General features: G+C 64.2%; 37 protein-coding genes and 1 tRNA gene (1 of these 38 running past the window's edge). 13 read left to right on the top strand and 25 right to left on the bottom strand.

The window, feature by feature from the left end; translation table 11 throughout:
• Positions 1-333: 333 nt before the first annotated feature.
• From GFD25_RS05680 to GFD25_RS05690, 3 genes are all read right to left on the bottom strand, one after another.
• Complete coding sequence (locus GFD25_RS05680; protein WP_163230816.1) at positions 334-1,380, bottom strand: glycerophosphodiester phosphodiesterase family protein; 1,047 nt, start codon at positions 1,378-1,380, stop codon at positions 334-336.
• Between the two features lie 433 nt (positions 1,381-1,813).
• Positions 1,814-3,229, bottom strand: coding sequence for an MFS transporter (locus GFD25_RS05685; RefSeq protein ID WP_163230818.1), 1,416 nt, complete (start codon positions 3,227-3,229; stop codon positions 1,814-1,816).
• Positions 3,230-3,281: 52 nt separating this feature from the next.
• Positions 3,282-5,285 carry a glycoside hydrolase family 127 protein gene (locus tag GFD25_RS05690; RefSeq protein ID WP_163230820.1) on the bottom strand — a complete coding sequence of 668 codons (2,004 nt, stop codon included), beginning with the start codon at positions 5,283-5,285 and terminating at the stop codon, positions 3,282-3,284.
• Positions 5,286-5,461: 176 nt separating this feature from the next.
• Between GFD25_RS05690 and GFD25_RS05695 the strand changes: the two genes are divergently transcribed.
• Together GFD25_RS05695 and GFD25_RS05700 are read left to right on the top strand one after the other, a co-directional pair.
• Positions 5,462-6,625, top strand: coding sequence for a LacI family DNA-binding transcriptional regulator (locus tag GFD25_RS05695; protein WP_338024628.1), 1,164 nt, complete (start codon positions 5,462-5,464; stop codon positions 6,623-6,625).
• 367 nt (positions 6,626-6,992) lie between these two features.
• Positions 6,993-8,009, top strand: coding sequence for a drug/metabolite transporter permease (locus tag GFD25_RS05700; protein WP_163230822.1), 1,017 nt, complete (start codon positions 6,993-6,995; stop codon positions 8,007-8,009).
• A gap of 75 nt (positions 8,010-8,084) precedes the next feature.
• Here GFD25_RS05700 and GFD25_RS05705 read toward each other — a convergent pair whose 3' ends face one another.
• Positions 8,085-9,203 carry a LacI family DNA-binding transcriptional regulator gene (locus tag GFD25_RS05705; RefSeq protein ID WP_163230824.1) on the bottom strand — a complete coding sequence of 373 codons (1,119 nt, stop codon included), beginning with the start codon at positions 9,201-9,203 and terminating at the stop codon, positions 8,085-8,087.
• Between the two features lie 179 nt (positions 9,204-9,382).
• Between GFD25_RS05705 and GFD25_RS05710 the strand changes: the two genes are divergently transcribed.
• Positions 9,383-11,581, top strand: a complete 2,199-nt coding sequence (locus tag GFD25_RS05710; RefSeq protein ID WP_239512424.1) for an alpha-galactosidase — start codon at positions 9,383-9,385, stop codon at positions 11,579-11,581.
• A 21-nt stretch (positions 11,582-11,602) separates the two neighbouring features.
• Here GFD25_RS05710 and GFD25_RS05715 read toward each other — a convergent pair whose 3' ends face one another.
• The 15 genes from GFD25_RS05715 to GFD25_RS05785 form a co-directional block, all read right to left on the bottom strand.
• Positions 11,603-12,634, bottom strand: a complete 1,032-nt coding sequence (locus GFD25_RS05715; RefSeq protein ID WP_163230826.1) for a LacI family DNA-binding transcriptional regulator — start codon at positions 12,632-12,634, stop codon at positions 11,603-11,605.
• 131 nt (positions 12,635-12,765) lie between these two features.
• Positions 12,766-13,986: an MFS transporter gene (locus GFD25_RS05720; protein ID WP_163230828.1), complete on the bottom strand. Its 1,221-nt coding sequence runs from the start codon at positions 13,984-13,986 to the stop codon at positions 12,766-12,768.
• An 89-nt stretch (positions 13,987-14,075) separates the two neighbouring features.
• On the bottom strand, positions 14,076-16,238 hold the full coding sequence (locus tag GFD25_RS05725; protein ID WP_163230830.1) for a glycoside hydrolase family 36 protein: 2,163 nt from the start codon (positions 16,236-16,238) through the stop codon (positions 14,076-14,078).
• Between the two features lie 351 nt (positions 16,239-16,589).
• Positions 16,590-18,278 (bottom strand): AarF/UbiB family protein, encoded by a 1,689-nt coding sequence (locus tag GFD25_RS05730; RefSeq protein WP_163230832.1) that lies wholly within the window; start codon positions 18,276-18,278, stop codon positions 16,590-16,592.
• Between the two features lie 114 nt (positions 18,279-18,392).
• Entirely contained in the window at positions 18,393-18,629 is a 237-nt protein-coding gene (locus GFD25_RS05735; RefSeq protein WP_163230834.1) for a hypothetical protein, read from the bottom strand.
• Positions 18,630-18,752: 123 nt separating this feature from the next.
• Positions 18,753-19,427: an HAD family hydrolase gene (locus GFD25_RS05740; RefSeq protein ID WP_239512425.1), complete on the bottom strand. Its 675-nt coding sequence runs from the start codon at positions 19,425-19,427 to the stop codon at positions 18,753-18,755.
• 320 nt (positions 19,428-19,747) lie between these two features.
• A complete protein-coding gene (locus GFD25_RS05745) occupies positions 19,748-20,305 on the bottom strand; it encodes a heat shock protein transcriptional repressor HspR (RefSeq protein ID WP_163230836.1) in 558 nt (185 codons plus the stop codon).
• A gap of 249 nt (positions 20,306-20,554) precedes the next feature.
• Complete coding sequence (locus GFD25_RS05750) at positions 20,555-21,583, bottom strand: DnaJ C-terminal domain-containing protein (RefSeq protein WP_163230838.1); 1,029 nt, start codon at positions 21,581-21,583, stop codon at positions 20,555-20,557.
• Positions 21,584-21,801: 218 nt separating this feature from the next.
• Positions 21,802-22,503 (bottom strand): nucleotide exchange factor GrpE, encoded by a 702-nt coding sequence (gene grpE, locus GFD25_RS05755; protein WP_163230840.1) that lies wholly within the window; start codon positions 22,501-22,503, stop codon positions 21,802-21,804.
• An 11-nt stretch (positions 22,504-22,514) separates the two neighbouring features.
• Complete coding sequence (gene dnaK / locus GFD25_RS05760; RefSeq protein ID WP_163230842.1) at positions 22,515-24,404, bottom strand: molecular chaperone DnaK; 1,890 nt, start codon at positions 24,402-24,404, stop codon at positions 22,515-22,517.
• Positions 24,405-24,702: 298 nt separating this feature from the next.
• Positions 24,703-25,698 carry a zinc metalloprotease HtpX gene (gene htpX / locus GFD25_RS05765; RefSeq protein ID WP_163230844.1) on the bottom strand — a complete coding sequence of 332 codons (996 nt, stop codon included), beginning with the start codon at positions 25,696-25,698 and terminating at the stop codon, positions 24,703-24,705.
• A 162-nt stretch (positions 25,699-25,860) separates the two neighbouring features.
• Entirely contained in the window at positions 25,861-26,982 is a 1,122-nt protein-coding gene (locus tag GFD25_RS05770; protein ID WP_163230846.1) for a serine hydrolase, read from the bottom strand.
• A 467-nt stretch (positions 26,983-27,449) separates the two neighbouring features.
• Complete coding sequence (locus tag GFD25_RS05775; RefSeq protein ID WP_163230848.1) at positions 27,450-28,907, bottom strand: FAD-dependent oxidoreductase; 1,458 nt, start codon at positions 28,905-28,907, stop codon at positions 27,450-27,452.
• 326 nt (positions 28,908-29,233) lie between these two features.
• On the bottom strand, positions 29,234-31,693 hold the full coding sequence (locus GFD25_RS05780) for a heavy metal translocating P-type ATPase (RefSeq protein ID WP_163230850.1): 2,460 nt from the start codon (positions 31,691-31,693) through the stop codon (positions 29,234-29,236).
• Between the two features lie 467 nt (positions 31,694-32,160).
• A complete protein-coding gene (locus tag GFD25_RS05785) occupies positions 32,161-34,242 on the bottom strand; it encodes a S1C family serine protease (protein ID WP_163230852.1) in 2,082 nt (693 codons plus the stop codon).
• Between the two features lie 243 nt (positions 34,243-34,485).
• On the opposite strand from GFD25_RS05785, the gene tgt reads away from it, so the two are divergent.
• Positions 34,486-35,811: a tRNA guanosine(34) transglycosylase Tgt gene (gene tgt / locus GFD25_RS05790; RefSeq protein ID WP_163230854.1), complete on the top strand. Its 1,326-nt coding sequence runs from the start codon at positions 34,486-34,488 to the stop codon at positions 35,809-35,811.
• Positions 35,812-35,902: 91 nt separating this feature from the next.
• Positions 35,903-37,582 (top strand): gamma-glutamyltransferase family protein, encoded by a 1,680-nt coding sequence (locus GFD25_RS05795; RefSeq protein ID WP_163230856.1) that lies wholly within the window; start codon positions 35,903-35,905, stop codon positions 37,580-37,582.
• 225 nt (positions 37,583-37,807) lie between these two features.
• Here GFD25_RS05795 and GFD25_RS05800 read toward each other — a convergent pair whose 3' ends face one another.
• Entirely contained in the window at positions 37,808-38,053 is a 246-nt protein-coding gene (locus GFD25_RS05800; RefSeq protein ID WP_163230858.1) for a hypothetical protein, read from the bottom strand.
• Positions 38,054-38,275: 222 nt separating this feature from the next.
• Here GFD25_RS05800 and GFD25_RS05805 point away from each other — a divergent pair.
• Positions 38,276-38,358, top strand: a tRNA-Leu gene (locus tag GFD25_RS05805).
• Between the two features lie 797 nt (positions 38,359-39,155).
• On the opposite strand, the gene GFD25_RS05810 is transcribed toward GFD25_RS05805, so the two are convergent.
• The gene (locus GFD25_RS05810) at positions 39,156-41,600 is read right to left on the bottom strand and encodes a glycogen/starch/alpha-glucan phosphorylase (RefSeq protein WP_163230860.1); all 2,445 of its coding nucleotides are present in this window, start codon (positions 41,598-41,600) and stop codon (positions 39,156-39,158) included.
• A gap of 235 nt (positions 41,601-41,835) precedes the next feature.
• On the opposite strand from GFD25_RS05810, the gene GFD25_RS05815 reads away from it, so the two are divergent.
• A complete protein-coding gene (locus GFD25_RS05815) occupies positions 41,836-42,294 on the top strand; it encodes a sterol carrier family protein (RefSeq protein WP_163230863.1) in 459 nt (152 codons plus the stop codon).
• Positions 42,295-42,315: 21 nt separating this feature from the next.
• On the opposite strand, the gene GFD25_RS05820 is transcribed toward GFD25_RS05815, so the two are convergent.
• Positions 42,316-42,702 (bottom strand): DUF3073 domain-containing protein, encoded by a 387-nt coding sequence (locus tag GFD25_RS05820; protein WP_163230865.1) that lies wholly within the window; start codon positions 42,700-42,702, stop codon positions 42,316-42,318.
• Positions 42,703-42,857: 155 nt separating this feature from the next.
• Here GFD25_RS05820 and trpS point away from each other — a divergent pair, with 155 nt between their 5' ends.
• From trpS to GFD25_RS05835, 3 genes are all read left to right on the top strand, one after another.
• On the top strand, positions 42,858-43,958 hold the full coding sequence (gene trpS / locus GFD25_RS05825) for a tryptophan--tRNA ligase (protein WP_163230867.1): 1,101 nt from the start codon (positions 42,858-42,860) through the stop codon (positions 43,956-43,958).
• A gap of 616 nt (positions 43,959-44,574) precedes the next feature.
• A complete protein-coding gene (locus GFD25_RS05830; RefSeq protein ID WP_163230869.1) occupies positions 44,575-46,185 on the top strand; it encodes a sodium/proline symporter in 1,611 nt (536 codons plus the stop codon).
• A 196-nt stretch (positions 46,186-46,381) separates the two neighbouring features.
• Positions 46,382-47,290, top strand: a complete 909-nt coding sequence (locus GFD25_RS05835) for a hypothetical protein (protein ID WP_163230871.1) — start codon at positions 46,382-46,384, stop codon at positions 47,288-47,290.
• Between the two features lie 342 nt (positions 47,291-47,632).
• Here the strand turns inward: GFD25_RS05835 and GFD25_RS05840 are convergent, their stop codons facing one another.
• Positions 47,633-49,567, bottom strand: a complete 1,935-nt coding sequence (locus GFD25_RS05840; protein WP_163230955.1) for a threonine/serine exporter family protein — start codon at positions 49,565-49,567, stop codon at positions 47,633-47,635.
• Between the two features lie 397 nt (positions 49,568-49,964).
• On the opposite strand from GFD25_RS05840, the gene GFD25_RS05845 reads away from it, so the two are divergent.
• From GFD25_RS05845 to GFD25_RS05855, 3 genes are all read left to right on the top strand, one after another.
• Positions 49,965-52,718 carry a phosphoenolpyruvate carboxylase gene (locus tag GFD25_RS05845; RefSeq protein WP_163230873.1) on the top strand — a complete coding sequence of 918 codons (2,754 nt, stop codon included), beginning with the start codon at positions 49,965-49,967 and terminating at the stop codon, positions 52,716-52,718.
• Between the two features lie 196 nt (positions 52,719-52,914).
• On the top strand, positions 52,915-53,670 hold the full coding sequence (locus GFD25_RS05850; protein ID WP_239512427.1) for a LytR/AlgR family response regulator transcription factor: 756 nt from the start codon (positions 52,915-52,917) through the stop codon (positions 53,668-53,670).
• Entirely contained in the window at positions 53,667-55,007 is a 1,341-nt protein-coding gene (locus GFD25_RS05855) for an ATP-binding protein (RefSeq protein ID WP_163230875.1), read from the top strand. Before GFD25_RS05850 ends, GFD25_RS05855 begins: the two co-directional genes overlap by 4 nt.
• 143 nt (positions 55,008-55,150) lie before the next feature.
• Here GFD25_RS05855 and GFD25_RS05860 read toward each other — a convergent pair whose 3' ends face one another.
• Together GFD25_RS05860 and GFD25_RS05865 are read right to left on the bottom strand one after the other, a co-directional pair.
• Entirely contained in the window at positions 55,151-55,432 is a 282-nt protein-coding gene (locus tag GFD25_RS05860) for a hypothetical protein (protein ID WP_163230877.1), read from the bottom strand.
• An 18-nt stretch (positions 55,433-55,450) separates the two neighbouring features.
• On the bottom strand, positions 55,451-57,671 hold the 3' portion of the coding sequence (locus GFD25_RS05865; RefSeq protein ID WP_163230879.1) for a beta-glucosidase. Its footprint extends 632 nt past the window's final position; 2,221 of the gene's 2,853 nt are visible here — the last part of the coding sequence; its start codon lies off the right edge, out of view — the gene reads right to left on this strand; it ends in the stop codon at positions 55,451-55,453.

Consider the following 57,671-nt stretch of genomic DNA (forward strand, 5'->3'; position numbering starts at 1 on the left):
TCCCTCGTGATGTCATACCTCGGCGTACACATACCACCATCATGTCACCAAAGCACCATAGAGTAAACACACCCTAACTCGCAAGGGCTTATCGGGCCACGTCGCCCGCTGTTCACCCTGATTTCATGCGAATACCATGCGCCGTTGCACACACGCCGACGATTTGCGTTCCCCGAACGACACGCTAGTGCGCCGTCGGACTGCGGCCGCCCCCGACTCCCCTTGTCGGGCGGACCGTCGCGCAGCGGCCGGGTGCGGCCAAACCCGGCGCATCAAAAACCCGCCGGATTCCCGACGGGCTTGATGCATTGCCGAACGCGCCACGCGCGAGGCTCAGCGCTCGGGCACGAACGCCTCGAAGATATGACGGTCGAACCAGTCGTCGCACTGGGCGAGCTCGTCGCTGCTGCGCACGGTCCACGAGACGGCCGTCGCGCCCATCGCGCGCGCCAGACGCACCTGCGGGCTGTTGCCGCCGGTCCAGTCATACGCCACGAAATCGGGACGCGACAGGAAGTCGAACACGAGCAGGCCGGCCGCCCACTCCGGCACGCCGCCCTCGCCGTTGATCTTCGGCTGCCACGACAGCTGGCCGCGGCACACTTCCGGACGATGGTCCTTGTACCATTCCACGGCACGCGGGTTAAACGATTCGATCACGTACGCGCCGTCATACGACTGCAGCAGCGCGTCGCCCTTCTCCATCAGCTCTTCCTCGCGCGGCCCGAACACGGCGTTGTCGTCGAACTTGTATTCCACGATCAGCGGCACGCGGCCGGCGACCACGCGCAGCACGTCCTCGAACAGCGGCACATGCTGGTAGTACCCGGCCGGCGGGTTCGCGGGAGTCGTAACGGACGCCGGATCGTCGGCGCCGGGCAGTTCGGACGCGACCGCGGTGCCCGGAGCATCGTTCGGGAACAGCGGGATGCGGGTCAGCTCGTCGTACGTCAGATCGGCGACGCGACGCGGATCGCCGGCCACGCGCTTGAGGTCGGGATCGTGCACGACGATGACCTGGCCGTCCTTCGTCAGCTGCAGGTCGAGTTCGATGCCGTAGCCGGCCTCGCACGCGGCCGCGAACGCCGCAAGCGAGTTCTCCGGGGCGATCGACGTGGTGACGGACGGATCGCCGTAGCCGGCCTTCATGGCCATGCGACGGGCGCGGGCCACGTACTCGCCGCTTTCGATCGCATACTGCTCGGTCAGGCCGGAACCGGCGTCGTGCAGGCCGCGATGCGCGTACCAGACGTCGGGTACGGACGGCACGTAGTTGTGCTGCTTGTCGGTGAACGAGCGCGGCTTGATCGCCCACGCCGCGGCTCCTGCGGCCACCGCGCCGCCGAGCAGAACGTTTCTCAGGAACTTGTTGGATGCCATGGTTTTCCTCCCTTAGGCCACCCGTATGCTGACGCCTTCGAGACTAGCCCACACTCTGGCCGGGCACAAACGGCCGTAACTGAGTCCGCATCCGCCGCATATGGCTCATGTATCGCCGAGATATCCATCCGAAACGACCCAAACTGAGTCCGTGCTCGATGGTTTTGCTTCAGTTACGGCCTTTATCCAACGAAAACGTCCGTGACTGAGTCCACATCGTGCGACGCGGACTCAGTCACGGACAGTCAGGGCCAAACGACGCAAGCCGTGCGGATGCGGCGAGGCGTAACGCCACATACACACGGCTTGCGGAGGACGAGTCGGATTCCGCGCGGGTGACGCCCCGGCCAATCGCACACCGGGTCACGCCCCGCACGGAATCGGTATTCAGTTATTCGGATATCGCACGTCCGGTCGACCGACCGACACCGGATCACTCGCCGGCTTCGGCGAGCGCCTTCGCGTGGCGCTCGGCCAGCTCGGCCTTGATCTGCGGCTCCATCTTCTCGTACTTGCGGTAGAAGCACATGATCACGCCGACGATGACGTAGACGATGACCGGCAGCCAGATGAAGCAGAAGCTGATCGCGTCCTGCGCGGACTGCGACTGGACTTCCTTGTTGGCGTCGTAGCCGGCCGCGCCCATGATCTCGAGCGGCAGGAACGCGCCGAAGCCGGAGCCGACCTGGATGCAGAACGCAGAGCCGACGGCGGTCAGGAAGCCGGCCGCGTGCACGCCGGTCTTCCACTCGCCGTAGTCGACGGTGTCGGCGAGCATGCCGAACGGCATACCGATGGCGATGGCCGCACCGAACACGCCGATGGTCCAGAAGATGACGAGCAGCGGGACGTTGGTGCCGGCGAGCGGCATGAGGGCCTGGCCGACGCCGCCGATGACGAGGCCGATGATCATGGTCAGGGTCTTGTTCTTGGTCTTGTTGGCGATGATCGGCATGGCGATGGTGCCGAGCAGGCCGAGGACCTGCACGCCGTTGAACAGCGAGGTCAGGTTGCGGTTGTCGAGCACGTACTGCGCGTAGTAGGTGGAAACGCCGTTGCGGGTGGACTGGGCGACCCAGTAGATCACGAACGCGACGACGAGGATGATCCACGGCCAGTTGCCCTTGGCGGCCTTGAAGGAGTCCTTCAGCGGGATCGGCTTGTTGAGTTCGGGGTGATAGTTGCGCTCGTTGAGGTTCTTGAAGGAGAACAGGAGCAGCGCGATGGCGATGACGCCCCAGATCGCGGTGACGATCATGAAGCCGGCCTTGTCGCCGCCGCCGACCATGGTGCCGAAGACGCCGACCAGCGGGATGGTGAAGGACGAGGTGATGAAGGAGCCGATCTGGCCGCCGGCCATGCGGAAGGAGTTGGCGTTGTTACGCTCGGTCGGGTCGGAGGTGAGGTTCGGCAGGATGGCGGTGATCGGGGTCTGGATGCCGGTGTACACGGCGCCGGCGGCCAGGATGTAGGTGATCAGCGCGTACGCGAACTTCGGCGCGCCGTCCGGCACGCTCGGCGCGGTGAACGCGAGCCACACGGTGACCGCGAACGGCACGCACAGCCACAGGAACCACGGGCGGGACTGGCCCCACTTGGTGTTGGTGTGGTCGACGATGGAGCCCCACACGACGGCGGAGATCGCGTCGGCGAAGCGGGCGACGAGCAGGATGGTGCCCGCGCCGAGCGCACCGGCGGCCGGGATGTGGAAGACGTTGGTGTAGAAGTACATGATGTACGACGAGATCGTCACGTACAGCAGGTTGCCGGCCATGTCGGTGAAGGAGTAGGCGATCTTCTCCTTCGTGGAAAGCTTCACTGCGGAAGCGTCCTGAGTTGCAGCACTCATGATTGTTGTTTCCTTCTTCGTTGATTGGTGAAAAACTGTCGGATCGGCGAAATCAGAAGTCCGAGTCGAACCAGACCTGCATCTGGCCGATCTCGCGGTTGGCCCACGCGTAGTACGGGATGAGCTTGAGGTCGTAGGACTTCTCCCCCACCGGATGCTCCTCGACGTCCGCATACAGCGGGAAGTCGTCGCCGTCGTGCGTGCGCTTGGTGGCCGGGATCGTGATGACCTCCACGCCGTCGAGCTCGCCGAAGTGATATTCGGCCTTCGCGCGGTCGGCGTCGTGGCTGCCGATGTGGTAGTTCCACAGCGGCGCGGTGTTGTCGGTCTCCTCGGCGCAGAACACGATCGGTCCGCGCATCACGGCGATCTTGCCGATGTCGTGGCGCACGAGCGTCTTGGATCGCATGAACTTGACGGCCATATCGAGGTCGAGCGTCACGGTCGTCGTTTCGCCGGCGGCCGCGGCGATCGTCACGAATCCGTCGACGACCGGCAGACGGCGCGCGTCCTCGCCGTTCACGGTCATCTCGTGCTTGGACGCGGACCACGACGGGATGCGCACGAGGAACTTCACCGGCTGGGCGCCTTCCGGCACGCTCACCGTGAATTCGATGTGGCCGTCCCACGGGAAGTTGGACTTCTGCGAGACCTTCACGCCGTCGAAGAACTCGGCGTCGTTCGCGATGAACTGATGGGCGATGATCTCGCGGCGGTCCTCGTGCACGGTGTACAGGTAGCGGTCCACGGACGCGATGAGTCGCGCGATGTTGGCCGGGCAGCACGCGCAGCCGAACCATTCGGCGCGGTGCATGAGCACGTGGTAACGGTCGGGGTTGTGCTCGGTGGCCTGAGGATCGGCCTCAAGCGCGTTGACGTAGTAGAAGTGCTTGCCGTCGAGCGCGATGCCGGCGATCGAACCGTTGAACAGCTCCTTCTCGAGCACGTCGGCATACTCGCCGCGCGTCTCGAGTTCGAGCATCTGGCGCGCGAGGAAGCTCATGGCGACGGACGCGCAGGTCTCGCCGTACATGGTGTCGCTCGGCAGGTCGTAGTCGTAGGTGAACGCCTCGCCGACGTGCGTCGAGCCGACGCCGCCGGTGATGTACATTCGCTTGGTGACGATGTTGTGCCACAGGCGCTTGGCGGTCTCCTCAAGTTCGCGGTCGCCGGTCAGGCGCGCGACGTGGGCGACGCCGGTGAGCATGTATCCGACGCGCACGGCATGGCCTTCGGCGGTGAGCTGCTGACGGATCGGGCGCGCGGTCTGCGTGTACTCGTGCGTCCAGCCGCGCATCTGCGGGAAGATGTCGGTCGAGCCGTCGCCGATCTTCTCGTTCTGCTTGTCGTAGAAGCTCGGATCCTTGCCGCGCACGTCGATGAAGAACTGCGCGAGCTTCAAGTACTTGTCCTCGTGGGTGACCTCGAACAGGCGGGCGAGCGCGAGTTCGATCTCCGGGTGGCCGTCGGCGCCGGGGATCTTGCCGTCGGTCTCGCCGAAGTTCGCGTCGAGGCAGTCGGCCATCTTCCTGGCGACGTCGAGGGCCTGCTGGTTGCCGGTGACCTCGTAGTACGCGACGGCGGCCTCGATGTAGTGGCCCATCACGTACATTTCGTGGGACTGCTGGATCTGGGTGAAGCGGTTGCGCTTGGCGAACGCGCCCGACTTGATGATGTACGGGGTGTCGAGGTAGCCGTCGGGGCGCTGGGCGCGAGCGATGAGGTCGACGAGCTTGTCGCAGAGCTCTTTGAGCTGGTCGTCCGGCTCGTACGCGAGCGAGTACGCGGCCTCTTCGAGCCACTTGTACACGTCGGAGTCCTGGAAGACGAAGCCCTTGAACTCGCCCTTCTCGTCGCCGGCGGCGATGCGCAGGTTGCGCACGGCGCGGCTGTAGTGGTAGTCGATGTCCTGCTTGGCACCGGACGGGTCGCGCGGGATGTCGATCTTCTGCTCGTCGTTGATGACCGCCCACTGGTAGGGGATCACTTCCTTGGCAACGTTCTCACGATACCGCTTCCAGAACGGCGAGGTGACCGTGACGTGTTGCGTAGTCATGGTGCGTCCTTTCGACACTGTAGGTACTGCTCACTGCTGTTGTTTCCGGCCGTTGGAGAGGTCCGCTGCCATGCGGTGGCGCCCTCTCGGCTGATGTCGATGACGATATTAAGTGAGCGTTAACTATCGCATCCGCAGGTCTTGCGAATGCGAAATTTTTCGCATATTCTGTCATTGTGAACGCTCACGAAACTTTCGGTGCACAAGCTGCGGCAGATGGCCAGCCACCGTCGCCGATCTCGCGCACCGCACCGTCGCGGTCAGTCAAGCCGGTACGTCACCGCCCCACCCTCGCCGACGTCGCCCGTCTCGCCAACGTATCCGTCGCCACCGCATCGAAAGCGCTCAACCGGACCGACCGCGTCTCCGCGAGCACGCAGCGCGCGATCGTCGCAGCCGCGCAACAGCTCGGCTATCGCAAGTCCACCGAATCCGCCTCCGCGTCGTCAACACACCGTCGCCAACGCTCCGGACTCGTCGGCCTCATCACCTCCGACTACAACGGCCGATTCGCGCTGCCAATGCTCACCGGCGCGGAAACCACGCTGGGAGCCTCCAACCACGCCGCGCTGCTCATGAGCTCGCACGGCCGGCCCGCGCTCGAACGCAGCCATATCGACCGGCTCGCGGCGCACGGCGTGGACGGCCTGATCGTCGTCGGCAACACAACGAACCCGCGGCCGCCGCTCGACCCGAAGACCACGATGGGACTGCCGGTCATCTACGCGTACGATCCGTCCCGCGATCCGGCCGACTGTTCGATTATTTGTGACAACGTCGGCGCGGGCGCACAGGCGATCGAGTACCTGCTCAGCCTGGGACGGCGGTATATCGCGATCATCGCCGGACCGGAGGATTTCCAAGCCGCGAAGGACCGTGCGCGCGGGGCGTGGCGGACGTTCACGCTGTACGATTTTCGGCCGATTGCGGTGCTGTTCGACGCGTGGAGCGAGGAATGGGGCGAACGGGCGGCGCAGCTGCTGATCGAACAGCACCCGCATCTCGATGCGATCTACTGTCTGAGCGACGAGATCGCGCGCGGGGCGGTGCGCGGGCTGATGGCGGCCGGCAAGCGCGTACCGCAGGACGTGGCCGTGGTCGGGCACGACAACTGGTTCGTATTCGCGGCGAACGCGCATCCGACATTGACGACATTCGACAACAACATACCGATGCTCGGCAAGATGGCCGCGCGGTACCTGCTGGACGCGCTGGCCGGACGACCGCACCATGGGGTATTCACCGTGGAATGCCCGATGGTCGTGCGCGAATCCACCGATCCGGACCGCCGCACGCCGCTCGAAAGCACCGGCCGCATCTTCAGCCGCCAAAGCAGCTGACGCGACCCGGCGCCCGCACGCCGCCCGGCCCGCCCGTATACCCGTGGGGCAACTCCGCGAAAACATCAACGACCCGCCCCGCTGATACCCCTCTCAGAGGGGCAATTCCAGGAAGGCATCAGAGACCCGCCCCACTAACGGCTCTCCCTGCGGGGCAAACCCTAGAAACTATCGGTGCACGCCCCGCTAACAGCCCCTCTAGCGGGGCAACTTCCGGACATCATCTGGATACCGCCCCGCCAACACACTTCTCAGCGGGGCACAACGCACATGGCGTGGCGAGTCGCCCCGCGCACCCAGACCTGCCCGACACCATCCCACATAGAATGGCTCTGGTATCAGCATCATCCCATCCGAAGGACCCGTCATGACCGACCATCCGCAGCAATCCGCCCAACAGCAGCCGCCTGCCACTCATCCCGCCTCCGCCGGCCATGTCGTCTCGTCGGGCGCGACGACGGTCGGCCTGTGCGCGATCCTGCTGTGGAGCATGATGACCGGCCTCGTGCGCGTGGTCGCCGACTCGTTCGGCGCGACGCTCGGATCGACGCTCATCTACACGACCGGCGTCATATTGCTCATGATCTTCCACCGCCCCGCTCCTCTGCGCGAGTATCCGCGCAAGTATCTGCTGTTCGGCGGCCTGCTGTTCGTCTTCTACGAATCGTCGATCTCGCTGTCGGTCGGTCTCGCGAGCACGGCCGCATCGTCGGTCGAGGTGAGTCTGGTGAATTACCTGTGGCCGACGATGATGGTGCTGCTGACGGCCGCCGTGTTCCCGACCGTACGGCGACGCGGCGGTACGACCGCCGACGATGGCGGCGCGCATCCCAGCCGTCTGCGTTCCGTATTGCGCGTGCTGCCGGGCGCGATCGTAGCCACGGCGGGTGTGGTGCTGGCGGTCGGCGGCAACAGCGGACTGGATTGGGGACTGGCCGCGCAGCATATCGCAAGCAATCCCCTGCCGTATCTGCTCGCGTTCTGCGGCGCGTCCGCGTGGTCGGTGTACGCGGTGTTCACGCCCGCGATGGCGGACGGCAAGGACGGCACGTCCGTGTTCTTCCCGTTCGTGGCGGCGGCATTGTGGGTGATCCACTTCACGTCGGGCGAAGGCTGGCCGACCACGCCGCCGTCGATCTGGGGGTATCTGGCAGTGCTCGGCGCGGCGGCGTCGATCGCGGGCGGATACGCCTGCTGGGGGCACGGCATCCTGCACGGCAGCATGCGCACGTTGGCGATGGCGAGCTACGCGGCGCCGGTCCTGTCCACCGCCGCGAGCGCCGTCCTGCTCGGCCTCGCGCTGTCCCTGCCGTTCTGGTGCGGCGCGCTTCTCGTCGCCGCCGGCTCCATCCTCAATTGGTGGATCTCGTCACGTCGCAAGTAGCGGCAGCAGCCGTAGCAACGGCAACGGCTCACCAACCGCAACTGTCATACCGTTTTATGCGATTCCGAAGCCGCCTCACCTTGCGCGCGGCGCGGCCTCGGAATCGCGAATGACAAGCTCGCCGGGCAGCTCGACGCGGCGCGACGGCAGGTCTTCGCCGCGCGAGCGCGCGCCGAGGCGTTCGACGAGCAGCCGCGCGGCCCGGCGGCCGGCCGCGGCGAAATCCTGCCGGTACGTGGTCAAGGCCGGCGACCACACGTCGGCCAGCGGATGATCGTCGAAGCCGACGACGCTGACATCGTCGGGCACGCGCACGCCGCAATCCGCAAGGCCGCGAATCACGCCCATCGCGATCTCGTCGTTGCCGGCGAAGACCGCGGTCGTCGCGTCTCCGGAGACGACGCCGCGCCCGATCCGCCGCCCGATCTCGCGGGCGTCCTTCGGATTCCACGTGCAGTGCCGCACGTCCGGCACCGGCAGTCCGGCACCGCGCAGGGCCGCTTCCCAGCCTGCGGTACGGCTGTAGCCGCCTCCCCCTCCAGGGATCGTGACGTGGATGACCGTCCGATGCCCCAGCCCCAGCAGATATTCGGTCAGTTCGCGTCCGGCCTGGTTCTCGCATAGATCGATCTGGTCGAGTTCGGCCACATCATCCACCCGATCGCCGGCGATCGCGACCTTGGCAACCGAATCGGGCAGCATCGCGAGCGCCTCCCGCGCGACCGCATCGTAGTTGAGAACGACCACGCCGCCCGGGTTGAGGTCCATCACCATGTTGACCGACGCGCGCAGCCCGGCCGTCGATTCGCCGTCCAGTTTGGCGATCGTCACCGGATAGCCGTTCGCACGCGCCTCGTCCTCGACTCCCTGAATCGTCATCGCCGAGCCGTACAGCGTGGTGTTGCTCGACAGCACGGCGATCGACTGCACGGCGGAGTTCACGAGTCCGCGCGCGACGCGGCTGGGCCGGTAGTCGAGCAACGCGATGGCATGGGCGATGCGCGCGCGGCTTTCCTCGCTCAGTTTCGGCGAATCGTTGAGGTAGCGCGACACCGTCGATACCGATACGTTGGCGAGCGCGGCGACGTCCTTGATTACGGGGGCTCGCTTGCCGGCCGGGGACTGCCTGCGTCCCGACGACGATGCCGCCGACTGCCGTTCGGGCGTCGGTTCCGGCTGCTGATCATGTTCCATCACCCGCCCAGTATACGGCCCGGCCGCCCTCCGCAACGACGAAGAGAGTAACGGCGACGACTTTTCGTGGTACCGATACCACAGTCGCGGTCACGACACTACATAACCCGCCATGCATATTTTGTGGTATCGGTACCACACACTATGATGAAGGCGTCGACATCACCGACAGACCATCCATGACAACGAGGTATGACATGCAGATGACCACCATCACCATCAGTCGGCCGACGACGGCCGATGCCCAAGCCGACGACACCGCGGTCAACGCGACGATCGGACTCGCCGAAGGCAGACTCCCCCACATCGTGTCGATCATGCGAGGCCCGGCGGGCGACGGATCGGGCTCGGCCGTGACCACAGGCCCCGATCCGCAGTTCCCGCAGACGCTCGATGCGGGGCTTGCCGTCGGTGAAGCACCGACGCTCCTGCCCACGCAGGCCGAAGGCTGGACCGGCACGCCCGCGATTCAGGTGTCACGCGGCGGCGTGGAGCTATTCCCCTCGTTCGCCGTCACGAAGACCTCGCACACGGCGAACGCCTTCACGTTCGCGGCCGAGGACGGCCAGGCACGTCTCGTGCTGAACGGCACGCTGGAGATCGGCCCGGAGGGGCTGTTGCACGTCGACGTCGCGCTGACCAACGCGTCCGACGCCGACGCCCCGCTCGTCGTCAACCGCCTTACTCCAGTGGTACCGCTGCCGCCTCAAGTGAGCGAAATCGAATCCTGCACCGGCCATCATCTGCGCGAACGCGCGTTACAGCGCCAGCGGCTCACCGAGGGGGTGTTCGCGAAGGAGTCGCGCATGGGCCGGCCGAACTTCAACGCGGCCACGCTTCTGACCGCCGGCGAGCGCGGATTCGGTTTCGAGCATGGGCTGGTCGTGTCCGCGCACGTCGCGTTCAGCGGCAACAGCACGACGTTCGTCGAGCGCACGCCGTATACGCACGGCGTGATCGGCGGCGGCGAGATCACGTACGCGGGCGAGATCACGCTCAAGCCCGGCGAGACGTACCGCGCGCCACGGCTGCTCGTCGCGCTCGGCGACGGCCTGAACGACGTGGCCGCACGATTCCACGCGTACCTGCGCGCGCGGCATCCGGAACTCGCCAAGCCGCGGCCGGTCATGCTCAACACGTGGGAGGCGATGTACTTCGCGCAAAGCGAGGGCAAGGTGATCGCCCTCGCCGATCATGCGGCCAAGGTCGGCGTGGAGCGGTTCGTCATCGACGACGGCTGGTTCAAGGGCCGCCGCGACGACACGAAGGCGCTCGGCGATTGGCAGGTCGACGCCACGCTCTGGCCGGAGGGTCTCGGCACGGTCGCCCATCACGTGCACGATCTGGGCATGGAATTCGGTCTGTGGTTCGAGCCGGAGATGATCAGCCCGGATTCGGACGTGGCGCGCGCCCATCCCGACTGGATGCTCGCGCCGAACGCGTCGCGCCTGCCAGTGGCGTCGCGAGCGCAGCAGGTCATCGACCTGACGAATCCCGAAGCGGCGTCCTATGTGGAGGCGGCGATCGACACGCTCGTCGGCGAATACCACATCGACTACATCAAGTGGGACCACAACCGATTCCTGACCGAGCCGATCTCCCCCGCGTCGAACCGGCCGGCGGTGCATGGACAGACCGAGGCGTTCTACGCGATCGTGGACCGGCTGCGCGCGCGGCACCCGGGACTGGAGATCGAGTCCTGCTCGTCGGGCGGCGGACGCATCGACGCGGGCGCGCTTGAACGCTGCTCGCGCGTGTGGGCGTCCGACTGCACCGATCCGATCGAACGCGCGGACATCCAGCGCGGCACGTCGCTGCTGGTGCCGCCGGAGATGATCGGCGAACACATCTCGGAATCGCCGAACCACGCGACCCGGCGGGCGACGTCGCTCACCACGCGCGCGGCGATGGCATTCTTCGGCCATCTCGGCATCGAATGGAACATCATGAAGCTCGCCGACGCCGATCTCGGCCGACTCAAGCGCTGGGTGGACCTGTACAAGGAACGCCGCGCCGCGATCCCGCAGGGCACGCTCGTGCATGCGGATTCGCCGGATCCGGCGGTGCGCGTCGACGGGCTCATCGCCCCGGATCGCTCGCGCGCGGTGTTCCGCTTCGCGGCGGTGGCCTCATCCGAGGAATACCCGTATGGGCTGATCCGACTGCCCGGACTCGACGAGTCCGCCCGCTACCGCATCCGCCCGCTCGGCGGCGTGAACCTGTATGCGGACGAGTTCAGCCCGAACTGCCGCACGAAGCTTGGCTGGTGGACCGAGGAAGGCGTGGTCGTGGACGGTGCCACACTTGTCCAATGGGGCGTGCGCCCGCCGCAGCTCGCGCCGGAGCACGCCGTGCTCATCGAGGTGACGCGGCAGTAGTAGTCCGCGGCGCCGAGCCGCTTACGACCGTCGCGGCGCCGTGGATTCGCGTTCGACCAGATCACCGGCGATCCGGTCGAACACCGTCCACGCCTCGCCGCGACTGCAGTCGTTCACCACGTCGTCGATCTGCTCCTTGAGCAGGGCCACCGCATGCTCGCCCGCTTCGGAAAAGCGCTGACGGACGGTGGTCAGCGGCGGGTTCCACACCTTCGACAGCGTGTGGTCGTCGAAGCCGGCCACACTCACGTCATCCGGCACGCGTCTGCCGGCGAGCGTAAGCCCGCGCATCAGGCCCATCGCGACCTCGTCGTTGCCGGCGAAAATCGCGGTGACGGACGGGTCTTCGCCGAGCCGGCGACCGATCTCGATGGCGTCTTCAGCATCCCATGTGGTCGCGATCGGCGCCGGCGCGGGCACCTTCGCGTCACTCAACGCCATACGCCAGCCGTCGGCGCGGGCGTCCACGTCGGCAGGCACGGAAACATAATGAACGGTTTCATGGCCGAGTTCCAGCAGGCGCCGCGTCATCGCGTAGGCGCTGTCGTATTCGCACAGGTGGATCTGCGCGCGACGCTCATGCCTCGGACCGCCGATGATCACCATGGGCGTGCTCGCGGGGATGCGCGAGACCACGCTGTCGGTCAGCCGGTCGAAGTCGATGAGGATGACGCCGGCAGGACTGCGGTCGAGGCAGGACCGCACGTTGGAGAGCATGCGTTCGCCGCCGCGCGGGTCGAGCACGCAGATCGTGATCGGATATCCGATCTCCTGTGCCTTGCGTTCGATACCGAAGATGGTCTGCGTACGCCCGTACAGCCTGGTATCGGCCGACATCACGGTGATCGATTCGCTCATGTCGAGCGCAAGGGCGCGCGCGATCGGATTGGGACGATAGTTGAGCTTCTCGATGGCCGCAGCGATCGCCTCGCGCTTCTTCTCGCTCACGCGTTCCGGGTCCTTCAGATACCGTGACATCGTCGGCACGGAGACGTTGGCCACGGCCGCAACGTCGCGGATGGACGGCGCGTTGCCTCGCTTCGTTCTGGGCATGAATCCTCCTCGCCCGGTCGTGTGTGTGCCGGGGTACCGGGCCATTCTATGCGGTCGGTGATACCGGTACAAAAATGCGCTCCCCAATGGCGGGGAGCGCACGGTGCGATTACTCGTTCACAGCCGGCCGGTCAGGCGGCGACGGCCTTCGTCGCGGAGCCCGACTTGTGCGTCAGGCGCCAGGCTGCGACCACGGCGATCATGATCGCGAAGCCGACGGTGAACCACGGGAACGGGGCGGCCGGGTCGGTGGAACCGGTGATCGCGGCGATGGCCTTCATCGCGAGCGGCGAGGCGAAGACACCGACGTGGAAGGACAGGATGATCATCGTGGACCAGAACGCTTGGGAGCTCTTGGTGGCGTACTTCGGGATGCGGTTGCACAGGAACGGTCCGAGGATCGGGCCGGGGAAGTTGAACAGGAAGAATCCGGCAACGAGCACGGCGTAGTTGTTGCCGGCCACGGAAACGAGCAGGCAGCCGAGGAAGTAGATGCCCATGCCGACGTAGTAGGTCCGGTCGCCGAACTTCTTCTCGAGGAAGCCGTACACGAAGCCGGCCACGACGGCGAACAGGATGCCGACGGAGATGATCACGGAGGAATCATGGTGCGGATCGTTCAGGATCTTCTGGGCGATCTCGGCGAAACGGACGTTGATGGAGTTGAAGAACACCATGTACAGGGCGGCGCATGCGCAGAACGCGCCGAGCATCGGGCTGGTCTTGTCCGGGTAGGTGTTGACGTTCTCCTCGGCGTCCATGTCGGTGGAGCCGGACTTGTCGAGGTGGACGTCCGGAACCTGGATCCAGAACCAGATGAGGACCGGGAAGGCGAACAGGTAGACGACGAAGGCGCCCTGCCAGCCGGCGACGAGCACGAACACGGAGACGAGGGCGGTCATGATGGCCTGGCCGAGGTTCTCGGTGGCGCCGCGGATGCCGAGCAGGGTGGCGCGGCGGTTGCCGGAGTACAGCATCTGGATCAGGGTGATGACCAGCGAGTTGTACAGGCCGAGGCCCATGCCGAAGAGCACGCGGGCCGCCATGACGACCGCGAAGTTGGTGGCGAACATCGGCACGAACGCGGTGATGCCGACGAGGAACAGGCCGGCGCCGATGACCTTCTTCAGCCCGAAGAAGCGGGCGAGCGCCGGAGAGATGAGCAGGGTGATCAGGGCGGTCAACGACGGCGTGGTCGACAGCAGCTCGGCGGACGTGTTGTCGACGTTGAGCGCGCGGCCCAGCTGCGGGATGACGCCGTTGACGACGCTGTAGCTGGTGAGGAACAGGGAGGCGGACAGCATCGGCAGGATGACCGAGAGGCTGTTGACATCCTTCTTCTTGGATGACATGGGGGTTTCCTTTGGATTGTTGGTTGGTGGTTGGTTGGTAGGTAGGTGACGGTTGGTAGTTGATATGGCCGGTATGGCCGGCGATCAGATCAGGCCTTCGGCGCGACGAGGAACGTGCGGGAGGCGTAGCCGTCGCCGGGCACGCGTACGGCGAGACGTCCGTGCGCGGCATCCCAGGAGACGGGCCATTCGTCAACGCCGTGATCCGGGAAGATCGGGGTGACCGTCGTCTCGCGACCGCGGTACTTCGGCAGATTGAGCGCGACGGTGCCGCCCTCGCAGTCACGGTCCCAGACGGTGACGAGCGCGTAGTCCGGCGCGTACAGGCCGTAGGAGACGACCCGGTCGGTCCAGCCGGGCAGGCCGAGCGGCCAGAACGGCGTGGACGAGGAGATGACCGGCTGCACGTACTTCTTGTACTGCGCGATCGACTCCTCGACCAGCGTGCGCTGCTCGTCGCTCATGCGGTTGATGTAGCCGGACAGGAAGTAACGGCCGAGGAACGTGGTGTTGATGTTGACGGCGCTTTCCTCGACGCCCATCGTGGACTGCGGGTAGGCCCAGCTGCCGGCCTGTTCGGGCAGGACCATCATCGGCGCGGTGGCGGCGATGGCCGGGTACAGGCGGAAGTCCTGCTGGTCGGAGGTGGACTGCACCTGGAAGCGTGAGGTCTGCGCGAAGTCCTCGCGCATGCCGCCGGAGGAGCAGTTCTCGAGGATCAGGTCGGGGTGGCGGCGGTGGACGCCGTCCACCCAGTCAAGATAGGCACGATTGTGGCCGAGCAGGCCGTCGCCGAGCGAATCGGAGTCGACGTCGGTGCCGATGCCGGGCTGCACGTTGTAGTCGAACTTGAAGTAGCCGACGCCGTACTCGTCGACGAGACGGTCGACGACCGCATCGAGATGCCTGCGGGCTTCGGGACTGCGCAGGTCGAGCACGTAACGCTCCTGCTCGACGACGCGGTGGCCGTTGCGCATGAAGAACGCGGAATCCGGCAGCTTGTCAGCCATCGGGCTCTTGACGCCGATGACCTCGGGTTCGAGCCACAGGCCGGGGACCATGCCGGCGGCGCGGATCGCGTCGATGACCTCGCCGAGGCCCTTCTTTCCGGGGAAGCGCGTCTTGGACGGCAGCCATTCGCCGACGGTCGGCCACCAGTTGCCGGAGTCGTCGTACCAGCCGCAGTCGATGCAGAAGATCTCGATGCCGACCTTGGCGGCGGCCTCGATGAGCGGCAGTTCCTTCTCGGTGGTCGGGTCGCCGTAGATCGTGTTCATGTAGTCGTTGAAGATGACGCGCGGACGGGCGTTGTCAATATGGTCCGGCTGCGTGCGCATCGCGCGGCGGTAGTCGGTGACGGCCTTGACGACGCCGTCGAAGTCGGCTCCGAGCGCGACCGACGCCGGGACGGTGGTGAAGCTCTCACCGGGTTCGAGGTTCTTCGCCCAGCCGTGGTCGACGCTGGTCGGACCGGTCAGGGCCATGTACGCGTCGGCGGTGTCCTCGCCGATATCCCAGCGCCAGGCGCCGTTGTGCTCGACTTGGAACAGCCACGCGAGGCCGAACCTCTCGGACTCCTCGATGGCGAGCGGGGCGAAGCGGCCGGTGGACCAAGTGCTGGTGGAGACGACGCGATGCTCGCCGCGCGGGTCGACGTTCGTGAGCTCCTCGGCCATGTCCGGGAAGTAGTCGCGCAGCGGCATGGCATGCCATCGCCCTTCGGCGAGCCAGTCGTACTTGCCTTCGATGGACTTCCATGCGGCGAGGTCGGCCCGCTGGCCTTCCGGAGCGCCGAACGCGGACGCCCAGCTGGTGATCTGCTCGACGCTCAAAGGGGCCTGCCGCTTGCCGTCGCCGGCAGGGACCGCGGCGTTCCTCACAGTCGCGAAGGTGCGGAACATCGGGATTCCATCGGGCAGTTCGTAAGTGACGGTCACGGCGACGCCCTGATCGGGTGCCGCGACCTCGATATCAAGACGCCTGACGCCGCGGGCCATGTCCTCGGACTCCTGGTGCGCCACGTAGCGCAGGTCGCGGCCGAGCGTGGTGTGGATGAGCTTGTCGCAGGCTATCCAGTGCCCGGTGCCGGCCACCTCCATCTCGACGATCGGGATGCGGTGGTCCAGTACGGCCTTGACCGTACCGCCGTATTCGGTCGTCGCCTCCACGGACGAGATCGTCACCGGGGATCCGTCGTCCCATTCGAATCGCAGGGTCAGCGCGTCATTGCCCCACGAGAAACCGTTCGCCATTGCGTTCCTCCCGAACATGCCACGTCGGACCGGCCCGCCATCGCTCGCCGTCATCGTCCTTCGGAGCATGTCATGTGGGCCGGTCACGAACCGCACATCGTCCGCGGTCGACCCTTACGTTCCGTTGTCGTACGACACTATATTTTGATACCGGTATAAAGTCAAATTAAGACGCGAATATCGTTGAAAATTCAGGCGTTTCTCAACTCAATGCGACTTCGTTGTTTCAACGGTTTCATTTTGATCGGAACACAAACGCACCAACGGGGACGCAACTGCACCGGACACTGCCCGAGATTGTCCGGCAGGACCACGGAAACGTGCGCAGACGCCAGCGGCCGCGCGCCCCGCTCACCGCTTCTTGCGGCGCTTGAAGTTGATGTCGAAGACGATCCACACGGACAGCACGAACGCGACCACGTAGCCCAGGAAACCGACCACCGGAATGCCGAAGATGATCGGCTTCATGCCGGCGAAATACACGATCGACGACCCGACGAACAGGCCGACCACGATGAGCGCCATCGTGAGCCTGTTCACCATGTCGCTCAGCTTGTTCATCGGCTCTTCCGCACCGATCAGCTCCATGTTGACGCGCAGCTGCCCGCGCGTGAGCATGCGCGAGGCGGTCTTCGCCTCGGCCAGCGCGCTCAGCAGCCCGTGCAACGCGAGATGCCCCTCGACGCCGAGCGATTCCAGCTCGTCCTTCGCCGCCTGCTTGGGTGACTTGCTCGTCGCGATATGCTTCGAGATGATCTCGATCATGTTCACGTCGGGAATGAATTCGTCGAGCAGTCCTTCCAACGTCACGAGCGCGCGGCCGACCGTCGTGACCGAGCTCGGCACCTCGATCCCGTGCCGTTGCGCGAGCTGCGTCAGCGCGGTGATGAACGCGGCGATATCCAGGTCGGACAGATCGACCGTGCCGTATTCGGCGACGATCGTGTCGAGATCGGCGAGCAGCGCGGGATAGTCCTCGGGATTGTTCGCCGAACCGGCGAACCTCAGCAGACCGTCCGCAAGCGCGGGCGTATCCTGCTTGGCGACGGCGAAGATCATCTGTTTCATGACCTGCCGCGTCTTCATGTTGAGCCGGCCGGTCATGCCGAGGTCGAGCAGGACGATCTGCCCGCCGGCGACCATGATATTGCCCGGATGCGGGTCGGCGTGGAAGAAGCCGACGTCGAGCACCTGCGTGGCGTAGTTGTCGACGAGTTTGGTGCCGATTTCCTTGAGATCGTAGCCGGCGGCGACGAGCTGCTCCGGATGGGAGACGGAGATGCCTTCGACGTAGTCCATCACGACGACGTGTTCGGAGCACAGGTCCATGTACGGCTTGGGGCAGTCCATGTATTTGTACGGCTCGCAGAATCGCTTGAATTCCGCGAGGTTGCGCGCCTCGACGAGGAAGTCCGTTTCGGATTCGAACGTGTCCCACAGCTCCTCGACCACACCGCCGAGATCCACGACCTGCGCGGTGGAGACGACCTTGGTGGCGACCTTGGCGATCGATCGCATGATCGACACGTCCTGTGCCATCGTCTCGCGCACGCCGGGGCGCTGGACTTTGACGGCCACATCCTCGCCGGTGAGGAGGGTCGCACGATGAACCTGCGCAAGTGACGCGGAGCCGAGCGGCGTCGCGTCGATGTGTTCGAAGATCTCGTCGACCGGGCGGCCGTATTCGTGGGAGAGCGTCTCGACGACGGTTTCGTACGGCATCGGGTCGGCGTCGGCGCGCAGTTTGGCCAGTTCGTCGCAGAACGATTGCGGCAGGATCTCCGAACGCATCGACAGGATCTGACCGACCTTGACGAACGTCGGGCCGAGCGCTTCGAGCATGAGGCGCATCTTGACCGGGGTCAGACCGTGCACGACGTCGAACTGGCGCGCGATGCCGGCGATCTGGTGGAGACGTTTGATCTTGCCCCAGCGGGTGAGATGATACCGCTCGGAGAACACGTCGCGGCGCGGACCGAACAGGTCGAGCGTCTCGCCCGGCCATTCGGCCTGCGCGTATGCGTTGGTTTCGTTGGTCATGCCCACCCCTGAACTTGATATTGATAAGCGGAGAAACCCTGCTCAGCTCTGGGCCTGGCAGGATTTCTCCGCTCACTTGCGTTCGGCCGAAATGACGGACGCCGTCTGCGCAGACTACTCGGCCTTGGCCTCGTCGGCGGCCGGAGCGTCCTTCTTGGCGGACTCTTCCTTGACCTCGGCGGCCTTGCGCTTGAGTTCGGTGTTCAGCGCCTTGCCCTGCTCGACGGTCAGTTCGCCCTTCTTGACGAGATCATCGACGATCTCCTGGCTCTTCTCCACCGTGGTGGCGAGGGCACCGACGCCCGCCAGAAACACCTTGCGCAGGCCTTCTCCAAAATCGAAATCAGCCATGATACGCCTCCTTGTATGCGCGGTATGGTCAGTTCCAAGCCTACTCCCCCGATGGTAGAAACATCGGGTGATTCAGCGGAACGCACGGTGACGGAGCATACGCCTCAAGTGAGCCCGCGAACGTCACGCGCCGACGCGCTGACGCACGAAGCCGTCGAGCGTGGCTGCCGTCACGCCGTCGTATCCGTTGATCGACGCGAACTGCGGGCCGTCCTCCTCGGCATTGCGGTTAAACCCGAGCTGCGCAACGGTGGTGGCTCCCGAAGCGACCGCCGATGTCAAACCGGTGGCCGAATCCTCGAGCGCCACGCATTGCGCGATCTCGTCGTCGCCGATGCCCAGCAGCTTCGCCGCGGCCAGATACGGCGCGGGGGACGGCTTCTTCTCCACGTCGTCGTCACCGCAGATGAACCCGGCGAACGCGCCCTTCGGCGCATGATCCACCACGTTCTGCGCGAGCGGCCGCGGCGACTGGGTGACCAGCACCGAGGGAATGCCCGCCTCGACCAGCGACGCCAGCACGTCCTGCACGCCGTCGGACCACGGAACCCGTTCGAATTCGCGCTTGGCCACGTAGTCGACCATCATCCGGCCGATCTCTTCCGGAGGAAGCTGCGTGCCGTGCTTGATCATCAGTCCCGCGCAATAGTCAAGCGGGGTGCCCGACCCCTGCCAAGCGAGATCCTCGTCCCAGTAACCGCCATGAGCCTTGGCGATCTCCATTTCGCCGGCATGCCAATACGGTTCGGAATCGATCAGCGTACCGTCCATATCCCAGAACACGGCTTTGAGCATCATCGCAAGGCACCTTTCTCTCGTTGTGGTTCGGCTAATATGCGCTATGTCTATCTCACCAAACCTCACGGACGAGCGCTCACAGATCGACGTTGATTCCATATCAGGATCGCATAACGCCGTTCTGGCAGCCCGCGGCACCACGGTTTGACGATCGAGAGGCTAAATCAGGCACTTACATGGGTCGTTTTGACGATCGAGAGGCACTCATCCCGGTCAACAGACCCGTTTGAGCGCAATTACACCCCCAGAATGGGTCATATCCCACGAATGAATGCCTCTCGATCGTCAAACCGACCAGAACAGCAGGCGAATTTAGCCTCTCAATCGTCAAGCAGCACGAGTTCGGAGGGGACAAGCTCGGCCTCGTCAGCCGGACCGGCCGTGATCTGCAACGGCTTGCCGCTGCCGCGACGCCAGATGCGGTAATACTTGGACTTCGCCTGCCGCACCTCGACGACCTCGCCGTCGACGCCGGCCTCGAACACGCTGTCGCCCTCGAGACGACGGCGCAGATGCCGGTTCTGCCGGCGCAACTGGCGGTTTTCCTCCTGCAACGAGAGGATGCGCGTGATGCCGGCCAGATTGATGCCTTCGGATTGGCTCAGCTGCTGAGCCTGCGCGAGCCGGTCGATATCACGCAACGTGTAGCGGCGCGCGCCGCCCTCCGTACGCTTGGGCACGACCAGACCGAGCCGGTCGTACTGCCGTAAGGTCTGCGGGTGCACGCCCGCAAGTTCCGCAGCCTGCCCAACCGCGAACACGGGCAGTTCCACGTTCAGTCCCAACGAGTCCACCGCATCGAGATCGGCACGACCGGAGACGAGCGCCGCCGCACATGCGGCGTAGGCACGCCTGACTTCCTGCGCGATTCTCGCCATCAGCACTCATCTCCTTATCGTTCATTCATCATGGCCTTACGGCCAATCGGAACGCCTCTTCATCCCCGGCTCCCCTTCAGGGAAGCTGTCAGATGGCTTCATGACCACATCCTCAGCCAAATGCCCTGCTCCCCCTGAAGGGGGAGCTGTCAGCGAAGCTGACTGAGGGGGTGAAAATGTCATCACATCAAAGTTCGAATAGACGTCAGCACGTACTGACGTCTATTCGAACCATTCAAGGACGGCACATCACCGCTGTTCGGCCAGTTCCGCCGCGAAATCGCCCGACGCCTTGTCGAACTCCTTCGCCGCGTGCTTCAGGCCCAGGCCCGGCTTGGCCGGCACGTGGATCTGCACGCGCCCGATCAGGTCGCCGAACGCATTGCCGTTCTTCACGCCCTTGCCGGACACATGCACTTCCGTACCGCTGGACGACCCCGCTGGCACCTTGAACGTCACCGGCTCGCCGTCGATGTCCTTCATCTCGACCTTCGCACCGGCCACGGCCTCGCCCACGGTCACCGGCAGATCCACGACCAGATCATGCCCGCTCATCGTGAACTTCGGATCGGTTTCGACGTTCACGTTCAGGTACAGGTCGCCGGCCTTGCCGCCGTTGCGGCCAGGCTTGCCCTTGCCAGCCAGACGGATCTTCTGGCCATCCTTCACGCCGGCCGGAATATGCGTCTTGAACTTCTTGCCGTCGACGCTCAGGGACACCGTCGCGCCCTTGACCGCCTGACGGAACGTCAGCTTGATCTTCGAGTTGCGGTCCTCGCCGTTTTCCGGCTCGGGAGCGGATTCGTACTGCGCATACTGGCCGTACGGATTGCCGCCCTGCTGGCCGAATCCGCCGCGGCCGCCGGCACCCGCCGCTCCGCCGAACATCGAGAAGATGTCGTTGAGATTGGTCGGACCGCCGCCGGACGTGGAAAAGCGGATGTTGCCGCCGTTGCCGCCGCCGAACATCGAACCGAAGACATCGGAGAAGCCGGACGCGTCGAATCCGCCGCTGCCGGAGCCGCCGGCGAAGCGCGCGCCGCCCATGCCGAACTGGCGGATCGCATCGTACTTCTGGCGGGTTTCCTTATTGTTGAGCACGTCGTATGCCTCGGAGATGTCCTTGAACTTCTCCTCGGCTTCCTTGGTCTTGTTCAGATCAGGATGGTATTTGCGGGCCAGCTTGCGGTATGCCTTGGTGATGTCGGCCTCGCTGGCGTCCTTGGAGACACCAAGGACTTTGTAGAAGTCTTTGCTCAGCCATTCGTTTTCAGCCATCATGTCTCCTTTCATTCATTACGTGTGGAATAAGGTGCAGTGACCGCGTGGGGCAGCGGCATGTGTTGCCCGACACGCTCCAGGCCGCTTGGCCGAGTCTTACAGTCGGGCAACACATGCCGCTGCCCCACGCTCGTTGGTTGCCGCACCTTGCGTTCGTGGAAGCCGGGACAAAATATGCCGACTCCTACAAACTGTCTATTTAGGGATGGGTGGATTTAGTTTTGGGGAGAGGCGACGACCACTCGGGCGGCGCGGATGACGCGGTCGCCGATGCGGTAGCCGGCCTCCACCACGGTGTCGACGGTCTCCTTCTCGGCCGACGCATCCGGGCGATGCAGGATCGCCTCGTGCTTCGTCGGGTCGAAGTCCTCGCCCTTTTCGCCGAACTTCTCGACGCCGAACTTCTCGAACGCCTTGTCGATCTTCGTGGCCACGGCCTTGAAGGAATCGTCCATCTCGCTGTGTTCGCGGATGCGGTCGATGTCGTCGAGGGCCGGCAGCAGCGCCGTCAGCACGTCGATGATGCCATGCTGGCGGAAGCGCTCCTGTTCCTTCTGCGCGCGGTTGCGGTAGTTGATGAACTCCGCACGCTCGCGCTGCAAGGCCTCAAGGTAGTCGGCGGCCTCCTTCTTGGCCTTGCCAAGCGGGGTGAGGGTGTCGTCGGCGGACTTGTCGGACTTGGAATCGGAATCCGCGGCAGCGTCCTTGGAATCTTCGGGCTTGTCAGCCGATGAATCCTTTGCGGCGGTCTTGCCTTCCGGCGCTCCCTCAGTCGCGGCGTGTGCGGCACCAGATCCCTCACCCGAGGGAGCCGAAGAGGCGGCCGAGCCGGCCGCGGCCGACGCAGCCGCACCGGCGGCCACGTCGTCCACGTCCGGCAGATCGTTCAGGTAATCGTCCTTGTTGAACTCAGCCATCGGACGGTTCCTTACTTGTTGTCCTTGTCGTCGTCATCCACGACTTCGGCGTCCACCACGTCGTCGTCGCCACCGTTCGCGGCACCCGACGCGCCGGCACCAGCTGCGGCGCCCGCGCCCGCAGCGCCAGCGGCACCGGCCGCGGCCTGCTGCGAGTACAGCGCCTCGCCGATCTTCTGGGCGGAGGTCATCAGCTCGCTCTGCGCGGTCTTGACCTTCTCGATGTCGTCGCCCTTGAGGGCTTCCTTCAGCGCGTTGACCTTCTCGGTGACTTCCTTGGCGATCTCGTCGGAGATCTTGTCCTTGTTGTCGTTCACGAGCTTCTCGGTCTGGTAGGCGAACGCCTCGGCCTGGTTGCGGGTCTCGGCCTCCTCCTTGCGCTTCTTGTCCTCGGCCTCGTGGGCCTCGGCCTCCTTGACCATGCGGTCGATCTCGTCCTTCGGCAGGCCCGAGCCGCCGGTGATGGTCATCGACTGCTCCTTGCCGGTGCCCTTGTCCTTGGCGGACACGTGCACGATGCCGTTGGCGTCGATGTCGAAGGTGACCTCGATCTGCGGGACGCCACGCGGAGCCGGCGCGATGCCGGTCAGCTCGAAGGTGCCCAGCGGCTTGTTGTCGCGGGCGAACTCGCGCTCGCCCTGGTAGACCTGGATCAGCACGGACGGCTGGTTGTCCTCGGCGGTGGAGAAGACCTCGGAACGCTTGGTCGGGATGGCGGTGTTGCGCTCGATGAGCTTGGTCATGATGCCGCCCTTGGTCTCGATGCCCAGCGACAGCGGGGTCACGTCGATCAGCAGGACGTCCTTGCGGTCGCCCTTGATGACGCCGGACTGCACGGCGGCGCCGACGGCCACGACCTCATCCGGGTTCACGGACTGGTTCGCTTCCTTGCCGCCGGTGAGCTCCTTGACGAGCTCCTTGACGGCCGGCATACGGGTCGAACCGCCGACGAGCACGACGTGGTCGATGTCGCTCACGCCGATGCCGGCGTCGCGCAGCACGTTGTTGAACGGCGTGCGGCAGCGGCCGAGCAGGTCGGAGGTCATTTCCTCGAAGTGGGCGCGGGTCAGCGTCTCGTCGAGGTGCACCGGGGTGCCGTCAGGGGTCATGGCCAGGTACTGCATGTTGATGGAGGTCGAGGTGGACGAAGACAGTTCCTTCTTCGCCTGCTCGGAGGCTTCCTTCAGACGCTGCAGGGCGATCTTGTCCTTGCTCAGGTCGACGCCGTACTTGTTCTTGACCTCGCCGACCAGCCAGTCGATGATCTTCTGATCCCAGTCGTCGCCGCCCAGGTGGTTGTCGCCGTTGGTGGCCTGCACCTGAATGGTGGAGAAGCCGTCCTCGTCCTTGCCGATCTCCAGCAGGGACACATCGAAGGTGCCGCCGCCCAGATCGAAGACGAGGATGTGCTCGTCGTCCTTGCCCTTCTCGAGGCCGTACGCCAGCGCGGCGGCGGTCGGCTCGTTGATGATGCGCAGCACGTTCAGGCCGGCGATCTTGCCGGCGTCCTTGGTGGCCTGGCGCTGGGCGTCGTTGAAGTACGCCGGGCAGGTGATGACGGCGTCCGTGACCGGCTCGCCGAGGTACGCTTCGGCGTCCCTCTTCAGCTTCATCAGGATCTGCGCGGAGATCTCCTGCGGGGTCCACTTCTTGCCGTCAATCTCGACGGTCCAGTCGGTGCCCATGTGACGCTTGACGGAGGAGATGGTGCGGTCGACGTTGGTGACGGCCTGACGCTTGGCGACCTCACCGACGAGGATCTCGCCGGACTTGGAGAACGCGACGACGGACGGCGTGGTGCGCATGCCTTCCGCGTTCACGATGACGGTCGGCTCGCCGCCTTCCAGCGTAGCGATGCAGGAATTGGTAGTACCCAGATCAATGCCTACTGCACGTCCCATAATGTTTGCTCCTTTGGTTGATTATTCGTTGACGTTTCTGCGCTCAAGCTTCGGATCGCGGATCACGACCCGAAGGTCGCGGTCTCGCCGTCCTCGTCTCGAGGATGTCGGCCTTTTTTGTTTTCCAAAACTTGAGCCTACACCACTCAACTTTTATTCGCAAACTATTATTCCCGGATTATCGGAAAAATTTTTCGGACGCACGCAGACGAACACAGAACGCCCGCCGCCCCTCACACAGAAGGACGACGGGCGTACGCAACCAGCCGTCGGCGACAACGGCCTGGCCTACCGAACCTTACCGATGACCATACTGCCCATACTGACTGTACGGCTGCCCGTACTGCGGATACGCTTGGCCGCCCGTCTGCCCGTACGACGGCAGCACACCCTGCGCGCGCATCTCCTGCGCCATCTGCATCAGCCGGGCGATACGCTCGTCGGTCGGCGGGTGGGTCGAGAACAACTTCGAGAAACCGGCCGCGGAGAACGGGTTCGCGATCATCATCGCAGCCACCGACTGCGTTCCGGCGGTCTTGCGCATCGGCGCGGCCTGTGCCCCGTACGAGATTTTGTTCAGCGCCGACGCCAACGCCTCCGGGTCACCGGTCAGCGTCGAACCGTCCTCGTCCGCATCGAACTCGCGCGTGCGCGAGATCGCCATCTGGATCAGCGACGCGGCCAACGGCGCCAGGATCGCGCTGACCAGCACGCCGATCAGCCCGAGCCCACCGGACGAATTCTCACGGTCGTCACGCGAGTTGCCGCCGCCGAAATACATCAGCGAGTATCCGAGATACGTGATGACCGTGGCCATCGCGGACGCGACCGCCGACGTCAGAATGTCATGGTTGTACACATGCATGAGCTCGTGGCCGAGCACGCCGCGGATCTCGCGTTCGTTGAGGATCTGCAGGATGCCCTGCGTGCAGCACACCGCCGCATGACGTTCGTTGCGGCCGGTGGCGAAGGCGTTCGGACTCATGGTCGGCGCGATGTAGATGCGCGGCATCGGCTTGCCGGCCTTGGCGCTCAGTTCGCGCACGATGCGGTACAGCATCGGCGCCTCGGCTTCCGAAACCTCGCGGGCGCCCATCGACGCGATGGCGATCTTGTCGGAGAACCAGTAGGAGAGGAACGTAGTGGCGAGACCGATGAGAATGTACACGCCCAACGTGCCGCGACTGCCGCCCGTCGCCCACCAGATGAGCATGATGACCGTCCACATCAGCGCGAAAAGCAGCGTCGTTTTCAGGCCGTTGTAGTGGCCGTGCACCCGCAGTTTGCCATTCATAATCCACACACTAAATTCACTGTCTGAACGTTGGCTGGACAGCGGCAGGCAGTACGGGGCGTATCCGCCACAGGCTGAATCGACGCTACCGTGCGCAAACCAACGCAAATCGGCTGCCGGGCGTTGGCTTGCGCGCAGATGCGCCAATCGCGGACGCACAGGTCACGCGGTCATCGCGGCGGAGTGGATCGTGTCGAGCATCGACACCAGTCCGGACAGCAGGTCGTATTCCTCGCAGGCGTCGCTCATCACCGCGAGCACGTAGTCGCCGGACGACGAACGCACGATGCCGGCGTCGTTCAACGCGTAGTAACCGCCCTCGCCGTTGATCCAGCCGGCTTTGGTGTATACGGAATACTGTTCGCCGAGCGCCATGTGGATCGTGGAGTTCAGCGTGGACGAGAATTCTCCGGCCAGCCACTGCCGAGCCGCGGACGAGACGTCCGTCGCGGATTGCGTCGTGTTGTCGCCCGTGCCGGCGCCGGACGAACCGTCGCCTTCCGAAGCCGACGATGCGGCCGCCGACGTCGATGACCCGTCATCGTCGAACAGGTATCCGTATCCGGCAGCCCACATGCGCGCCAGGTCCGCCGCCGACATGTTCAGATACGCGCCCTGCGTCACGTCGGCGGATACCCCGACCGCCGACGACCACTGCGCGAATCCGTCGGTGCCGTACGTGTCGTGCAGTTCCTTGTAGGCGGTGTTGTCGGACACGGTGATCGCCTGGTCGATCAGGTATTGCGTGTTGCCGCCGGCATCGGTTTCGGCCAGATACGCCACGTCGAGGTCGAGCGCCCCGGTCTGCGCGACCGACAGAACGTACGGTCCCTTGATCGCCGATGCGGAATAGCGAGCCGTGTTCGCGTACGACGAGATCGCCTTGCCCGACGCGACGTCGACGAGTACGAACGATACCGAATACCCGTACGACGAGAACGCGTTCAGCTCGTTCTCCAATTGCAGCTGCGTGTCCGTGTCGAGCGTGAAACCGGACGTGGCGATCTGCGCGGAACCGTCAAGCTGTCCGATCGCGTTGACCACGGTTTCCGTCGACGTCGGTTCGGCCGCCGGCACGTCCGCGGCCTCGTGGGTCGAATCCTGCGCGGCCGACTTTGATCGGTGTCCGGTTTCGGACGCGGCCGACGACGATTCGGCAACGGCGTCACGCCACAGGAGCTGCGCGGAACCGTACGCGGCGACGGATACCGCCAGAGTCGCGCCGATGACCGCGGCCAGACGGCGGCGATATACCGGCGACTGCGCAAGATTGGCCGACCACACACGCATCACCCGCCGGACGCGCCCGCCGCGCCGGCTTCGGGCATTCGAGGATGCACGACGGGGGTGCGGGACCCGCGGGGTTCGAGGACGCCGATCGCCGGTTGCGGCGCGTGTCGCGCGGTTCGAGATGACGGTTCTGTTGCGGCATGGTACTTCCAGATCGATCAGGACAGGGGGTATACGTGAATGCACACGCCAATATACGCCGCAACCGCGTCACACGACTGGAAGGAATCTGAGAGGTTCCTAGGATAGGCTGCCCGACCTCTACAGGTCGTCGTAGTGCGCGGTGAAAACCGGCACGAAAGCCGGCACGAAAGCCGAGCGCCCCGAATACGATGGTCCCCCGCGGACAAATCTCCACGGGAGACCATCTAGTAGCCAATACGGCCGCGAATAACTGCAGACCAACACGTCCGCGCAGATCCGCACGGACCCGCACGGATCGCGATCAGTCGCGCATCAGATCAGGCGTGAGCCAGCTCGCGCATCTGATCCGGGTCGATGACCTTCTTGTGCTCACGGCCTTCCTTCGCGCCTTCGGCACGTTCGAACGCGTCGACCTTCTTCCAGCCGGCGAAGTCGATCGGCTTGACGCCGCGGCTTTCCAACAGTCGGTCGATGGACTCGGGGTCACGGTCTTCGGCCACGCGGCCGCCTTCCGCGGCCTTGGCGAGATCCTCAAGCATGTTGGTCACGATCATCAGCGCGTCGGACTTGGTCGAGCCGATCAGGCCGACCGGGCCGCGCTTGGCCCAACCGGTCGCATACAGGCGTTCACGCACCTCGCCGCCGTCCGCGGCGGTGGTGATGCGGCCATCACCGTTCGCGTTGGCCAGGTGAGCGCCCTTCTCGTCGTACACGATGCCGGGCGCCTCGGCCGGCTTGTAGCCGATCGCGTGGTACACGGCCTCGACCGGGTAGTCGGTGAACTCGCCGGTGCGATGCATCTTGCCGTCGGCGCCGGTTTCGGTGCGCTCGACGCGGATCGCAGTCACCTTGCCGTCCTCGCCGAGAACCTCGGTCGGGGCGGAGTTGAAGTGGATGTAGTACTTGCGGTCGGCCGGGTTGCCCTCGAAGTCGACGTCGCCGTCGTCCTCCATGTCCTCGGCCATCTCACGGATCGTGAACAGCTCCTCGACCATCTGACGGGTGAGCTTGTCCTTGCCGGCCACCTCGATGGTGTCGTCGTCCAGCTCGAAGTCGTCCTCGTTGATGATGAGCTGCACGCCGGGCAGCTTCTCCATCTCGCGCAGTTCCTGCACGCTGAACTTCGCCTGCGCGACGCCACGGCGGATGAACAGGTGAAGCACCTTCGCCTTGTTCTTGCCGATACCTTCGTAGACGTTGTCCGGAATGTCGGTCTTGGCCTTGAGGTCGTCCGCATTGCGCATAAGCTCGCGGGCCACGTCCATCGCGACGTTGCCGCCGCCGATCACGGCCACGTTCTCGGCCGTCAGCGGCCATTCGCGGGCTCCGGTCGGATAACCGTCGTACCACTCAACGAACTTGGCCGCGCCGTACACGCCGTCAAGGTCCGCGCCCGGCAGGCCGAGCGGCTTGTCCTTGACCGCGCCGGTGGCGAACAGGACCGCGTCGTAACGGGCGAGCAGCTCGTCGAGCGTCACGTCCTTGCCGAACTCCACGTCGCAGTACAGGTGGATGTCGGGGTTGTCGAGCGTCTTCTCGAGCGCGTCGGCGATGAACTTGATGGACGGGTGGTCAGGTGCCACGCCATAGCGGACCAGGCCGAACGGCACGGGCAACTTCTCGAACAGGTCGATGCGGGCCTTGGTGCCGAGGCCAAGTTCCTCGCCCAGCTTCTTGAGCTGACGCAGGAAAATGTCGGAGGAATAGACGCCGGCCGGACCGGCGCCGATCACTGCAATGCGCAGTTCGTTGTTGGTATTCGAAGATTCAGTCACGCGTTCCAGACTATCGCAAGCCGCCGAATCGCGGAAGGGGTGATTTGGCGGACATACGTGGGCATGCATGTCGGCAGAATCGGGCTGACTGGCCGTTTGAGACTCGGAATGAGCATCTTTCGGCAAACTTTGAGGCAGATCGGCGAATTCGCAGAGGTCTTTCCTCAAACTTTGAGGCAGTCTTGTTCGAAACCAGCGCCATATTTCCTCGACAACGGCCCATATCTAGAGTGTGTAAACAGAGAAGCTGCCTCAGAGTTTGCAGAAAGATCCTTACAAACCGCACAATCTGCCTCAAAGTTTGGAGAAGACTCAACCGGCATCGCTCAGTCCCTATCGAGCAGGACGGTGAGGGCCCAGAGGATGGAGACGACGTCGATGGCCTCCTGGAGGAAGGCGCCGACGACGACCGGGATGAGGTTGAAGGCGGCGGCGAGCATGCCGACAAGGGCGAGGCCCAGGCCAAGCAGGACGGCCTGCAGCATGATGCGCTTGGTGCGACGGGCGATGGCGATGGCCCGCGGAACGGCGGCGATGTCGTCGTTCATGATGACGACCTGCGCGGATTCCGATGCGGCGGTGGATGTGCCGTCGGTCATGGCCACGCCGATGTCCGCCACGGCAAGGACGGGCGCGTCGTTCACACCGTCACCGACCATCATCGTGACCGTCCGTCCAGCTCCGCCCGCATCCCGAACGGCCGCAACCTTGTCCTCCGGAAACAGTTCGGCGTGAACCTCGTCGATACCGACCTCACGGGCGATGATCTCGGCGGACGCCCGCTTGTCGCCGGTCAGCATGACGAGTTTTTCCACGCCAAGGGAATGCAGGCGGGACAACGCCTCACGGGCGTTCGCGCGGGGCACGTCACGCAACACGATCCGTGCGATCAACCGCCCGTCGATCGACACATACGACGCCATCTCGTCCGGTTCAAGCATGCCGAAGCGCGTGCGGATGGAAGCGTCCCGATCCTTCGCCGGCCCCGCTCCGGCGGCCGCACCGATGGCCTCTGCCCCGCCTCCGACCGGCTGGAACCCGTCGTCCCGGGCATTCGCGAACGACAGCCGCCCCACGCGCACCACATGGCCGTTCACCAGACCGGACACGCCCTTGCCCGGCTCCTCACGAACCTCCTTCACGACCGGCAAATCCCGCCCGTGTCCGAACGCGTCCGCCCCGGGGTCCGGACAATCCCGCCGCCCGTCCGCGAACCGCGCCCGCAACCGGTCCATCGCATCCATCCCGGCCGCCGCGATGCCACACGAGAGGATGTGCACCGAATACCCTTCCACCACGCCGGCCATCATGAGCACGTGGTCCTCATCCAAACGAGTCGCAAGGCCCGGCAGCATCTCCACACGCACCACCTGCGGCCGCTTGACGGTCAACGTGCCGGTTTTGTCGAAGAACACCTGCGTGACCTGCCCGAGCCGTTCGAGCACATCCTGCGTTTTGATGAGTACTCCGGCGGCCGCAAGCCGCCCGGTGCCGGCGATGTACGCGACCGGCGCGGCGATGAGCAGCGGGCACGGCGTGGCCAGCACGAGCACCTGCGCGAACCGGGTCGGGATGCCGGACACCGCCCGCGCAACGCCCGCGATCGCCAGGGACAGGACCGTGAACGGGACAGCCAGCCGGTCAGCCGTTCGCACAACGGCCGGTCGCGATTCCTGCGCGGAGGACACGAGGGACATGATGCGCTGATACTGCGAATCGGCAGCCCGCGCCGTGACGCGCATGGTCAGCACGGTCGCCCCGTTGACCGCGCCGGACATGACGCGAGCGCCCGCGAACACCTCACGAGGCATCGGTTCGCCGTTGATGTTGCTCAGATCAAGCGTTGCGGAGACGGACATGAGCTCGCCGTCGACCGGCACGGTTTCGCCGGGCAGCACGACAAGCACATCGCCGATGCGCACCTCGTCGACCGGCACGGTGCGCATGTGCCGGGCGGCCGCGGTTCCGTCGCCATCGGCAGCGGATGCAGCAGATACCGCGGATGTACGCGCGGCCGTGTCGGCGCGACGCACGGCAGGATCGCAGTCATATGGATCGCGACCGGTGAGGGCGCAGATCGTCCCCCGTTCGCCGGCACGGCCATCACGACGTCGCTCGGAACCGGCCACCTCGCCGACATGCCTCCGCGGATCGGCCGACGTCACGGGACCGGACTCCCCCGGCGTCCCGTTCACCCGACGGAATCCGTCATCGGATACCGCAGGCCGCATGTCGGCCCCAGTCCTAGCCCCGGTCCCGGCAGCTGTCATACCGCCACCGCCCACGCCGGTCAGCGTGACCACATGCGCGGTCCGAGGCGCGGCCTGCATCAGCGAGGTCAGACTATATTCGGCCTTTGCCTGCGCGTATTCCTCGATGGCCTCGCCGGATGCGATCATCAGCATGACCGCCCAGCTCGCCCAATATTCATGCACCGCCACGGTCGACAGGATCGCCACGACCGCCAGCAGGTCGACGCCGACCTGACCGTGCCGAATGTCGTCGATCATGCCGCGCACGGTATCGAACACGACGATCAGCACCAGCACGATGATCAGCCACTGCCCCACTCCGGGATCACCCAGAACCGGGATCCGCATGCCTCCCGTAGCAGCACCGTCAGCAACGGCACCGTCCACGGCACTGACCGTCTCCCACGGCCTCCACTGGCCCAGCAACGCCAGCGGGACCGCCGCCACGATCACTACGGGCAGCATCGGCACCAATCGACATACGCGAAGAACGCTCGCACAGAATTTACGTACAACACCGATGAATCCACTCATCACGTGCTCCTTACGCTCGGATACGGAGTCGATCACGGAGGCAACGCGGGTATGCAAACGCGCGACCGGCCGCAATCGGCAGTTCAGTCACGCCTTGTTAACCCACCGGCGACCTTGCCGAAGCGCCGCACGCATCCCGCACGGCACCTCCGCGTGACCTTCCGATACACGGCGTAAAGATGACATATTCAGTTGTGTTTCCTCATCATGCCCAAGCCCCGCGACTTCATCGGGGAGATCGGCCGGTTCATCCGGGCAGCCCCATCCGATCAGTTGCCCCGAATTCCGATCGTCCGCAACGACCGTAACCGAGTCCGCATCCGCATCGCACCGTCCGCCGACGGCTGTATGGACATACGAAAACGACCGTAAGTCAGCGGGATCATCGTGATCCCGACTCACTTACGGTCGTTGTCTTACAGTCGTCGCCTTACGGTCGTTGCGACCGTTCAAAGCAGGCTATCGGTTTACCACAAGCCGAACGGATCGGAGAAGCCGCCGTCGTCACCGGTGCCGCCGTTGCCGTTCGAATTGCCGTCGGATCCGTTGCCGTATCCGTTCGAACCGTTGCCCGAACCGTTGCCATTCTGGCCGTTGCCATTCGAATTGCCGTCGGAATTACCGTTCGAATTGCCGTTCGACGAGCTGGACGAGCCGTTCACCGCAGACTCCTCCTGGTCGAGCGTCACCTCGACGTCCATGGTCTTGCCGTCACGCACGATGGTCAGCGTCACCTTGTCGCCGAGCGCAGACGCACGGACGAAACCGAGCAGCGCATAGTGGCTGTTGACCGCGTTGCCATTGAACGCGACGATCGTGTCGCCGGCCTTGAGTCCCGCCTTGTCGGCCGGGCCGCCGGACACCACCGCGGAACCGCCGGTGGACGGCTGCGTGATCTTCGCGCCGGAGCGGGTCACGCCGTCGGCGGTCACGGTGTCGGTGGAGACGACCACGCCGAGCGCGACATGCTTGACGGAGCCGTCCTTGATGATCTCGTTGGCGACGCGCTTGACGAGGTTCGCCGGGATCGCGAAGCCGATGCCGATCGAGCCGGCCGATTCGGACGAGCTGGCGGTCGAAGCGATGGACGAGTTGATGCCGATCACCTGGCCGGCGCCGTTGAACGTCGGGCCGCCCGAGTTGCCCGGGTTGATGGCCGCGTCGATCTGCACGGCGTTGGTGACGATCTGGTTGTTGTTGTCGTCGGTCACGGTCACCGGGCGGTTGAGCGCGGAGACGATGCCAGTGGTGGCGGTGTCGTCGTAGCCGAGCGGGTTGCCGATGGCCATGACGTTCTCGCCGACCGCGAGCTTGTCGGAGTCCGCGAACTCGACGGCCTTGAGGTCGCTCGGCGCATTGTCGAGCTTGATGACCGCGAGATCGGTGGTGGTGTCGGTGCCGACGAGCTGCGCGGTGTAGATGTTGCCGTTCGCGAGCGTGACCTGGATCTGCTGCGCGCCGGAGATGACGTGGTTGTTGGTGACGATGTGGCCCTCGGTGTCGATGATCGCGCCGGAGCCCTTGGCCGTGCCGTTGGACAGCGTGGTCGTGATGGACACGACGGAATCGGACACGCTGGACGCCACGGACGCCCAGTCGACGGCCTCGCCGCTCTTGGTGGTGGCCGAACCGGAGCCGGACTTGTTCGAGTTGACGCTGGTCAGCGAGCCGGAGTTCGGGATCGTGACCCAACCGTTGGTCAGGCCATAGTAGCCGACGCCAAGGCACAGCGCGGCGGAGACGAGCGCCGCGACGACGCCGATCACGATGCCGCTGGCGGTCTTGCCGCCGTTCTTGGCGACCGGCTGACCGGGTTGCGGCTGTCCGTTGGACGGGGTGCCGAACGCGCCGTTCTGATACGGCGGGTACGGCGGCACCTGGCCGTTGGCACCGGACTGCTGGCCCGGCTGCGTCGGCTGGCCGTAGTTCTGCTGCTGGCCCGCGAGGAACGGATTGCCGAACGGGTTGCGGCTGCCCGCATCCTGCGGGGCCTGGTTCGTCTGGTCGGCGGATCCGAACGGGTTGTGCTGTCCGAACAGTCCGCCGAACGGCTGGTTCTGCTGCGTCGGCTGGGCGTTCTGCTGGGCGGACTGCTGCGCGGCCTGTGCCGCGCGGGTCGGATCGTACGCGCCGTATTCCGGCGCCGGACGGTACTGCTGCGTCGGTTGCTTGGCCGACGGGGTCGAGGCGGTCGGAATCGGGGTCGTCGGCGCGGACGACACGACAGTACTCTCGCCGGCCGCGGCCGCGTAGTTCGGCGTATCGTCGGACGGCGTCGGCGTGATCGGCATGGTCGGCGCGGTCTCGGTCGGAGTCGATTCGACCGGAGCGGGCGACGAAAACGTGCCGCTCAACGGTTCGATCGGCGTCGTCGGCGCGGTCTCGACGGAATTCGTATCGGATGCCGCCGGAATCGTCACGGTCGGCTGTTCGCCGGCATCGTGCGACGCGGACGGCTGCGCAGATGACTGTGCGGCCTGCTGCGCATCGCCCTGCGCGGACTGGTAGCCGTTCGCGGCGTTCCAGTCGTTGTTGTTCTCTTCAGCCATTGCTAATGCTCCTTAACATCGTTTGCCGGGCCGCTCGTCGCGTATCGCGCGCGACGTCCGGAACCGACCCGGTGAACTGCTACCTAAGAGTAAAGATTCCCGCTCTGGAAATTTCCTGAATGTTTGTAGAGAGAAACAATCAAGTTTGCTTCCCATCGGCGGAACGTATCTCGCAAGGCGCGGCAGCACACGGTTTTCGCCTCTCCGCGCGTCCGTTACGGGGCTTCGCCTAGAGTGAATCCCATGACGAATCTTGCGGACACGACCCAGACGAATCTGGTTGAGCACCCGCGCGGGGCGGAGCCCGGCAAGCCCGGAGACCGCAGCGCGTTCCATTTCGAGACGATCACCCGACTGCCCGACGCAGCGGACGGCAAGGGCCGCGGCGGCGCGCGCTACGGCCGCACCGGCATCCTGCACACGCCGCACGGCGACATCCATACGCCCGCGTTCGTACCGGTCGCCACGCAGGCCGCGATGAAGGCCGTACTGCCGGAGACGATGAAGGTCGAGGGCGCGCAGTGCATGCTGTCAAACGCCTTCCACCTGTACGAGCGGCCCGGCGAGGACGTGCTCGACGCGGCGGGCGGACTGTCGAAGTTCATGAACTGGGACGGCCCGACGTTCACTGATTCCGGCGGTTTCCAGGTGCTTTCGCTCGGCGCGGGATTCAAGAAGACGCTGGCGATGGACGTGACCGGCATGAAGTCGGACGACGTGATCGCGGAAGGCAAGGAACGCCTCGCGTTCGTGGACGAGGACGGCGTGACGTTCAAGTCGCCGCTCAACGGATCGCTGCACCGGTTCAGCGCGGAGATCTCGATGGGCATCCAGCACAAGATCGGTGCGGACATCATGTTCGCGTTCGACGAGCTGACGACGCTGATGAACACGCGCCGCTATCAGGAACAGTCGGTCGAGCGCACGTACCGGTGGGCGCAGCGCTGCGTCGCCGAGCACCAGCGGCTGACCGCGGAGCGTCTGGGCAAACCGTATCAGGCGCTGTACGGCGTGGTGCAGGGCGCGAACTACGAGGACCTGCGCCGACATGCGGCCGAGCAGATCGCCTCGCTCGACTTCGACGGCGTGGGCATCGGCGGCGCGATCGAAAAGCGGATCATCGGCGACACCTGCGCGTGGATCTGCGACGCGATGCCGGAAAGCCGACCGCGCCACGTGCTCGGCATCGCCGCGGTGGACGACATCTTCGCGTGCGTGGAGAACGGCGGCGACACGTTCGACTGCGTGGCCCCGGCCCGTTGCGGCCGCAACGGCGCGATCTTCACGCGCGACGGACGGTACAACGTCAAGCGCGCCGAGTTCAAGTTCGATTTCGGGCCGCTCGAGGAAGGCTGCGACTGCTACACGTGCACGCATTATTCGCGCGCGTACGTCGATCACCTGCTGCGCGCCCGCGAATTCAACGGGTTCACGCTGGCGACGATCCACAACGAACACTTCTTCATCAAGCTGCTCGACGACATCCGCGCCTCGATCGACGGCGGCTACTTCGACGAGTTCCGCGACGCCACGCTCGCCCGCTTCTACGCGAACGGGTCGCGCGGCTGAGGCTGGGCTGGGATGGGCTGGGCGGACCGCCCATGCTCCCGGCGCACGTCGGATACGCCGATCCGGCAGGCCGCGGCGCGATAATGGACGCATGGCATCCGCAACATTCGACCCGCTCGCCCAACGGTATCCGTCCCAGCGCTACCCCATCTACGCGAACCGCGCGATGGTCAACTGCTCCGAACCGCAGGCCTCCGCGGCGGGTCTGCAGGTCATTCTCAAGGGCGGCAACGCGTTCGATGCGGCCGTCGCCGCCGCGGCCGCGCTCACCGTCGTCGAGCCGACGTCGAACGGCATCGGATCGGACGCGTTCTGCATCGCCTGGAGCGCCCGCGAGCAACGTCTCATCGGACTCAACTCGAGCGGTCCCGCGCCGCAAGGCATATCCATCGATCGCGTGATCGCGGACGGCAACGTCACCGCCGACGGCCACATGCCGCGTCTCGGCTGGACCCCGGTCACCGTGCCGGGCGCACCCGCCGCGTGGGCCGCGCTCAACGAACGGTACGGACGACTCACACTGGCCGACGATCTCGCGCCGGCCATCGACTACGCGCGCAACGGATACGCGGTCAATCCGAACCTTGCGTACTGGTGGCGGCGCGGCGCCGACGGCTATCGCCAGCACAACGGAGACGGCCGGTTCGACGAGTGGTTCCGCACGTTCACCTACGGCGACGATCGGCACACGCCGGCCGCCGGCGACATCGTCACGCTGCCGAATCATGCGGACTCGCTGACCGAGATCGGCGCGACCAACGCACGCTCGTTCTACGAAGGCGATCTGGCCCGCGCGATCGATCAGGCGAGTCACGCGGCCGGCGGCTATCTCAGATACGACGATCTGGCCGCGTACGCCCCGCGCTGGGTCGATCCGATGCGGCTCGACTACCGCGACGGCTGGCAGGTGTGCGAGATCCCGCCGAACGGCCAGGGCATCGTCGCGCTCATGGCGTTGAACATCCTGCGCAACTTCGACGTTGCACACGACGACCGCGCGCTCACGTATCACCGGCAGATCGAGGCGATCAAGCTCGCGTTCGCGGATGCGTTCGACACGGTCAGCGATCCGGACGACACCGGGTTCGACTACGCGCGGTATCTTGCGCCCGAGTACGGCGAGGAGAAGGCGCGGCTGATCGGTGAGACGGCCGAGGTGCGCACGACGCGCACGCCGTCGAGTTCGGGCACGGTGTACCTGTGCTGCGCGGACGGCGAGGGCAACATGGTGTCGTACATCCAGTCGAATTACATGGGGTTCGGTTCGGGGATCGTCGTGCCGGGGACGGGGATCTCGCTGCAGAACCGTGGGGCTGATTTTTCGCTCGACCCGTCGCGGGCGAACGCGCTCAAGCCGGGCAAGCGCACGTATCACACGATCATTCCGGGATTTCTGATGCGGGGCGGGCGGCCGGTCGGGCCGTTCGGCGTGATGGGCGCGTACATGCAGCCGCAGGGTCATGTGCAAGTGGCGATGAACGCGATCGATTTCGGGATGGACCCGCAGCAGGCGCTCGACGCGCCGCGCTGGCGGTGGGACCGGGGTAACGCGATGCGAGTGGAGACGCGGTTCGACGCTTCGACCGCGCGGGAGCTGGCCCGGCGCGGGCACGAGGTGACGGTCGGATTGGAGACGGCCGATTTCGGGCGCGGACAGATGATCATGCGGGTGGACGGCGGCGATTGCGATGATCGCGGATCATACGTCGCGCCGGTCTCGCTGGTCGGCGGAACCGAGTCGCGCACCGACAGCAACATCGCATGCTGGTAGTCGGTCGGGTTCGGCCGTCGATACGTCGCTCAGTCAGGAATTCAGTTGCCGATACGGATCGGCCGACCGGTCGACTGATCGACGAAATCATGCCGGTTTATCGTCGCGACGAGATCGGCGAACCGCTACCGTGCGATTGCTCCGGCCAAGCCGTATGTTGTCGTCGTGTCATGTCGCACGAATCGCAGGAAGTCGGGGATTCTTCGGGCCGCCGCCCATGGTCATTCAGCCGTTGCGTCGCTCAAGCAGTTCCTGCTGGCGGCCTTCGAGGATCATGCGTTGGCAGGTCGGGCAGATCGAGCCGTATTGGTCGGTTCGGATCAGGGTGGCGAATCGGTGGCAGATACGGCATTCGCGGAAGGAGCATAGCCCGGTAACGACTGCAGCGACGGCGAGCAGCGAAGCCGTTGCGAACCACGAACAAATACACAGGACGGCTGCGCCTACGACCATGACGACCATCAACGTCATGCACCGCGACCGAGATTGCAGCCGATTCATCTTCGTCTCTCCACCCCACAACTTGGACGATACGGTTTCACCATACAGACACCCACACCCACACGACGCGCCGAAAACGGCGGAAACACTTGTTTTTGGACACTTGCCTCCGCCGCGCGCCACGATCCATCACCGTCGCGACACGCCGAAGTGGCGCAAACCGCAAGTCGGGTGTAAGTTAGTCGATTGTCTGCGAGTGTGGCGGAATGGTAGACGCGCTGTCTTCAGGTGGCAGTGAGTGTATGCTCGTGGGGGTTCAACTCCCCCCACTCGCACGCAGAATGAAACCCCGGAAACGTTGGAATTCCAACCTTCCGGGGTTTTCTGTTTCTCCGCCCAGACCCGGAACGTGACGGAAAACGTGACAAAAACTCGGGTTAAGCAAAGAAACGTGGGTCTTATTCTGCGTTGGCTGGTTGTTGCGAAACGCCCGGCCCAGATGGCAACTCGCCCTAACGGCATTGATGCCGATGATGGGAAATTGCGCACATGGCGTGTGCGTCTAGCATGCGGAGAGAGGATGGACCTATTTGCGCATCGCATATGCCACGGTAGCGGTGTCGCGTGTGCCACGGTAGCGGATTTTGGGTGATTTTGGAATACCGTGGCAAGGCGGCGAAATGTGGGGGAAATGGGTCCAATGCAAGAATGGCGGAATTCAGGGGTTTTACGACAATGCGAATTGTCCCAGTCCTCATGGCAACCGCTTGCCGACGCTACCGTGGCAAACCCGCGTGCCACGGTAGCGATTTTTCGCCAATTTTCCTCTACCGTGGCACGAAACACGTGACACGAAACCGCAACGAGAAACACCGTGACTCGCAAGCGCCTTGCAATACGAAAAAGCCCTATGCCGTGGTTCATATCCACAACATAGGGCTTTCCCGTTTATGCACTTGGTTCGCTCACAGCGCTACCGTAAGCGCCGCCATCCTGATCAGGCGAGCGGACCGGTGCGCCAGAGTGCGGCGCCGTTAAGCAAACAGTCCAGTGGACTGTTTGTAGGCGACGCCGAGCGACGACAGTCGCGAGGCAGGAACCAGCGCGCATCTGGTGCGCCGGTTCCGAGCCGTCAGGCGAGCGGACCGGTGTGCCAGATGCGCTCCAAATAATCCTCGATCGAGCGATCGGAGCTGAAGAAGCCGGAGTTCGCGACGTTGAGGACGGCCTTGCGGTTCCACTCGAGCGGGTCGCGGTAGAGCTTCTCGATCTCGGCCTGGATATCGGCGTAGGCGGAGAAGTCCGCGAGCGTCATGAACCAGTCCTTGGTCAGCCAGTCGGAGACCAGCGGCGCATACGCGTTGCGGTCGCCGTTGGAGAAGGTGCCGCCGGCAACGAGGTCGATGGCCTGCTTCAGTCGCGGATCGGCCTCGTAGTACTTGGCCGGATTGTAGCCGTCGGCGTACAGCTTGTCGACTTCCTCAACGGTCATGCCGAACAGGAAGAAGTTCTCGGCGCCGACGCGTTCGCGGATCTCGACGTTCGCGCCGTCGAGGGTGCCGACGGTGAGCGCGCCGTTGAGGGCGAACTTCATGTTGCCGGTGCCGGACGCTTCCTTGCCGGCCTGCGAGATCTGCTCGTCGAGCTCGGTGGCCGGGATGAGGTTCTGGGCCATCTCGATGTTGTAGTTCGGCAGCATGTGAACGGCCAGCTTGCCCTTGACGTCCGGATCGTTGTTGACGACCTTGGAGACGTTGTTGATGAGCTGGATGGTCATCTTGGCCAGGTAGTAGCCCGGGGCGGCCTTCGCGCCGAAGAACACGGTGCGCGGCAGGATGTCGTCGGCCGAGACGGTACCGTTCTTGATGGCGGCGTACTTGGAGATGACGGCGAGGATCTTCAGCGACTGTCGCTTGTACTCGTGCAGGCGCTTGACCATCGTGTTGAACATGGTGTTCTCGTCGATGTCGAGGCCGTAGTGGTCCTTGGCGAAGCCGACGAACGCATGCTTGTTGGCGGCCTTGACGGCGGCGAACTTCTTGACGAACTCGTCGTCCTGAGCCAGCGGGACCAGGCCTTCGAGCATTTCGAGGTCGGAGACCCACTTGTCGGTGCCGAGGCCCTCGGTGATGAGGTCGGACAGGCCCGGGTTGGCGAGCTTGACGAAGCGACGCGGGGTCACGCCGTTGGTCACGTTGGTGAACTTGTCCGGGTACGCGTCGGAGAAGTTCTTCAGGGTGACGTCCTTGAGCAGCTGGGAGTGCAGCTCGGCCACACCATTGACGTGGGAGCCGCCGTAGGTGGCGAGGTAGGCCATGCGCACGGAGTCGCCGGTGTAGATCGCCATGTCCTTGGCGGTCGCCTCGTCCACGCCCTTGGCCTTGAGCTCGGCCTCGAACTGCTCGTTGATCTTCTCGATGATCTCGAGATGACGCGGCAGCAGCTCGCCGATCAGGCTGGCCGGCCACACCTCAAGGGCTTCCGGCAGCAGCGTGTGGCAGGTGTAGTTGAAGGTCTTCTGGGTGACGCCCCACGCGGTATCCCAGTCGTAGCCGTACTCATCGATGAGGATGCGCATGAGCTCCGGGATGCCGATGACCGGGTGGGTGTCGTTGAGCTGGAACGTGATCTTGTTCGGGAAGGTGGTCAGGTCCGGCTTGTCCTGGCCCGGGTAGAAGACGCGGATCGCGTCGTGCAGCGAGGCGGAGACGAAGAAGTACTGCTGCTCGAGGCGCAGCTCCTTGCCGACCTTGGTGGAGTCTTCCGGGTACAGGATCTTGGAGATGTTCTCGGCCTTGACCTGCGGCTTGACGGCGTCCATGTACTCGCTCTTGTTGAACGCGAGCAGATCGAACTCGTCGTAGGACTTGGCGGTCCACAGGCGCAGCGTGTTCACGCGCTGGGACTTGTAGCCCGGCACCAGGTAGTCGACCGGCACGGCACGCACGGACCAGGCCGGCTTCCACACCTTCTTGCCGTCCTCCTCGACGACCTCGCCGCCGAAGGAGACCTTCTGGTCGCGGTTGTAGTCGATGTGGCCCCACGGCTCTTCGTTGTTCAGCCAGTAGTCCGGGGTTTCGACCTGCTTGCCGTCCTCGTCGAACTTCTGCTTGAAGATGCCGTACTTGTACTGGATGCCGTAGCCGAACGCCGGCACGCCGAGGGAGGCGAGCGAGTCGATGAAGCAGGCGGCGAGACGACCGAGGCCACCGTTGCCCAGGCCCGGCTCGTACTCGGCGTCGACGATGTCCTTCGGCTGGAAGCCGAGGGACTTGACGGCCTCGTCGAACTGCTCGGTCAGGCCGGCGTTGAGCAGCGCGTTCTCCAGCTGCTTGCCCATAAGGAACTCGGCGGACAGATAGCCGACGGCCTTGGTGTTGCCGTTGACGGTATCGGCCTGCGTGGTGAACCACGCGTCCGCAAGGTGATTGCGCACGGCCTTGGCGGCGGCGACGTAGACATCAGCCGCAGTGGCCTGCTCGGCGGTGACACCCTGAGAGTACTTCAGCTGCTCACGAATCTCGTCAGCGAACTCAGCGGACGTGACCGGAGACTTGGGTGCGGTAATTTCAGTCATAGTTCTGACTCTCTTTCCGTTGTGTTGTCCTTGTTCATTATGCCCGGCCACAGTGACCACGCATGAACGTTAAGGTGAACGCTGCATTACGTCCTGCAATCGTTTGCATCAACGTCGTCATGATACACCCCACGCCAAGACACGCAACGTAGTGACAACGTATGCCGAGCTGCGGCACGTCAATCGAATGACGACGAATGCCGAAAAACAGGACCACAGTGGCACAATGGAGCGCATGGCAGTGATTCGCGAACAGGACATGGAGAAGGGCCGGCTGGCGTGGTCCCAGTGGAGGAAGGCCGCGCTCGAACAAACGCCGGCGACAACATCAGATGTCGCAGCAGACAATGCAGCGCCGGACGCCAGGACCACGGCCACCACGCGGCTGGCGGTCAATCCGGAACTGCCGCGGCCGATCTGGGCGATGGCGGTGCGCTACACGCTGTTCATGCTGGAACGCCGCGCGCCCGGCCCGGGCGTGGAGGTGCGCGTGGCGCCGTGGGGCGCGGTCAAGATCCTCGACGGCCCTGCCTCGGACCCGCATAATCTCACACCACCCGACGTGATCGAACTCGACCCGGACGTCTGGCTGCGGCTCGCGGCCGGCATCACGGCGTGGGACGAGGAGCGCGAGGCCGGCCACATCACGGCAGTGGGGGAGCGCGACGATCTGAGCGACCTGCTGCCGCTGTGATCGTCGCGCGGAAAGAAAAAGTCAGTCCTTCTTGGGCTTGAGCGCGCTGGGCACCGGCATCGGGATCGGCTTGTGCGGCTTCGGCATGACGGCCGGCTTGGCCTTGGTTGCCGGGAACTCGCCGCTAGTCGCCTTCGCGGCGGCTTCGGCGGCCCACTTCGCGTACTCGTCGAGATCATCGTCCGCCGCGGCTCCGGACGTCGCTGCCGGCTCGGCGACATCGTCCACATCGGCGTCCGCATGGTGGGCATATTGGGCTTCGATGTCCGCAAACGGATCGGGGGAACCCACTCCGGGCTCCTGTTCGCTCAGCTCCTTGGCGAGCTCGTCGTAATCAGTATCGGTGGTCAGGTACTTGAGCTTTCGGGCTATTTTCTGCTGTTTTGCCTTCTGACGTCCGCGGCCCATGTGACCCCCTGAAATTACTGTACGTGTTGAATCATCACATAAGAGAGTACCACTTGTTGGCACTATTGGGCTTGTCGGCTCGGACTTTTACGATAAAAGCGATATTTTCAGGCGTATCAACACGCGCGCCATGCGCGGAGAACGGGAAAACGACAATGACGGACGAAACCCAGGAACAGCAGCTGACCGCTGCAGGCAACGAAATGAGCGCGAGCTTCCTCGCGGCGAAGAAGCGCTCGGACGAGACGCTCGCCAAGCTCGAGGCCAACCCGGGCAAGTTCACGATGCTCACCGGCGACCGTCCGACCGGCCGTCTGCATCTCGGACACTATTTCGGATCCATCCGCGAACGCGTCGCCATGCAGGAGCGCGGCGTGAACACGAACATCATCATCGCGGACTATCAGGTCATCACCGACCGCGACACCACCGAACACATCCAGGACAACGTCCTGAACCTCGTGCTCGACTACATGGCCGCGGGCATCGACCCGAAGAAGACCATGATCTTCACGCACTCCGCCGTGCCGGCCGAGAACCAGCTCATGCTGCCGTTCCTCTCGCTCGTCACCGAGGCCGAACTGCACCGCAACCCGACCGTCAAGTCCGAGATGGAGGCTTCCGGCCACGCGCTGACCGGCCTGCTGCTCACCTACCCGGTGCATCAGGCGTGCGACATCCTGTTCTGCAAGGCGAACGTCGTGCCGATCGGCAAGGACAACCTGCCGCACGTCGAGATCACCCGCACGATCGCCCGTCGTTTCAACGAGCGCTACGCGAAGAAGCACCCGGTGTTCCCGGAGCCGGCCGCGATCCTCTCGGAGGCGCCGGAGATCCCGGGCCTTGACGGCCGCAAGATGAGCAAGTCGTACGGCAACTCGATCATGCTGGGCGCGACCGCCGAGGAGACGGCGAAGCTCATCAAGAAGAGCCCGACCGATTCCGAGCGCCGCATCACGTTCGATCCGATCGCCCGCCCGCAGGTCTCCGCGCTGCTGACCACCGCTGGCCTGGTGACCGGCCGCGATCCGAAGGAGATCGCCGAAGAGATCGGCGACGCCGGCGCCGGCGCGCTCAAGGCGTATGTGATCGAATCCGTGAACGCGTTCCTCGCGCCGCACCGCGAACGCCGCGCCGAGCTGGCGAAGGACATGGACTATGTGCGCGATGTGCTGCACGACGGCAACAGGCGCGCGAACGCCATCGCCGAGGAAACCCTTGAGCAGGTGCGCGAGGCCATGGGCATGAAGTACTGAGACGTTCCGGCGGTTGAGCTGTATCGTCTAGGGGCGAGTCGGTTATCGACCCGCCCCTTTTTCATATGCGTCGGAGGCAGGCCTTCACCCGCGGAGAAAAGGGACGCGACATGTGGACCGATGCCTCTCCGGGCATCTCCCGTCATACATGCCGTCGAAAGGTCCACGCCCGTGAACGCCTTAGCGAAATGTACTTGCCGTCCACACCGTCGAAGGGCTTTTCGAAAACTTTGAGGCAGGTTCCCTATTCCGCCAGGGTCTTTCTTCAAACCTTGAGGCAGTCTGCCTGCATATCTTCACGCTGAAAGGCCCCGAAGGGGGATGTGATGACGACTTTCCGCAAAGGAACTGCCTCAAAGTTCGAAAAAAGACTTCTGCATACCAGTAAATCTGCCTCAAGGTTTGGAGGAAGCTATCGCTGCCCCGCTCACAGCGTGAGACGGCAAGCCGTATACCCGCCTCTCGTGTCCACCCTCTCAGCGACCGTCGAATACACGAAGCAAAAGGGAGCAGAGCGACGCCAACCGATCCTCGTTTCTCCCGATTCGTCACGTAACCCAACGCCGATCACGGCGACGCAAGCAACCGCGAACCCCGAGAGAACCGAGAAGAGCATATGGGACTGAACGATTTCTGGATTCTGCTGGCGATGGGCATCTATTTCGCCGCGATGCTATCCGTCGGATTCGCGTTCTCCAAACGCTCCAACTCGTCGTCGCAGGAATATTTCGCGGGCGGCCGTGGCGTGGGGCCGTGGCTCACCGCATTGTCCGCCGAAGCGTCCGACATGTCGGGTTGGCTGCTCATGGGCCTGCCCGGCCTCGCGTATTTCACGGGCGCGGCCGATCCGATGTGGACCGCGATCGGTCTCGCCGTCGGCACGTACCTCAACTGGAAGCTCGTCGCACGCCGCCTGCGCCGCTATTCGGTGGTCGCCGGCGATGCGATCACCATCCCCGATTTCTTCTCCAAACGTTTCCATGACCGCGAGAACATCCTGTCGACCATCGCCGCGTTCATCATCCTCGTGTTCTTCTGCGTGTACGTGGGCAGCTGCTTCGTTACGGTCGGCAAGCTGTTCGCCACGCTGTTCGGCTTCGACTACCACCTCATGATGGTGCTCGGCGCGATGGTCGTGTTCGTATACACCATCGTCGGCGGCTATCTGTCGGTGGTGGTGACCGACTTCATCCAGGGCATGCTCATGTTCTTCGCGCTGGCCGTGGTGTTCGTCGGATCGGTCGCCTCGGTTGGCGGCGTCGGCAACACGGTCGCGTTCCTGCGCGCCATTCCCGGATTCCTGTCGGGCACCGAGGTCGCGGTGCCGACGCTCAACGACCTCGGCGAGCAGATCATCCGTGACGGACAGGCCGTGTTCTCCGCACCGCGCGACTACGGCATCATCACCATCGTGTCGATGATGGCTTGGGGCCTCGGCTATTTCGGCATGCCGCAGGTGCTCGTGCGGTTCCTGTCGATCCGCAGCGTGGAGGAGATCCGCAAGTCGCGCATCATCGCGACCTCGTGGTGCGTGCTGTCACTGGCGTGCGGCGTATGCATCGGACTGGTGGGCCGCGCGATGCTGCCGACCGAGTTCCTCACGCAGGCCAGCGCCGAGAACGTGTTCATCGTGATCGCGCAGACGCTGCTGCCGAGCTTCCTGTGCGGCGTGGTCGTGTCCGGCATTTTCGCCGCGTCGATGAGCTCGTCGTCGTCCTACATGATCATCGGCGCGTCCGCGATGGCGGAGAACCTGTTCCGCGGCGTGATGCACCGCAAGGCGACCGATCGCCAGGTGATGATGGTGGCGCGCGCCACGCTCGTGCTCATGTTCGTGTTCGGCGTGATCGTGGCCTATGACCAGAACTCCTCGATCTTCCAGGTCGTCTCGTACGCGTGGGCCGGCCTTGGCGCCTCGTTCGGCCCGCTGATGCTGTGCTCGCTGTACTGGCGCCGCACCAACCGTCCGGGTGCGATCGCCGGCATGCTCGTCGGCACGGCGACCGTGCTGGTCTGGCACGAGTTCGTCAAGCCGCTGGGCGGCGTGTTCGCGATCTACGAGCTGCTGCCCGCGTTCCTGCTGTCGCTGGCCGCGATTGTCGTGGTGTCGCTGGCCACCGCGGCACCGAGTGACGAGGTGCTGTACGAGTTCGACCATTATCTCGATCCGATCGGCACGATGGACGACGACGGGCTCATCACCGCCGAAGTGGTGGACGAGCGCTAGCGCGCCGCCCTTCGCGGACCGCGCCAACGCGGCAGACACGTTCCGGGCGGATTGTCGGCAGGACGAACCTCCGGAGCCCGGAGCGCCTGCCATCAAGGCGACTTCCCGGCAACAATCACCCAGTTATCCACAAAGTTATCCACATTCCAGCAGGAGATGCAGGACAAAACCGACTTGATCCAGTACGGTCGCAACCATGTCCAATGAATCGCTCTCCCTCACGGCACTTACCGAGCTCAAGGTCATGCGCATGCAGGCCTGTGACACGCTGCAACGGCACAGCCGGCAGCGGCTCATCTATGCGCTGGACACCGCCCTGGAATTACTGTCCATCGAAAAACCCAGAACACGCACCGCAGCCAAACAGCGGGGACTGATCCAGACGATCGTCTCATCACCGAGCAAACGCAGCCATCTGGCAGGAGTGCGCTATTTGGCAAGAACCAGCCCTATAGAAACGCAGATCGTGGGCCGGTGGTTTGAATGCACAACCCCGGTGTGCACATGGGCTCATTATGCGAGCACGCTCACGCTGGGAGAATTGATCGTGCTCGCCGAATCCATGATGCGCCGGGATAAACGCCTGAAGCGTGCGGGCATCAACGACTTCCTTCGGTATCTCCAGCAGGCACGGCAATTTTCGGGAATTCGTAAATGTCGTCTTGCGCTTCGCGTGGTGCAGGAGAACACCGACTCATCGATGGAAACGAGAACCAGACTGGTTCTTATGAGATACGGGTTACCGGCACCGGTCGTCAATTACGAACTGCATCTCAGCGGACGAGCCAGACCTTTGTTCATCGATATGGCCTATCCCGAGCTGAAAATCGCAATCGAATACGACGGCAACCATCATCGCTTCAGCAGCGCGCAGGTGTTGGCGGACGACAAACGACGCGAGATGATCGAAGACGCCGATTGGTTATATATCAAAGTCACGTTTGTGGATTTGCAGAGCGAAGCGGGCGAAGAGCGGCTGGCGCAACGGGTGGCCACTGCCATGGAGAAGACGACGAAAAAGCCGATCCCATTGGAGCCGAGGCTGACCATCGAGCAGGTCTGCGACGGTCACCGGCTACGCCGGAAACCGCCGTGGGCGCGGTAAGCGGTCCTTTTCGTGAACTTTGAGGCAGTTTTCCCCGTTTGCGGGGGTCTTCCTCCAAAGTGTGAGGCAACCGTACGAGCCACAACCTGCTTCTTGCAGGCAAAAAGGGCTTGCGACGTGCGAAACCGGAACAAGCACTGCCTCAGACTTTGAGGAAAGACCCCCGCAACCAGGGAAACCCGCCTCAAAGTTCGAAGAAAACCTGAATCTACGCGCAGTCAATACAGGTTTTAGACAACCACAACGCAATCACCGCCCTCACGGTCGCGCCACACGCAGAACGGGGGCTCCGCCGCGCCCACGGCGAAACCCCCGTTCGTGACATTCGTGTTGCGCCCCGGGTCAGATGTCGTAGCGCCAGGACTTGTCGGTGATGACGCGGGCCATCGCCAGGCCGATCGGCAGGCAGATGATGACCATGAACGCACGGAACGCCCAGTCGAGCGCGTTCAGCGTCTGGAAGCTGCCGAGATACCACATCGCGCGGTACATATACATGCCCGGCACCATGATGACGATCGACGGCACGGTCAGGCAGATGCGCGGATAGCCGAGGTGCGGCGGCAGCCAGCCCTTGCGCACCGACGAGCGCCACACGGTGGCGAGGATGCCGGCCAGAAACGCGCCGATGAACGCGCCCGCCTCGGCGGGCACGCCCATGTCCACGATCTCGAGGCGCAGCGTATCGGTGACCATGCCGATCACGGCGGCCGTCAGGCACATGCGCTGCGGCGAGTTGAACATCACGGAGAAGCCCCACACGCCAAGGAACGCGAACACCGCGCGCAGCAGCATGTTGACCCATGGATTGAGCCCGAGCGGCTCGAATCCCTGCGGGTTCAGGTGCACGATCGTGGCGACCATCCATCCGGCGAGCGTAGCCATGAGGATGATGCACAGCACGTAGGTCACGCGCTGCACGCCAGACGGGAAGTCGATCTTCGCCATGTCAAGCCCGCCCGTGATGAGCGGGAACCCGGGGATGACGAACAGCATCGCGCCGATGTACGCGGTGTCGTGCTGCAACGCGACCGGGTCGAACAGGCCGATCAGGCGCAGCATGCCCGTGCACGCGAGCGCCGCAACGGCAACGCACACGAACGTGACGAAGAACTGGTTGAGATGGCGCTTGAACAGCAGTCGGCGCAGCCAGTGGCCGAGCCCGGCGCCGACGAACGCGCCGACCATGTCGTACGGGCCGCCGCCGAGCAGGAACACGAAGGATGCGCAGGCGATCGCGGATGCGAGGCCGGCGAAGGCGGGGGAGTAGAGCGGCTTGCGGCGTTCGATCATGTCGAGCCGCTGATGGGCCTGACGCACGGTGATGCCGGGACGGCCGGAGACATGTTCCCGGCCGACGTGGTCGAAATGTTCGGCGTATTGGCCTTTCGGCGGCTTGTGAGCGTGCTTGCGTGCGTCGGGCGCGGTCGGGATGAACCCGCCGTCCGGGGCCGGATGATGCTTGACGTGGTCGCGGATCGGTCGGGATTCCGCTGTCGAACGGCCTGGATGACCGGCCGCCTGGCCTGCGGCCACCGGATCCGCGGAGGCCGGACCCTCATCGGCGACTTCCGGCCGGGCATCACCGGAGATCCGATAATCCTCGGCTGACGCGCCGGCCTGCGCCGCCTCGTCTTTCTCCGCCTGTTCGACGGCTGCCCGCGCTGCGAGCGACTGCGTCATCGCGGACTGCGACCAGTCGGTTTCGTGGACGTGCAGCTGGTGCGCCCGCGGATCGCCCGGATCCGCATGCTGGCTGGCGGCTTCAAGCGCGTCGAGTACGGCGTCCTGGCCCGGTTCAGGGGCGGACGTCCCAGCACCCGCGCCTTTCTCGTGCTTCTCCTCCTCGCGCAGCTGCTTGGCGAGCTGGGCCGACACCTGCGAGGCGTCTTTGGTGTCGAGGTGCTGCATGAGCCCCTTCGACACTTCGGGCCGGCTGTGGTACATGGAATCCTCGCCGAGGTTGACGCTGAACCAGTCGGCGAAGTGTTCGAGCAGCCAGATGCGTTCGGTGTTGACGCCGGTGGACGGCAGGTCGATGACTTCGGTGATGCGGTCCTTGCCGTCGGTGCAGGCCGCCTCGATGTCGGTGAGGTTGACGTCGGCGCGCACGTGCACGCCGAGCGGGTAGGCGATGCGGTGCATCATCTCGCGCACGCGGAACGATCCGGTGCCGGCGGACAGGTCGAGCAGGCCGACGCGCACGATGACGCTGGCTTTCGCGGCGATGCCCGCTTCGGTGATGGGTTTGTCCCAGTCACGCTCGATGTCTTCCATGTCGAGCGGGATGGAATGCGTGTGGAAATGCTGTACCGCGACGGCGCTGCTCTCGCCGTCCTCTCGTTCGTATTGATGCCCTTGACTCACGTTTTCAGGTTTACCGCGCGCCGTGGGCGAGTGCGACGACGGTCATATTCGAGTCCGTATCGTGGATATCCATATCTCATATCCGCACCCTGTACCGATACATCCACGCAGCGCAACCGAACACGGATTCATGTTCGCATCCCACACCCCGAACCTCGTAACGAAAGTGTCGATAACCCGGTTTTACAATGGCCCCACAACCGTTGAACCAACGGCTTTGGGTTCGCAACGACCGACTAACACAACCGCGGAGGAGCCGCGGATGGTCGGCAGACCGAACAACCGGGAGTTCAGCAAAGGAGGTCTGATGACAACTAATGATCAGCAGATCACGCCCGCCGACGCCACGATCGTGACGTCCGGTCTGGGGACCAAAGGCCCCGAAGAGCGTGATCTTCCCGAGTCGCTCAAATACGACATGGACCTGTGTCTGCGCATTCTGCGCGATGTCTTGGGCGAATTCGATCCCGAACTTCTCTCCACGTTCGACACGGTGCGCAATTACGCCGTGGAGGCCAGCGCCGAGCATTTCGAAGGCATGCTTGACCCGAATCCCGATCAGGACGGGCTCAAGAAGGCCGTGGAGACCATCGACAACATGTCGCTGCATGACGCGCAGCTGCTTGCCCGCGCGTTCACCACGTACTTCCATCTGGCGAACCTGAGCGAGGAGAACTATCGCGTCTCCGTGCTGCGCCAGCGCGAGAACGAGGTCTCCGGCGATCAGGCGTACGATCCGGTGAACGAGATGACCTCCGCCTACCACCAGCTCATCAATGAGATGGGACCGGCCAAGGCGAAGGACCTGCTCGAAAAGCTCGAGTTCCATCCGGTGTTCACCGCGCACCCGACCGAGGCCCGCCGCAAGGCGGTCGAAGGCAAGATCCGCCGCATCGCCGAACTGCTCGAGGAGCACCGCACGCTGGGCGGCTCCGACCGCAAGGAGAACAGCCGCCGTCTGTACAACGAGATCGACGCCCTGTTCCGCACTTCGCCGATCGCGCTCAAGAAGCCGACCCCGGTCGAGGAAGCCGACACGATCCTCGACATCTTCGACAACACGCTGTTCCACACGATCCCGGCCGTCTACCGTCGTTTCGACGACTGGGTCCTCGGCGACAAGGCCGGCCTGGTCGAACCGGTGTGCCCCGCGTTCTTCCACCCGGGCAGCTGGATCGGCTCCGACCGCGACGGCAACCCGAACGTCACCGCGAAGGTCAGCCGCCAGGTCGCCCGCAAGTTCTCCGATCACGTGATCGGCGCCCTTGAGGAGGCCACCCGCACGGTCGGCCGCAACCTGACCATGGAAGCCGGCACCACGCCGGCCAGCGCCGAGCTGCTCAACCTGTGGAACCACCAGAAGGAAATGAGCGAGCGTCTGACCGACAAGGCCGCACTGATCTCCACCAAGGAGATGCACCGCGCCGTCATGCTGGTCATGGCCGATCGACTGCACTACACGATCGAACGCGACGCCGACCTCATGTACCATTCGGCCGAGGACTTCCTCGCCGACCTCAAGGTCGTCCAGCGTTCGCTGGCCGAGGCGGGCGCCAAGCGTTCCGCGTACGGCCCGCTGCAGGACCTGATCTGGCAGACCGAGACGTTCGGCTTCCACATGGTCGAGATGGAATTCCGCCAGCATTCCGTCGTGCACGCGCGTGCGCTCGAGGACATCCGCGAGCACGGCCTGCATGGCGAACGCGGCCCGCTGCAGCCGATGACGCACGAGGTGCTCGACACGTTCCGCGCGCTCGGTTCGATCCAGAAGCGCAACGGCATCAAGGCCGCGCGCCGTTACATCATCTCGTTCACGAAGTCCGCTCAGAACGTGCGCGACGTGTACGAGCTGAACCGCCTCGCGTTCGCGCATCCCGAGGACGTGCCGACCATCGACGTGATCCCGCTGTTCGAGCAGCTTGAGGATCTGGAGCATTCGGTGGACGTGCTTGAGGAGATCGTCAAGATCCCCGAGGTGCAGGCTCGCCTGAAGGCCACCGGCAACAAGATGGAGGTCATGCTCGGCTACTCCGATTCCTCGAAGGACGCCGGCCCGACCACCGCGACGCTCGCGCTGCACTCCGCCGAACAGCGGATCGTCGCGTGGGCCGAAGGCCACAAGATCGACCTGACCCTGTTCCACGGCCGCGGCGGCGCCGTCGGCCGTGGCGGTGGCCCCGCGAACCGCGCGGTGCTGGCCCAGCCGAAGGGTTCCGTGAACTGCCGCTTCAAGCTGACCGAGCAGGGCGAGGTGATCTTCGCCCGTTACGGCAACCCGATCCTGGCCGTGCGCCACATCGAGTCCGTCGCCGCCGCGACGCTGCTGCAGTCCGCGCCGAGCGTCGAGAAGACGAACACCGAGATGACCGCGAAGTACGCGGACATGACGGCGAAGCTGGACGAGGCCGCGCACAACCGCTTCCTCGACCTGCTGCAGACCCCGGACTTCGCGCCGTGGTTCTCGACCGTCACGCCGCTGACCGAGGTCGGCCTGCTGCCGATCGGCTCCCGCCCGGCCAAGCGCGGCCTGGGCGCGAAGTCGCTCGACGATCTGCGTACGATCCCGTGGGTGTTCTCGTGGGCGCAGGCTCGCATCAACCTGGCCGCTTGGTACGGTCTGGGCACCGCGTGCGAACAGTTCGGCGATCTCGATACGCTGCGTGCAGCGTACGAGGAGTGGCCGCTGTTCTCGACGTTCATCGACAACATCGAGATGTCGCTGGCCAAGACCGACGAACGCATCGCGAAGATGTACCTCGCGCTGGGCGACGATCCGGAGCTGTCCAAGAAGGTGCTCGACGAGATGGAGCTGACCACGAAGTGGGTGCTCAAGATCGTCGGCGACAAGTGGCCGCTGCAGCACCGTCACGTGCTCGGCCAGGCGATCCGCGTGCGTTCCCCGTATGTGGATGCGCTGTCCGTCACGCAGTTCCTCGCCCTGCGTTCGCTGCGCAAGAAGGTGGACAAGGAAGAGCTCAGCCAGAGCCAGCAGGCAGGCTACATCTACCTGATCCTGTGCACCGTTTCAGGCGTCGCCGCCGGCCTGCAGAACACGGGCTGACGTTTGCGTCGGTGTATCGCAACTCACGTTGCGATACACCGGTTGGGAAGCCCTGTGGGCTTCCCAACACGCAAACGTAGGAGGTTTTTCGCGTTATAGCGAAGCGCACGCGAAAAACCTCCAGTACAGCAAGGTCTCCGCTCCTTCAGCGGAGACCTTTCCTTTTCCCCGCTTCCATCCGCCTACAATGAATCCCATGCTTCACATCGCCGTAGTCGAAGACGACCCCGCATACGCCCGCACGCTGACCCAGTGTCTTGACCGTTTCGCCGCAGAACATGACACTTCCCTGCACTATGACGTGTTCGACGACGGAGCGAAAATCGCCGGCGACTACCGCCCTGTCTACGACATCATTCTCATGGATATCGAGATGCCCGGTATGGACGGCATCACCGCCGCAAAGGAAATCCGCAGAATCGATGCCGACGTCGTCATCATCTTCATCACCAGTATGGCGAAATACGCGATCACGGGCTATACCGTGCAGGCGAGGGCGTATGTGCTCAAACCCATCAACTATTACGGGCTGTCATTGGAACTGCAAGGCGCCATCAACGCGGTCAACCGCAACCGCAGCCAACACGGAAGGTCGCTGCTGTTGCAGACGGGCGGCAGCGTCACGAAGGTCGCGCTGACCGACATCACGTATCTGGAAAGCCGCCGCCATGACCTGTTCATTCACACGACCGACGGCGTGCTGCGGGTCCGCGGATCGCTGAAGACGATGGAAGGCGAGATCAACGATCCGACGTTCGCCCGGTGCGGCGTGAGTTATGTGGTGAATCTGGCGCATGTCAGCGGCGTGACCGATGCGAAGGAGGCGATCGTCAACGGCGACCGCGTGCCGATCAGCCGGCAGAAGTACAAGGATTTCATGGCCGCGCTGGTGATGTATCTGTCAGGCTCGGCATCGGCCAACCGTACGGTTTCACAGGAGGTTTCACGATGATCGACGCATTGACGATGCCCTTCACGCTGCTCTGCGGCATGACGGCCGTCTACGGCCTGGTTCCCGCCCGCGCCCGCACCTCAGCCTTCGCGAACGCCAATCCCGCGATCATTGCCCGATCCGCGACGATCACGATCGCGCTACTCGTCGTCGCGTTTCTCGCCAAACTCGAATTCGTCAACTTCGACACCAATTCCACCGCGATCGAGGCGCCTCTTTGTCTCCTGCTTCTGGCGACGTTCACGCTGACCGTGCCGCGCATCCGCCCGATGCAGGCCCTCTACGTCGCCGCATGGGCGCAGATCCTTGCCGAAATGGGATTCGAATGCGTCGATCTCGTCACCAACGGACTGTCCGAACCGGCGCACGTCGTCTGCCGGACCGTGTTGTCCGTGTTATGCGCGGCCGCATTGTACGCCGCATGCCGACGCTGGCTTGCGCCGCAACTGCAGGTCAACGGATCGTATCTCATCGGCCGCCGCAAACTCGCGTTCGTCGTGGCGATCGTCATCCTGTTCCTGCTGCTGTCGAACTATCAGCTGATCTTCCTGCTGATCGGCTCACGCGGCCATTCGTACATGGTGCCCGCGTTCCGTCTCATGACGGGAACGCTAAGCCTCGCCGCACTGTATCTGCAAAACGATATCGAGAAACGGCAGCAGGCGCAGCTGGAACTCAACATGGTGCAGCAGCTGTGGCAACGGCAGCAAAGCCAGTACGCAACCGCGAAGGAAAACATCGACATCATCAACCGCAAGTGCCACGATCTGAAATACCAGTTGGCCGCGTTCCGCGCGATGCGGGGCGACACGTCGCGCGACGACGCCGAAATCGATCGCAAACTCGGCGAAGTGGAACGGTCGGTGATGATCTACGACGCGACCTTCGACACCGGCAACCCCGTGCTCGACGTGGTGCTTACCGAGAAAAGCCTGTATTGCGAGGCTCATCACATCACCATGACGTGCATGGCGGACGGCAAGGCGCTGGATTTTCTCGACAAGGCCGACGTGTACGCGCTGTTCGGCAACGCGATCGACAATGCGATAGAAAGCGTGGCGAAACAGCAGGATCCAAACAAGCGTGTGATCCAGGTGTCGGCTTACGCGGACAACGGTTTTCTGATGATCCGTTTCCGCAACTACTGCGATGTGCCGGTCACGATCGGCGACGACGGTCTGCCGACCACCAGCAAGACGCATGAACCGGGATACCACGGGTACGGTCTGCGTGGGATTCGCTATACGGCCGAGCAGTACGGCGGCACGATGGACATTCACATCGAGCCGGAATCGTTCACGTTGCGCGTGATGATCCCCGTACCGACCGGCGCGTGACGTTTCTCGTCGTATTTGGCTGCACACGGCGCGAACGCGTCGGCATGCGCATGCGGTAACGCACGGCGCGCGACATACGACAAAGCCGGCGCCGCGGCGGGAACGAGTCCCGTCACGGCGCCGGTCGGGGGAGGAGAAGACCGTCACTTACCGCCGGTGATCGCCTTGAGCAGCGCGTTCTTGCACATGCACAGCACGAACACCACCGCGCACACGACGAACGCGATCAGGCTCGGCGTCAGCACCATGTCGTTGGTGCCCGAGGTGAGCACGTAGCCGATGGACCAGCTCAGGATCTGCACGTTAGTGACGGCAAGCCCGTAGACCACGGCCGCGAGGATGCCGATCGACGCGCTGGCCACGATCAGCAGCAGCCAGACGAGGTTGATGGCCGGATTGTTCTTCAACGCTTCGTACTTGTTCATCGAGACGTTCATCGTCGATCACTTGTCCTTTCCATTGTCGATGACGGTGATCTTCGTGCGAGGCACGCACCATGCGCGTACAGGCAGCAGCAGGAACGAGGCGAGCGCAAGCAGGGCGAGTACCACATCGCCGGCGACCCACATCCACTCCCAGTTCACGTCGTACTTGCCGCTGACTTCGGCGGCCTTGCTGTTGGCGTACACGTAGAGGATGTTCTTGGCGGCGCGCTGCATCTGTCGGATGCCGTAGTTGCTCTTGAGCGTGATGTCGGTGTAGCCGCAGTTGCCGCTGGCGCGGGTGAGCATCATATCGTTGCCGGCCGCGATCGCGTAGTCGGGGAGCATGTAGTAGTCGCCGCCAGGACCGACGCCGTCGGTGATGATCTTGCCCTGGAAGCCCCACTCGTCACGCGGCAGTTCGTTGACCAGCGCCTTGGTGGCGGAGCTCCACGAGGTGCCGATGCGGGAAAGCTCGGTCATCAGGCCGGTGCACTTCGCCTTCTTGATGGCCAGCTCGAACGGGCGGGCATAGATCTCGCGCAGGGCCTGCTCGTTGCACCAGTTGGCGGCGCCGTCTCGGTTGGTATCCTGCGTGTTGAGCATGTAGTGTTTGGCGTACACGTACACGCCTTCGCCCTGCATGCCGCTTACCTCGGCCACGGCGAGCAGGCCGGAGAGGGTCGGGTCTTCGGAGAAGTACTCGAAGTTACGGCCGCCGAACGGGGAGCGGTGCGTGTTCATGGCCGGCGCGTACAGGCCGACGATGCCCCACGACAACGCTTCCTGAGCGTAGATCTTGCCCATCTCCTTGACGAGTTCGTCGTTCCAGGTCATGCCCATGAGCACTTCGGACGCATACGCGTTCATCCTCGTGCCGGAGAAGTTGAAGCCGTTGAGTCCCTGCGGGCCGTCGATGTCGGTGGTGGCCTTCTTGCCGACGGATTCGATGGCGGAGGTCTGCCAGCCGGCGTTGCCGGTGAGCTCGATGAGTTCGTCGACGCTCATCTGCTCGACCAGCTTGTCCCACTGCTCGTCGTCGTAATCGACGCCGGCGAGATCGTCGACCTTGAGACCGTTATCCGCACCGGTTACGGGCGCCTCGGCGTTCGCGGCATCCTCGTCGGCGGTGTCGAGCACGGTCGAGCCGGGGCCGTTCGCCTCAAGACGCGCCTTGACCTCGGACGGGATCTTGGTCGGGTTGAGACGACGTTCGACCTTCGGGAACGTGCCGGACAGGTCGGCGCGCGACAGGTACGTCATGTTGGTTTCGAGCGAGCCGGCATCCTGGAACTCCTGCTGGGAGGTGGCGGCGACCTTATCGGTCGAGCGCTTGCCGTCATGCTCGTCGTCGTACGTGATCGTCTTGGCGAGATCGTACGTGAACGTCGACTTGTCGTTCTTCACGGTGTGCGAATCGGTGCGCAGGGTGAACGTGTACGTGCCCTTGTCCATCACGTACGCGCCGGCGTTCTTGTAGTCGAAGGAAGCCATGTCGTCGAACGTCATGGTGAGCTTCACGTCCTGCGATTCGCCCGGCTGCAGCTCGTCGGTTTTGGCGTACGCGCCGAGGTTGACAGCGGACTTTTCGATGCCGCCCTTGACGTACGGCGCGCTGTAGTACAGCTGCACCACGTCCTTGCCGGCCACGTCGCCAGTATTGGTGACCTTGACGGTGGCGGTCACGTCGCCGCCCTGGCCGTCGACCTGATAGTCCTCGAGCTGCCAGTCGAACGTCGTGTAGCTCAGACCGTAGCCGAACGGATACTGGACGATGCTGTCGTAGTCGCCGAAATCATACGTGGTGCCGTCGGCGTTCGTGATGACGGCCTTTTCGGCGGCCGCGGTCTCGTACCAGCGGTAGCCGGTGTAGATGTTCTCCTCGAAGTAGAAGTACTTGTCGGACATGTTCTGCTCGTAGTCGACGTAGTAGTTGTTGCCCATGTTGTAGTAGGACGGAGCGCTCTTGACGTCGTACGCGTAGGTGTCCACGAGGTGGCCGGACGGGTTGGTCTTGCCGAGCATCACGTCGGCGACGCCGCGCATGCCGGTGGCGCCCGGGCCGGCGATCTGCAGGGCCGCGTCCACGCCGTCGTCCTCAAGGAAGCCGAGTTCCATCGCGTGCGAGGAGTTGACGAGCACGATCACATGGTCAAAGGCCTGCTCGACATGCTTCAGCAGATCAAGTTCGGTGTCCTGCAGTTCGAGATAGCTCTTGCCCTTGTCGCCGCCGACCAGGCCT

Origin of the sequence: Bifidobacterium aerophilum, from assembly GCF_010667685.1 — a bacterium.
Lineage (GTDB): Bacteria > Actinomycetota > Actinomycetes > Actinomycetales > Bifidobacteriaceae > Bifidobacterium > Bifidobacterium aerophilum.

Excerpts from the sequence above, each read along its gene's own strand:
- GFD25_RS05680 (WP_163230816.1), bottom strand. The coding sequence starts at position 1,380 with ATGGCATCCAACAAGTTCCTGAGAAACGTTCTGCTCGGCGGCGCGGTG.
- GFD25_RS05685 (WP_163230818.1), bottom strand. The coding sequence starts at position 3,229 with ATGAGTGCTGCAACTCAGGACGCTTCCGCAGTGAAGCTTTCCACGAAG.
- GFD25_RS05690 (WP_163230820.1), bottom strand. The coding sequence starts at position 5,285 with ATGACTACGCAACACGTCACGGTCACCTCGCCGTTCTGGAAGCGGTAT.
- GFD25_RS05700 (WP_163230822.1), top strand. The coding sequence starts at position 6,993 with ATGACCGACCATCCGCAGCAATCCGCCCAACAGCAGCCGCCTGCCACT.
- GFD25_RS05705 (WP_163230824.1), bottom strand. The coding sequence starts at position 9,203 with ATGGAACATGATCAGCAGCCGGAACCGACGCCCGAACGGCAGTCGGCG.
- GFD25_RS05710 (WP_239512424.1), top strand. The coding sequence starts at position 9,383 with ATGACAACGAGGTATGACATGCAGATGACCACCATCACCATCAGTCGG.
- GFD25_RS05715 (WP_163230826.1), bottom strand. The coding sequence starts at position 12,634 with ATGCCCAGAACGAAGCGAGGCAACGCGCCGTCCATCCGCGACGTTGCG.
- GFD25_RS05720 (WP_163230828.1), bottom strand. The coding sequence starts at position 13,986 with ATGTCATCCAAGAAGAAGGATGTCAACAGCCTCTCGGTCATCCTGCCG.
- GFD25_RS05725 (WP_163230830.1), bottom strand. The coding sequence starts at position 16,238 with ATGGCGAACGGTTTCTCGTGGGGCAATGACGCGCTGACCCTGCGATTC.
- GFD25_RS05730 (WP_163230832.1), bottom strand. The coding sequence starts at position 18,278 with ATGACCAACGAAACCAACGCATACGCGCAGGCCGAATGGCCGGGCGAG.
- GFD25_RS05735 (WP_163230834.1), bottom strand. The coding sequence starts at position 18,629 with ATGGCTGATTTCGATTTTGGAGAAGGCCTGCGCAAGGTGTTTCTGGCG.
- GFD25_RS05740 (WP_239512425.1), bottom strand. The coding sequence starts at position 19,427 with ATGATGCTCAAAGCCGTGTTCTGGGATATGGACGGTACGCTGATCGAT.
- GFD25_RS05745 (WP_163230836.1), bottom strand. The coding sequence starts at position 20,305 with ATGGCGAGAATCGCGCAGGAAGTCAGGCGTGCCTACGCCGCATGTGCG.
- GFD25_RS05750 (WP_163230838.1), bottom strand. The coding sequence starts at position 21,583 with ATGGCTGAAAACGAATGGCTGAGCAAAGACTTCTACAAAGTCCTTGGT.
- grpE (WP_163230840.1), bottom strand. The coding sequence starts at position 22,503 with ATGGCTGAGTTCAACAAGGACGATTACCTGAACGATCTGCCGGACGTG.
- dnaK (WP_163230842.1), bottom strand. The coding sequence starts at position 24,404 with ATGGGACGTGCAGTAGGCATTGATCTGGGTACTACCAATTCCTGCATC.
- htpX (WP_163230844.1), bottom strand. The coding sequence starts at position 25,698 with ATGAATGGCAAACTGCGGGTGCACGGCCACTACAACGGCCTGAAAACG.
- GFD25_RS05780 (WP_163230850.1), bottom strand. The coding sequence starts at position 31,693 with ATGAGTGGATTCATCGGTGTTGTACGTAAATTCTGTGCGAGCGTTCTT.
- GFD25_RS05785 (WP_163230852.1), bottom strand. The coding sequence starts at position 34,242 with ATGGCTGAAGAGAACAACAACGACTGGAACGCCGCGAACGGCTACCAG.
- tgt (WP_163230854.1), top strand. The coding sequence starts at position 34,486 with ATGACGAATCTTGCGGACACGACCCAGACGAATCTGGTTGAGCACCCG.
- GFD25_RS05795 (WP_163230856.1), top strand. The coding sequence starts at position 35,903 with ATGGCATCCGCAACATTCGACCCGCTCGCCCAACGGTATCCGTCCCAG.
- GFD25_RS05800 (WP_163230858.1), bottom strand. The coding sequence starts at position 38,053 with ATGACGTTGATGGTCGTCATGGTCGTAGGCGCAGCCGTCCTGTGTATT.
- GFD25_RS05810 (WP_163230860.1), bottom strand. The coding sequence starts at position 41,600 with ATGACTGAAATTACCGCACCCAAGTCTCCGGTCACGTCCGCTGAGTTC.
- GFD25_RS05815 (WP_163230863.1), top strand. The coding sequence starts at position 41,836 with ATGGCAGTGATTCGCGAACAGGACATGGAGAAGGGCCGGCTGGCGTGG.
- GFD25_RS05820 (WP_163230865.1), bottom strand. The coding sequence starts at position 42,702 with ATGGGCCGCGGACGTCAGAAGGCAAAACAGCAGAAAATAGCCCGAAAG.
- trpS (WP_163230867.1), top strand. The coding sequence starts at position 42,858 with ATGACGGACGAAACCCAGGAACAGCAGCTGACCGCTGCAGGCAACGAA.
- GFD25_RS05830 (WP_163230869.1), top strand. The coding sequence starts at position 44,575 with ATGGGACTGAACGATTTCTGGATTCTGCTGGCGATGGGCATCTATTTC.
- GFD25_RS05835 (WP_163230871.1), top strand. The coding sequence starts at position 46,382 with ATGTCCAATGAATCGCTCTCCCTCACGGCACTTACCGAGCTCAAGGTC.
- GFD25_RS05840 (WP_163230955.1), bottom strand. The coding sequence starts at position 49,567 with ATGGAAGACATCGAGCGTGACTGGGACAAACCCATCACCGAAGCGGGC.
- GFD25_RS05845 (WP_163230873.1), top strand. The coding sequence starts at position 49,965 with ATGACAACTAATGATCAGCAGATCACGCCCGCCGACGCCACGATCGTG.
- GFD25_RS05850 (WP_239512427.1), top strand. The coding sequence starts at position 52,915 with ATGCTTCACATCGCCGTAGTCGAAGACGACCCCGCATACGCCCGCACG.
- GFD25_RS05855 (WP_163230875.1), top strand. The coding sequence starts at position 53,667 with ATGATCGACGCATTGACGATGCCCTTCACGCTGCTCTGCGGCATGACG.
- GFD25_RS05860 (WP_163230877.1), bottom strand. The coding sequence starts at position 55,432 with ATGAACAAGTACGAAGCGTTGAAGAACAATCCGGCCATCAACCTCGTC.